At 50.3% G+C, this 53,408-nt stretch carries 40 protein-coding genes and 1 tRNA gene; 25 read left to right on the top strand and 16 right to left on the bottom strand.

Annotation, left to right across the window (positions count from 1 at the left end; translation table 11 throughout):
• Nucleotides 1-623: 623 nt before the first annotated feature.
• The 3 genes from BSZ32_RS00465 (at nt 624) to BSZ32_RS00455 (ending at nt 3,331) form a co-directional block, all read left to right on the top strand.
• Entirely contained in the window at nt 624-1,214 is a 591-nt protein-coding gene (locus BSZ32_RS00465) for a hypothetical protein (RefSeq protein WP_105041609.1), read from the top strand.
• A gap of 9 nt (nt 1,215-1,223) precedes the next feature.
• Complete coding sequence (locus BSZ32_RS00460; RefSeq protein ID WP_105041608.1) at nt 1,224-1,946, top strand: nucleotidyl transferase AbiEii/AbiGii toxin family protein; 723 nt, start codon at nt 1,224-1,226, stop codon at nt 1,944-1,946.
• Nucleotides 1,947-2,488: 542 nt separating this feature from the next.
• Nucleotides 2,489-3,331: a nucleotidyl transferase AbiEii/AbiGii toxin family protein gene (locus BSZ32_RS00455; protein WP_206018669.1), complete on the top strand. Its 843-nt coding sequence runs from the start codon at nt 2,489-2,491 to the stop codon at nt 3,329-3,331.
• 419 nt (nt 3,332-3,750) lie between these two features.
• On the opposite strand, the gene BSZ32_RS19520 is transcribed toward BSZ32_RS00455, so the two are convergent.
• On the bottom strand, nt 3,751-4,422 hold the full coding sequence (locus BSZ32_RS19520) for a PEP-CTERM sorting domain-containing protein (protein WP_240610523.1): 672 nt from the start codon (nt 4,420-4,422) through the stop codon (nt 3,751-3,753).
• A 171-nt stretch (nt 4,423-4,593) separates the two neighbouring features.
• On the opposite strand from BSZ32_RS19520, the gene BSZ32_RS19935 reads away from it, so the two are divergent.
• Together BSZ32_RS19935 and BSZ32_RS00440 are read left to right on the top strand one after the other, a co-directional pair.
• Nucleotides 4,594-4,860 (top strand): GntR family transcriptional regulator, encoded by a 267-nt coding sequence (locus BSZ32_RS19935; protein ID WP_165788550.1) that lies wholly within the window; start codon nt 4,594-4,596, stop codon nt 4,858-4,860.
• Between the two features lie 192 nt (nt 4,861-5,052).
• On the top strand, nt 5,053-5,652 hold the full coding sequence (locus BSZ32_RS00440) for a substrate-binding domain-containing protein (protein WP_105041606.1): 600 nt from the start codon (nt 5,053-5,055) through the stop codon (nt 5,650-5,652).
• Nucleotides 5,653-6,516: 864 nt separating this feature from the next.
• Here the strand turns inward: BSZ32_RS00440 and BSZ32_RS00435 are convergent.
• Nucleotides 6,517-9,894 carry a PVC-type heme-binding CxxCH protein gene (locus BSZ32_RS00435; protein ID WP_165788549.1) on the bottom strand — a complete coding sequence of 1,126 codons (3,378 nt, stop codon included), beginning with the start codon at nt 9,892-9,894 and terminating at the stop codon, nt 6,517-6,519.
• 180 nt (nt 9,895-10,074) lie between these two features.
• Nucleotides 10,075-10,245: a hypothetical protein gene (locus tag BSZ32_RS00430; RefSeq protein ID WP_165788548.1), complete on the bottom strand. Its 171-nt coding sequence runs from the start codon at nt 10,243-10,245 to the stop codon at nt 10,075-10,077.
• A gap of 399 nt (nt 10,246-10,644) precedes the next feature.
• On the opposite strand from BSZ32_RS00430, the gene rsmA reads away from it, so the two are divergent.
• Nucleotides 10,645-12,000, top strand: coding sequence for a 16S rRNA (adenine(1518)-N(6)/adenine(1519)-N(6))-dimethyltransferase RsmA (gene rsmA / locus BSZ32_RS00425; RefSeq protein ID WP_105041603.1), 1,356 nt, complete (start codon nt 10,645-10,647; stop codon nt 11,998-12,000).
• A gap of 190 nt (nt 12,001-12,190) precedes the next feature.
• Here the strand turns inward: rsmA and nagB are convergent, their stop codons facing one another.
• A complete protein-coding gene (gene nagB, locus BSZ32_RS00420) occupies nt 12,191-12,949 on the bottom strand; it encodes a glucosamine-6-phosphate deaminase (RefSeq protein ID WP_105041602.1) in 759 nt (252 codons plus the stop codon).
• A 181-nt stretch (nt 12,950-13,130) separates the two neighbouring features.
• On the opposite strand from nagB, the gene BSZ32_RS00415 reads away from it, so the two are divergent.
• From BSZ32_RS00415 to BSZ32_RS00395, 5 genes are all read left to right on the top strand, one after another.
• A complete protein-coding gene (locus tag BSZ32_RS00415; protein WP_105041601.1) occupies nt 13,131-14,402 on the top strand; it encodes an OmpA family protein in 1,272 nt (423 codons plus the stop codon).
• Between the two features lie 183 nt (nt 14,403-14,585).
• On the top strand, nt 14,586-15,077 hold the full coding sequence (locus tag BSZ32_RS00410) for a UvrB/UvrC motif-containing protein (protein ID WP_105041600.1): 492 nt from the start codon (nt 14,586-14,588) through the stop codon (nt 15,075-15,077).
• Nucleotides 15,078-15,081: 4 nt separating this feature from the next.
• A complete protein-coding gene (locus tag BSZ32_RS00405) occupies nt 15,082-16,218 on the top strand; it encodes a protein arginine kinase (protein ID WP_105041599.1) in 1,137 nt (378 codons plus the stop codon).
• Nucleotides 16,211-18,724 (top strand): ATP-dependent Clp protease ATP-binding subunit, encoded by a 2,514-nt coding sequence (locus BSZ32_RS00400; RefSeq protein WP_206018668.1) that lies wholly within the window; start codon nt 16,211-16,213, stop codon nt 18,722-18,724. The genes BSZ32_RS00405 and BSZ32_RS00400 overlap by 8 nt, the downstream gene beginning before the upstream one ends.
• 133 nt (nt 18,725-18,857) lie before the next feature.
• Nucleotides 18,858-19,511, top strand: a complete 654-nt coding sequence (locus BSZ32_RS00395; RefSeq protein WP_105041597.1) for a transposase — start codon at nt 18,858-18,860, stop codon at nt 19,509-19,511.
• Between the two features lie 541 nt (nt 19,512-20,052).
• On the opposite strand, the gene BSZ32_RS00385 is transcribed toward BSZ32_RS00395, so the two are convergent.
• The 3 genes from BSZ32_RS00385 to BSZ32_RS00370 all read right to left on the bottom strand — a co-directional run bounded on the left by BSZ32_RS00385 (nt 20,053) and on the right by BSZ32_RS00370 (nt 22,368).
• Nucleotides 20,053-20,367 carry a right-handed parallel beta-helix repeat-containing protein gene (locus tag BSZ32_RS00385; protein WP_165788547.1) on the bottom strand — a complete coding sequence of 105 codons (315 nt, stop codon included), beginning with the start codon at nt 20,365-20,367 and terminating at the stop codon, nt 20,053-20,055.
• 282 nt (nt 20,368-20,649) lie between these two features.
• On the bottom strand, nt 20,650-21,210 hold the full coding sequence (locus BSZ32_RS00375; RefSeq protein ID WP_206018667.1) for a glycosyl hydrolase family 28-related protein: 561 nt from the start codon (nt 21,208-21,210) through the stop codon (nt 20,650-20,652).
• Nucleotides 21,211-21,330: 120 nt separating this feature from the next.
• Nucleotides 21,331-22,368, bottom strand: a complete 1,038-nt coding sequence (locus BSZ32_RS00370; RefSeq protein ID WP_206018666.1) for an acyltransferase family protein — start codon at nt 22,366-22,368, stop codon at nt 21,331-21,333.
• A gap of 847 nt (nt 22,369-23,215) precedes the next feature.
• Between BSZ32_RS00370 and BSZ32_RS00360 the strand changes: the two genes are divergently transcribed.
• The 7 genes from BSZ32_RS00360 (at nt 23,216) to BSZ32_RS00330 (ending at nt 32,779) form a co-directional block, all read left to right on the top strand.
• Complete coding sequence (locus BSZ32_RS00360; protein ID WP_425500438.1) at nt 23,216-24,430, top strand: hydroxymethylglutaryl-CoA reductase; 1,215 nt, start codon at nt 23,216-23,218, stop codon at nt 24,428-24,430.
• A 75-nt stretch (nt 24,431-24,505) separates the two neighbouring features.
• A complete protein-coding gene (locus BSZ32_RS00355) occupies nt 24,506-25,384 on the top strand; it encodes a UbiA family prenyltransferase (RefSeq protein WP_105041591.1) in 879 nt (292 codons plus the stop codon).
• Nucleotides 25,381-27,888: a PEP/pyruvate-binding domain-containing protein gene (locus tag BSZ32_RS00350; protein WP_105041590.1), complete on the top strand. Its 2,508-nt coding sequence runs from the start codon at nt 25,381-25,383 to the stop codon at nt 27,886-27,888. The genes BSZ32_RS00355 and BSZ32_RS00350 overlap by 4 nt, the downstream gene beginning before the upstream one ends.
• On the top strand, nt 27,878-28,972 hold the full coding sequence (locus BSZ32_RS00345; RefSeq protein ID WP_105041589.1) for a BtaA family protein: 1,095 nt from the start codon (nt 27,878-27,880) through the stop codon (nt 28,970-28,972). The genes BSZ32_RS00350 and BSZ32_RS00345 overlap by 11 nt, the downstream gene beginning before the upstream one ends.
• Before the next feature lie 4 nt (nt 28,973-28,976).
• Nucleotides 28,977-30,284 (top strand): diacylglycerol/polyprenol kinase family protein, encoded by a 1,308-nt coding sequence (locus tag BSZ32_RS00340; protein WP_105041588.1) that lies wholly within the window; start codon nt 28,977-28,979, stop codon nt 30,282-30,284.
• A complete protein-coding gene (locus BSZ32_RS00335; protein ID WP_105041587.1) occupies nt 30,281-31,237 on the top strand; it encodes a hypothetical protein in 957 nt (318 codons plus the stop codon). The genes BSZ32_RS00340 and BSZ32_RS00335 overlap by 4 nt, the downstream gene beginning before the upstream one ends.
• Nucleotides 31,238-32,779, top strand: coding sequence for an AMP-binding protein (locus BSZ32_RS00330; protein ID WP_105041586.1), 1,542 nt, complete (start codon nt 31,238-31,240; stop codon nt 32,777-32,779).
• 56 nt (nt 32,780-32,835) lie between these two features.
• On the opposite strand, the gene trpB is transcribed toward BSZ32_RS00330, so the two are convergent.
• Entirely contained in the window at nt 32,836-34,029 is a 1,194-nt protein-coding gene (trpB, locus tag BSZ32_RS00325) for a tryptophan synthase subunit beta (protein ID WP_105041585.1), read from the bottom strand.
• Nucleotides 34,030-34,199: 170 nt separating this feature from the next.
• On the opposite strand from trpB, the gene BSZ32_RS00320 reads away from it, so the two are divergent.
• The 4 genes from BSZ32_RS00320 to mnmE all read left to right on the top strand — a co-directional run bounded on the left by BSZ32_RS00320 (nt 34,200) and on the right by mnmE (nt 38,133).
• Complete coding sequence (locus BSZ32_RS00320) at nt 34,200-34,928, top strand: L,D-transpeptidase family protein (protein WP_105041584.1); 729 nt, start codon at nt 34,200-34,202, stop codon at nt 34,926-34,928.
• Nucleotides 34,929-35,383: 455 nt separating this feature from the next.
• Nucleotides 35,384-35,460, top strand: a tRNA-Pro gene (locus BSZ32_RS00310).
• Nucleotides 35,461-35,695: 235 nt separating this feature from the next.
• Nucleotides 35,696-36,784 carry a histidinol-phosphate transaminase gene (hisC, locus tag BSZ32_RS00305; RefSeq protein WP_105041583.1) on the top strand — a complete coding sequence of 363 codons (1,089 nt, stop codon included), beginning with the start codon at nt 35,696-35,698 and terminating at the stop codon, nt 36,782-36,784.
• Entirely contained in the window at nt 36,784-38,133 is a 1,350-nt protein-coding gene (gene mnmE, locus BSZ32_RS00300; RefSeq protein ID WP_105041582.1) for a tRNA uridine-5-carboxymethylaminomethyl(34) synthesis GTPase MnmE, read from the top strand. The genes hisC and mnmE overlap by 1 nt, the downstream gene beginning before the upstream one ends.
• Nucleotides 38,134-38,166: 33 nt before the next feature.
• Here the strand turns inward: mnmE and BSZ32_RS00295 are convergent, their stop codons facing one another.
• A complete protein-coding gene (locus BSZ32_RS00295) occupies nt 38,167-41,289 on the bottom strand; it encodes an efflux RND transporter permease subunit (protein ID WP_105041581.1) in 3,123 nt (1,040 codons plus the stop codon).
• A 3-nt stretch (nt 41,290-41,292) separates the two neighbouring features.
• Nucleotides 41,293-42,666, bottom strand: coding sequence for a replication-associated recombination protein A (locus BSZ32_RS00290; protein WP_105041580.1), 1,374 nt, complete (start codon nt 42,664-42,666; stop codon nt 41,293-41,295).
• 121 nt (nt 42,667-42,787) lie between these two features.
• Here BSZ32_RS00290 and BSZ32_RS00285 point away from each other — a divergent pair, with 121 nt between their 5' ends.
• Nucleotides 42,788-43,405 (top strand): carbonic anhydrase, encoded by a 618-nt coding sequence (locus BSZ32_RS00285; protein ID WP_105044722.1) that lies wholly within the window; start codon nt 42,788-42,790, stop codon nt 43,403-43,405.
• Nucleotides 43,406-43,435: 30 nt separating this feature from the next.
• Here the strand turns inward: BSZ32_RS00285 and BSZ32_RS00280 are convergent, their stop codons facing one another.
• The 5 genes from BSZ32_RS00280 to BSZ32_RS00260 all read right to left on the bottom strand — a co-directional run bounded on the left by BSZ32_RS00280 (nt 43,436) and on the right by BSZ32_RS00260 (nt 49,946).
• Complete coding sequence (locus BSZ32_RS00280) at nt 43,436-43,804, bottom strand: hypothetical protein (protein WP_129589511.1); 369 nt, start codon at nt 43,802-43,804, stop codon at nt 43,436-43,438.
• Nucleotides 43,782-46,202 (bottom strand): [protein-PII] uridylyltransferase, encoded by a 2,421-nt coding sequence (glnD, locus tag BSZ32_RS00275; protein WP_105041578.1) that lies wholly within the window; start codon nt 46,200-46,202, stop codon nt 43,782-43,784. The genes BSZ32_RS00280 and glnD overlap by 23 nt, the downstream gene beginning before the upstream one ends.
• 70 nt (nt 46,203-46,272) lie before the next feature.
• Nucleotides 46,273-47,727, bottom strand: a complete 1,455-nt coding sequence (gene purB / locus BSZ32_RS00270) for an adenylosuccinate lyase (RefSeq protein WP_105041577.1) — start codon at nt 47,725-47,727, stop codon at nt 46,273-46,275.
• Between the two features lie 512 nt (nt 47,728-48,239).
• Nucleotides 48,240-49,148: a tRNA (adenosine(37)-N6)-dimethylallyltransferase MiaA gene (gene miaA, locus BSZ32_RS00265; RefSeq protein ID WP_105041576.1), complete on the bottom strand. Its 909-nt coding sequence runs from the start codon at nt 49,146-49,148 to the stop codon at nt 48,240-48,242.
• A 117-nt stretch (nt 49,149-49,265) separates the two neighbouring features.
• A complete protein-coding gene (locus BSZ32_RS00260) occupies nt 49,266-49,946 on the bottom strand; it encodes an RNA recognition motif domain-containing protein (protein WP_105041575.1) in 681 nt (226 codons plus the stop codon).
• A gap of 325 nt (nt 49,947-50,271) precedes the next feature.
• On the opposite strand from BSZ32_RS00260, the gene BSZ32_RS00255 reads away from it, so the two are divergent.
• Nucleotides 50,272-51,234: a D-alanyl-D-alanine carboxypeptidase family protein gene (locus BSZ32_RS00255; RefSeq protein ID WP_105041574.1), complete on the top strand. Its 963-nt coding sequence runs from the start codon at nt 50,272-50,274 to the stop codon at nt 51,232-51,234.
• Between the two features lie 140 nt (nt 51,235-51,374).
• A complete protein-coding gene (locus tag BSZ32_RS00250; protein WP_129589510.1) occupies nt 51,375-52,199 on the top strand; it encodes a hypothetical protein in 825 nt (274 codons plus the stop codon).
• Between the two features lie 58 nt (nt 52,200-52,257).
• Here the strand turns inward: BSZ32_RS00250 and BSZ32_RS00245 are convergent, their stop codons facing one another.
• Nucleotides 52,258-53,364: a type IV pilus twitching motility protein PilT gene (locus tag BSZ32_RS00245; protein ID WP_105041572.1), complete on the bottom strand. Its 1,107-nt coding sequence runs from the start codon at nt 53,362-53,364 to the stop codon at nt 52,258-52,260.
• Nucleotides 53,365-53,408: the final 44 nt, after the last annotated feature.

Raw genomic sequence — 53,408 nt, 5'->3', positions numbered from 1 at the left:
GCGTCTATACTCCTAAGATTCGGGCTTATCTCAAGCAGAAAATTGGGCGGGTTATGACCTACGATGAAGTAGCTGACATAGTTGGTCGCCATCTAAGCAGAGTAAAGGTGTGGGAGAGTATGTTTATGATATGGATTCTATAGGAGGGTCGTAATATTGCAAAACCCATATGAAATAATGGATAGGGAGGCTCACCTTTCTATTAGTCTGTCTTTTTGTGTTCACCTTTCTATTAGTCTGTCTTTTTGTGTTTAGTCTGTCTTTTTGTGATGTTTTTGTGATGTTGTTGCTGTCTTTTTGTGATGTTGTTGTTACCAAAACCTTCACATGGGCAGTGCCCCCTGTGTGAGCAAATTGGCGAAGGAGATGAAGCCGGCCATGCCAAGCAGCAAAGAATGGCGAGATGTTAAACAGAGAATTATAAGATTTATCACCTGACCCCTTTTTTATGCCTGACCCTTTCTTTATGCTTTTTTCACTTTTTCATTGACCGGTTCGCCTGAAGCTGGGAGAGGACATCTGCTTGAATCTTGCTTTGAACTACAGGACACAGCTTTTATCACACCTGCGCTTAGCAAATTCACATTGACATTTAGATTATTTTTATTAATTTATTCACCTACATGAAAAACGCGTTGGATCTACCGATTCTGTTAAAAGAAATGGCCCCCGAGATGGGCTATGTCTTTAGCAAAGGGGATCTTGCGCACTTATTTGGCAATCGGGACAATACCACACTGGATGCACGCATGCGAAAGATGATAAGCAGCGGTTATCTGAAGCGGGCGATGCGCGGATATTTTTATACTGAAGGTGCGGCGCTGGAAGATATGGCCTTGAAAATATATCCTGAAGGGTACCTGAGTTTGGGCACAGCCCTCTGCTATCACCAGATGATTGGAACTTCCCCGCGATGGTTATGTCACATGATGACGACGCGCCCGAAGGGTAAGGTCATTAAAACCGATATAGGAACCATTTCCATGAGCAGCCATCAAGCTGAACAGCATTTTGGCATCATCAACGTGAACGGCAGAAGGTATGCCAATAAGGAGAAGGCATTGATTGATGCATGCTATTTTTACCTGCGCGGAAAAAATTTCCATTTAACATCAACAGCGACATCGATATTTCGTCACTGGATCAGGAACGCTTGGAAGAGTATCTATCATGCTATAAAAACTCGAAATTCATCAGCTTCGTTAGAGGGCTAGTTAAAAATTATGGACGATCAACTTGAAAAATCCTTACTGGAAGTCATTACAAAAATAGCGAAACACTTTGGCCCTATGGCAGTGCTAAAAGGCGGCATGTCTCTGCGTCTCCAGGGAATTGACCGTTCAACCATTCATGCCGACTTCAGCTTCCAGCCGTCCCAAAGTAAAAAAGATTTCAGCGACAGCCTCATCGATTTAATGAATGAGATTTGTGATGCGCCGGTCCGGCACTCCATGGATTCAAAAAAACTGAAAATCGATGCCATCTACAATCAGTCGAATATCATTATTGAAGCCAACCCCTATGAAGCTTTCGAGCCGATTGCAATCAGCACGGCGAAACTCGCTAAAAAACACGAACTTCAACCCTGCATTATTTCGGTAGTCCCCCACCCAATGGCCTTCGCCAACAAGCTGGGTGCATGGCTGGAGAGAAGACTGGCGAGAGACCTCTATGATATCTATATTTACATCGAGGTGTTCCGAACTAAACCTGATCCTGATATTCTTGAAAAAAGGATCAGCAAACCCTCTTATACCCGGCAGGTGAAAACAAAACCCAAACTCAAGACCATTGCTGATTTTACCACTTTTCTAAAAAACGAATGTGATCAATTGTCCGCTGAAGAGATTGAACACGAGTTACAGGCCATCATCGCCCCCCAAGAACTGCAGGGCCTCGGAGATGAAATTCAAAGATCGATCAGAAAACTGCGCAGCCTTGAGTAGGTAAATCAACTTACTATTGCTAGGAATTTGATTTTGGGGACGAGTGCCGGTTTAGGACGAGGGGTTGGATTGCTGATGCTTGACTCAGCTTTGCGGCAGGCGAGGGTTGCGTTCGCCCACTCACGCTATGCTGAAGTGCAGCCCTCCTCCTTCGTCGGGCTGAAGTGGGATCGTGCGTTGACGAGTGCGGTGCGGAGCCTAGCGGATGGCTTGGGAAGGCTTGGGATGCGCTGTGTCGGGTGTGTGTCGGGTGTGTGTCGGTTTAGGGCGAGGGGTTTAATGGGGAATGGTCGGTGACGTGATAGAGCACCAAAGCTGAGTCCAGCCTCAGCACTCCAAGCGAAAAAACCTCGCCCCCCGTGTGACCGGGGAATGGGGTTGGAAGGCTGGTGGGTTTTCTGAGGCCGGGTTACTTGCGGCGACGGAGGATGAGGCGAGTCCGCCAAGGAGCAAAAGAATGGCGAGAAGTTAAACAGAAAATTATAAGATTTATCACCCGACCCCTTTTTTTTGACTCCTTTTTTCGGAACCGTGTAGCAACATTGTCCGAGAAGGAGCGAAATGAACTTTTCACGCTGACCGCGGAACCGCGCGGCATGGGCACGATTGCCGTGGTGGAAAAAGACTTCTGGGTCTGCTGGACGCTGAAGCAACTGTTTGAACATCCTGAACTATCCACGCAGCTGATTTTCACGGGGGGCACGAGCCTGTCGAAAGTCTATGGGCTGATCGACCGCTTCTCGGAGGACATCGACTTGGTGTTGGACTGGAGAGTGGTGAGTGAGGTTCAAGACCCGATGGCGGAGCGTTCGAAGACGAAACAGCGCCAGGTCAACGAAGTTCTGAATCAGAAGGCCTGCGCCTATATTGCTGAAAAGATGGTACCATGCATGGAAGAAGCGCTCGGTTCACACTGCGAACTTGAAGTTAAACCGGACGAAAAAGACCAAGGGCATGTTGTTCGGGTTAAATATCCCAAAACGTCGAACTCGGCAGGCCTACTACCCTACATCCAACTGGAAATCGGCCCTTTGGCTTCCTGGCTGCCGCACTCGGAACACACCATCACACCTGACGCTGCAGAAAATTTCCCAGCTCAATTTGATGCCCCGCAGTGCTCTGTTCGTGCGATTGATGCGGAGCGCACCTTTTGGGAGAAAGCCACGATCCTGCATCATGAAGCCCATCGCCCCATAGGTTCAATTATCCCTAAGCGCTACTCGCGACATTATTATGATCTTTGTCTCATGGCCGCCGATGAAACGCTGAAAGCGTCTGCATTAGGAAAGATGGAGTTGCTGGATCATGTTGTCCTTTTTAAGAAAAATTCTACCCTCGCAGCTGGGCTAATTATGATTCTGCAGTCAGAGACACGCTTAAACTAATCCCGCAAGATCATACCCTCAATGCCATGCAAAAGGACTACGCAGCCATGCAAGAAATGATTTTTGGACGTCGCCCGTCTTTTGAAAAGATCATAACTTCACTAAACGTATTAGAAACAGAGATCAACCATCCATGAAATTCACCTAAGCCCAACTTGAATCAGCCATCACCCCCCTTGAGGTCATTGATGATGAAGTTGTAATTATCTGTGGATTGCTGCTGCGACAGCGTAGGACAAGAAAGTAATCGTTGCTTCTCGTGTTCCTTCTTCGGTTGGATATTCCTTGTTGAATATTGGATATTCAAATTCCATGAGAAGTCGCTTGGACTACGGGGCTGGAAGCCCCGGCCACAGAAAAACCCCACACCCGGTGATGGGGAGTGGGGTTGAAAGGATGGTTGGTTTTCCGAGGCCAGATTACTTGCGGCGACGGAGGATGAGTGCGAGTCCACCGAGGCCGAGTAGGGCGGTAGTGGAAGGTTCTGGGACGGCGGCGATTTTGATGTCGTCGAGGATGGCGGTATTCGACGCACTACTGGACGCAGCGACCTTGTCCCAACGGAGCCTCGCCGTATCGGTAAACGTTACTTCGGTATTGAGGATCGTGGTTGTAAAGTCGTACCAAGTGCCCGCGTCGGGGGTCAACGTGCCAGCTTCCGTCGGGTTGTACGAAACGGTGGATACTTTGTCATCGAAAGTGCCGTCTGCCGAGTATTCGAGCCTAACTGCTGAGCCGCTGTTGTCGGTTCCAAACCGGAGAGAGTAGCTGACGTCGATCGACGCAACCCCTTCAGTGAACAGCGTCAGCAGGCCGGCTTCCGTGCTCATGTGCTTGCCTCTGTTGCCACCGATCGCCACGTGCTGGCCGGTCGGGCCACCCGTAAGATTCGAAATAACATTGACCTTGTTTTGGTTCGCTAAGTCCGCAGAGTTGTCCCAATCCGTGGTGTTTGTAACGGCCAGTTGGCCGATGCCGACGCTCTCGAATTTCTCAAAACTATATGTGATGGCGGCGTTAGCGGATATTGCGAGTCGGGCCATTGCAGCTGTGATGGACATGCTTTTTTTCAATTGTTTGTTAATTTTCATGATGTAATAATTGGTTGTTAGTTCTATTATTTTGGTTCTTCGCGAGCTTACCGGATCGATCCACCGTGGATAAAACCGGAATCAATCGCGAACTGGCACGCATTCTGCCCCCCCCGAACTTGTCGATGTTTTTCTTTCTCGACGCCTGCGTGGTTTTCATACAGGCATGAATTGACAACATACTCCATTGTCGAGCAGGTTGCTTCGCACCTGCGCGAGGAAATATTGCGGGGGCATTGGAGTGGGACGATCCCCGGTAGAGGCGAGCTGGCAGCGGAGCTGGGTATGAACACCACAACGGTCGAGGCCGCACTGAAACAGCTTGAGAAGGAGGGCCTGCTGGTGGGCCAGAGTGCAGGTCGCCGCCGCAAGATCGAGTTACCTGAAGAACTGGCCAAGCCGCCAGGGTTGTGGGTGGCGATTCTATGTTACGAGTAAAGCGACTAAACTCAGAATTACCTTATCCACTGCAAGAACAAGCTGGAGGCGGCGGGGCACACCGCCTTCTATGCGCCGAGCCACTTAACGGAACTCAAGATGAACGTGCGGCGACTCGGCCGGATGGTGAAAAAGACCGAGGCGGACGCCTGAGTGGTGCTTGGCGGCACGCGTGAGGTGCTGGGGTGGTGCATGCAACAAAAGATTCCGGCCTTTGCGGACAGTGGTCGACGGCGCAAACTAAAAATCGCAGGGATCGGACCGGACCATGTTCCAGCCCTCACTGAGGCCACGCGACGGCTAATCGACCTCGGAAACCAACGGATTGTGTTGCTGGACAGCCTTTATAAGGTATCGGAGCCGGGAATTGTTGGTGCTGCCTTTCTCGATGCATTGTCGGCTGGCGGTATCACTACGGGCTCCTACAATATGCCGGGTTGGGAGGGTGGGCTGGAAGGACTGTATGCTTACCTTGACTCGTCGTTCCAACGCTCCCCACCCACCGCGATCATAGCCGGCTCCGCTTCCACCTATTTCGCAACGCAAAGTTTTCTGGTGAATCGGGGCATCCGGGTGTCGCAGGATCTTTCCTTGATCTGCGTCGACAACGACCCGTATTTCAGCCAGTGCCAGCCATCGGTCTCGCATATCCGCTGGAGCTCCCAGTCGATAGGAAACCGCATCGTGCGCTGGGTCCGGAATATCAGCGAGGGAAAAGAAGACACCTGCCAGACGATGATCAAAACGAAGTTTGTTGAGGGCGGCACGATCGGGCCGGTGCCGGAGTCTTGAAGTTCGGGAGACTTTTGGAGTACGGACGTGTCTAAGGTCGGAAGGTCTAAGGCGATGGTTAGATCGCGTGGTCGCGATGGTTATTTTTATAAATTGAAGTCACCAGACTTCCTAGGTTTGACTTTGGGACTTTTGACTTTCGACAGCGGGAGGCGCTAGAAACTTGGGAACTTGGGAAGTTGGGAAGTTGGGAACTTGGGAAGTTGGGAAGTTGGGAACTTGGGAAGTTGGGAAGTCGGGGGAATCCTAAATCCGAATCATCAAGTTTTGCTCTGCGGCTCTGCGCGAGAAATGAATTCAGAGCCTCGCTCAGAGACGCAGAGACGCAGAGTTTTTTGTTGAAAGTTGGTAAGCCGGTGGACTACTGGGGCTGGATTCAGCTTTGCGGCGCGCGAGCCTGGGCGAGTGTGGTGTGGAGCCTGGCGGCTGGCTTGCTCCTTTGTTGAAACTATGGTGGTCAGACGGGATGTGCTGGGTGGGATGGGAGAAAGAGAAATATCCAATGTCCAACAAGGAATATCCAACCGAAGGAGGGCACGCGAATCGGCGTCGCTGGCAACCAATACCGAGCCATTCCAAAACACCGTGGTGACGCCTACTACTTGGTCATTGGATATTCCTTGTTGGCTGTTGGATATTGCAACCGCAGTATTGTGTGACTGACTATCATAGAATCATCAGGTTTGGCTCTGCGCCTGTGCGCCTCTGCGCGAGAAATGAGTTCAGAGCCTCGCGCAGAGACGCAGAGTTTTTTAGTGTTGAGCTAGCTAACAAGCCCTAGCCAGGTCGGCGTCCGCAGAGACATTATTAGCCTAGGCTAGTATGGACGAATCCGCTGGCTCCAGGTCTGTTGGAATAACTATTCTAGAATTTCAAGGATTGGAGGTAGGCGATGAGATCGCGGATTTCCTTCTTAGTGAGCATGTGCCCCATCGGAGGCATGGTCGACATAGCCTGTGAAACGGAAGCAATGTCTTTGCGCAGGTGCGTCGACTCTTTCCCATCGGCGAGACTGGTGATGGTGATTGACTCTGGGGTGTCCTTGGCGAGCATGCCGGCAAGTAGGCTACCATCCTTCATGGTGAGAGAAACCATGCCAAAGCCGGAGGCGATCCGGGCATTCGGCAAGATCAATGACTCCAGCAGGTAGGCGGCATTGTGCTTCTTGCCGGCGTTCTTAAGATCGGGGCCAGCGACTCCGCCCTTGCGGTTGGGGTCAGCCTTGTGGCAACGGGTGCACTGTGCTGCGCCGTGACCGTATAAGACGGCGCGTCCTTTGCCGATGTCTCCACCCGCCAGCGTTACTTGGAAGGCGGCAAGCGGGTCGTCCTTGGAGAGTTTCGCTTCGTAGGCTTCCAGAGCTTTGGTTAAGCCGGGATCACCGGCAGCTTTTGCTGTTTCTATGATGTCGAGATGAACCTCGATTGGCTGATTCTCGATGGTCTTCAGCATGGCGAGGATGGATGCGGTGGCTTTCTTGTCCTTGATGGATGCTAGTGCCCGAATGGCGATCTGGCGATCGAAGGGGGATTTGCTCTCGAGCATCCTTTGGGACTCTTTGAGAGCCACTTTGGAAGAGAGCTTGGTGAGGGCTTGCAGGCTGGATCGGCGTACTTCTGGCTCTTTGGCACGGAGGCTTTTCTGCAGAGTTTTGATCAACTTACTGTCCTTGTTATTAAGTAGGTTCTTGAGGGCTGCGAGTCGCACCTCTCGGATGTTGTCGTCATTGAGCAGTTGGGCGCGCAGGGTTTCTTGGGATGTGGAGACGCCGAATTTGTTACCGGTCTTCAGCACCTCAGCGAGGACCTTGCCATTCGCCTGATCAAGCAGCCTCTCGAGGCTTTTGGTGATTTGAGGGCGGACGGTTTCAAGGCTGCGATCGCCGGTTATTGGGCGAATTTTTCCAGTGGTAGGGTCGCCAGCGGGAGGTTTCTCCCAGCGAGCCAGTTGGAACAGGCATTCGATCCGGCTGTCGTCGGGAAGCTTCTCGTTTTCCGCCATGGCAAGGAGGGAGAGGATGCCCTTGGGATTGCCCAGACGAACGATGGAGTTGATGATGCGGTAGTCGATCGGGACCGACGAGGTTCCCACTAGTTGGGTCTGTGCCGCCAGAGCAGCACGGGCACCTTCGATGTATCCGTCGTTGATGGCTTGAACGGTTTCAATCACCAGTGCTGGGTCGGAGTCCTTGAGAAAATGGGCGATGCCGGGGGCAGCGAGGCGGCGGAGTGCGATGATTAGACCAAGGCGAACTTCCGCCGATTTGTGATTCTTGAATTTCAGTAAATCCTCGGCGGTTTTGTTGGCTTCAGCGATCAGGCGAAGTCCGTTCACCGCACCGTGGCGCAGGTAGGCGTCTCCATTGGAGTTCTGTTCGAGGACCTTGATGAGGTGAGGGACGTCTTCCCTATGACCCAGCTTGCCCAGCGCGGTGGCTGCCAGCATGCGGGTGTTTGGGTGTTTGTCAGTGAGTCGCTCGATGAGCGCCTTGCGGCCGATCTGTGCGGCTGAGAAACCTAGAGCCTGAGATGCTTGACCTCGCACGCGCCAGTGCTCGTCCTGAGTCAGTTTTACGAGATTTTCTGTGGAGGCCTTGTCCTTGTGGGTGCGGCTCAACTGGCCGAGACCCCAGACGCCGTGGAGGCGGGTGATGAGTGGATTGGCGCTTGCCGTTGCTGCGACGAAATGCGTGCGGTTTTTCGGAGAGCCGGCGAGGGCAAACTGAGCTCGCTGTCTGACCCGCAAGTCTTGGTGCTGTAGGAGTTGGGCTAGTTTTTCTGGGGAAAGTGAGTCAAATCCATTGGCGAAGAGAGATTTCACTTCGGCGACGACAGGTTTGGCGATCTCGACTGGATTGTAAAATACGAAAATCGTGCCGAAATCGTAGGTTTTCCAACCACCGGTAAAGTCGCTGACGTAGACCTTGCCATCAAATCCGAACTCGATGTCGGTGTTGAGGAATCCTTTGATAAATGTCTCGTTGCTGGCAACTTTGTAGCCGGCACCCATAGGGTTCATTTCGAAGCCAATCACTTCGCTGCCTCCGCCACGGTAATCGCAGACGAAAAAGTTGTTGTCCCACTTTTTGGACAGACCGATACCGGGGTTGTAGGCAAGTCCAGATGGTCCGACGCTGACGTGCCCGGCCGGTGGAAGGAAAGCCTTGGGGCGGTTTTTGGCTTCTATTTTCCACCAAGACTCAGCCATCCACGGAGTTTCGTGCCGTCTTGTGACGTCGATGGCGTGTGGCCAGTTGCGGAAGCTCTGGTTGCCGCGGTTCCACCCCGACATAGCGCCTTCGACCATCTGAACTACCCGTGCTTTGTCGCCCATGTCGGCGTTGTTATCGACAGAGAAGGCGACTCCGTATTGATCAAACGCGATCTCCTTTGGGTTACGGAGGTTGTAGTGGACCACTTCCAGGTTGCTTCCATCGGGCTCCATGCGGAAGATTGCACCACCATACTGGTCGTAGAGATGGCGGCCGTCGGCTGTTTTAAGATCGTAACCGCGGTCACCGATGGTGAAGTAGATGCGGCCGTCTGGGCCAAAGGCGAAGCCGTTGAGGTCGTGCCCGCTGAGGCTGACGCTGATGCCGTATCCTTCTTGCAGTGAGGTTCTGGTGTCGGAGACGCCGTCCCCATTCTTGTCTTCTAGCATCCAGACGTTAGGGATACAGGCGAAGTAGACTTTGCCGTTCGCTGCCATGATGCCGGCTGCTGTGCCGTCGAGCGGGTTGTTGAAACCATCGGCATAGATCCATGATCTCTCCGCCTTGCCGTCGCCATTTTTGTCTTCTAGCACTCGGATCTTCTCGGCGTGCTCGGTGTAGTAGCCTGGCGTCTTCTTGTCGGCATACTTCTCGAGGAGTGCGAGGCGGTCGGCGGTGGTCTTCAGGCCGACCTCGTCACGGAGCCAGTACCAGTTGCGACGGTTGTCTTCGATCCCGCGATCGAAGCGGTGGGTCTCGGCAACGAACAAGCGATTCTGTTCGTCCATTGAAATTGCGGTCGCGTTGAACACATCTGGTTCACGGGCGAAGATCCCGGCCTTCATGTCGTCGGGATAGCTGATGGTGGCGAGGATTGCCTCGTCGGACTCTATGACTTTTACCGGCTCTTCGCTGGCGGTTCCTTCGATTTTTTTCGCTGACGCATCGGGGACAGCTGAAAGAGGGGATAGGGGCAGAAGTAGCAGCGTAGATACTGCTACCATAGAGTGGCGAGATAGGAGAAATTTCATAAATTGATTGAGTGCTATTGCTTGGAAATTTCTAGGAAATTGCTTTTTGTCGGGGGTTTTGTCGAGAACGAAACGGAGAGCCGAGGCAGACTGTACACAAACAGACGGAGAGACAGGCTCACTGCAACCGGTATATAGTTTCATTTAGTCATTCTGGTAGATTTCTATGCGCTAAACATTTTAACGCAAATCAAGATGGACGTGCGGCATTTTACCCGCGTGGTGGCGGCATTTCTGAAAGCGTGTGCCATTGAAAACTGCAATGGTCTCGTGGGATGAGAGGAGTTTTACCCCATCTGGTCTATCCGCGGCATGGACCTGCTGAGTGGCCAGTGGGATGAAGAGATTCATCAAAAGGTTTTTCATCCTCTATTGATAGCACAGAGTAGAGTATTTGCGAGGGTTGCCTAGATTTTGGGGCAGGGGTCAGGGCTCCGACACTAGGGAGGGACTTGGGCTGATCTTCCTTCGCTCTGAAGCTATGGCGGACAGGTTGCCTGCGGCGCTGGACAGAATTAACAGAATTTTTCAGAATTAACCTACGAAACTGGAGTTGGCCACGCCAATTTCCGGCAAACCATGATGTTTCTGATGCCGTTGTTCTGTGCTCCCCATGAAAAATTCTGTGAAATTTTGTTAATTCTGTCTAAAAATCGCTTTCTTGCTCCCTAGTGTAGGAACTCTGGAGCAGGGGCTCTGCTTTTTTACTCCCTAGATTGATTGTCTGGGATTGTTCGCTAGAAGAAAGGCATGAATATCGGCGAGATCAAAAAGGTGCTTAGCGATGCGGGGGTCACTCCATCGCGTCAGTTGGGGCAAAACTTTCTCTGCGACGCGAAAGTGGCGCGTGGGATAGTGGACCAGCTTCATCCAAATGAGAATGACGTCGTAGTCGAGTGCGGCCCTGGAACTGGCGCGCTCACGGTCCATCTTGTGGGACGTGTGAAGAAGGTGATTCTGATCGAGTTTGATGCAAGGCTCGCCGAGTACCAAACGGACAAGTACGCTGATAATGCCGATGTGGAAGTCCACCATGCGGATGCCGCGCGTTTTGATATCCGTGATCTCTTTAAATATGGTCCGATCAAGTTGTTAGGGAACCTCCCGTACTCAGCGGGTGGCGCGATCATGCGTAACTTCATGAAGCGACCAACGATGGTTTCGCGTGCGGTTCTCATGCTGCAGAAGGAATTTATCGACCGGATCATCGCGGTGCCAAGAACGAAGGATTACGGGGTGCTGACGCTAAGGATGCAGAGCGAATGGGTCAGCAAGCCGGTGATGCTAGTGCCGCCAGATGCCTTTACGCCACCGCCGAAGATTGACTCTACCGTGATGGTTTGTGAGCCGAAGCCTGAAGGGGATTTGCCAGTTTACGATGCGCGTTTGTTTGATGAACTCATTCGCCGTGGATTTTCCCAACGCCGTAAGCAAATCAAAAAGCAACTTCCCGATCATCTTGCGTGGGAAGACGTGGCAGCAAAGATGGGTCTCAAATTGACAGCCCGCGCCGAGGAAATTTCTCTTGAAGACTGGATCGAGATCACACGGCTCTACGACGATAATCCGCTCAAGGACATCCCTCAGAAGGATGATGAGATTTTTGATGTGGTTGACGAGAATGACGAAGTCGTCCGCCAAGAGACTCGCAAAAATGTGCACGCGCAGAACCTTACGCATCGCGCCGTGCATATTTTCGTGTTCAATAAGAACAAGGACATCCTACTGCAGAAGCGTTCAATCCTTAAAGATAAGTTCCCAGGTTGTTGGGACAGCAGCGCTGCTGGGCACCTAGATGCTGGTGAGAGCTATGGCGACTGTGTGGTCCGCGAGCTGGGTGAAGAATTGGGAATCGAAGGGGTCGACACCCAAAAGATTGCGAAGATCCCAGCTTCTGAAAAGACTGGCTTTGAATTTATTGAACTCCACCTAGCACGCTACGATGGGGCACTGCGTTTCCCATGCAGTGAAGTGTCCACCGCCGAGTGGTTCACCATGGAGCAAGTGCGTGAGTGGGTGACAGCCCGACCAGAAGATTATGCCTCCGGTTTTATTGAATGCTGGAACCTTTTCGAAGAGAAGATGGGCGCTGCGAAAGAAGTGTAGAGTTTGCAGTTGGCAGTGTTCAGTTTTCAGAGCCGGGATGATGAAGCTAAATGCGAACCGCGAAATACGCTAAAGAGTACGAAAGTTGGTAGGGCTTAAATAGGGGTGCGACGATTCTGCGGGGGGAGCAACAAAAAAAGCCGTGAGCTCGGGGAGAGTCACGGCTATTGAAGAGTTGTTATTTGCTCGTTTACGCTTCAAGGATGGATGCTGCTGCTGTGTCTAGGAAGAACACGGAGTTGCAGTGCTCTTGCAGGTAGGAGGCTGAGACGATGTCGTTGACCGTGCCGGTGACGGCTTCGTTGACGATCGATGCTTTGCCTTCGCCCCATGCCATGAGGACGATGCGGCGAGCGTTGAGAATGGTGCCGCAGCCCATGGTGATGGCGGTTGTAGGGACGTTATCTATGCCGCCGAATGAGGGGGCTGCGTCTTCACGGGTGATTGGGTCTAGCTCGATCGCGCGTGTGAGTGAGTCCTTTGGTGAGCCTGGCTCGTTGAAGCCGATGTGGCCGGTGCGGCCAATTCCTAGGATCTGGAGGTCGAGTCCACCTGCGTCGACGATTGCTTGTTCGTACTCAGCACAATGGGCTGGGATGTCGGCTGTAGCGACAGTGCCAGATGGGAGATTGATGTTCTCTGGCTTGATGTCGATATGGTTGAAAAGATTCTGGTGCATGAAGTGCCAGTAGGATTCGACGTGGTCTTTTGGGAGACCTGCGTATTCGTCGAGGTTAAAGCTGGTGACAGTCGCGAAGGTAAGGCCGTCTTGTTGGTGGAGACGGATGAGTTCGTTGTAATAGGCGATAGGTGTGCCGCCAGTGGCGAGCCCGAGGACCGTTTGCTTCCCCGCAGCATCGTTGGCGCGGATAAGTTCTGCTGTTTCAGCTGCGAGCTTGGCGACAGCTGCTTGGCTCGATTGAAATACTTCTACTGGAATCTTCTGCATGTCCTGTGTGTTTTGATTGATCTGGGATCTAATAACAAGGTTGAATAGGTGTTGTATTAGGTTGTTGTTTAACTTAATCGATTGACTGATAGGAGAGGGCGTTTAGCTAAGTAATATGGGTAGTACATTGTGTAGGGTTGAACAAATAGAAGGATGCTTTACGCTATAGAGGAACAACGAGATGGCAGATCGAGGATATAGTTGGAAAAATGTGCGGCAGGGATCGACTTTTAAGTTACCCAAGACCGAGCACGCGGGGCGCTTGGTGCTGATAGCCATTGTGCTGGCAGTGTTGTCCCATGTGGCCGCCATCTTCGGACTCAAGAATATGCAGATCACTTTCCCAGTTCTGCGTGAGTTTTTCGAGGTGGAAACCGAGCCTATCGTGGTGCGAGACATAGAATTCCGCGAGTCTCTGCCAGAAATTCAGCGGGAGGAACTAGCTGAACCACCAGAAGTGGCAGGTAAGTTGCTCGATGAGATCGAAATTCTAGAGGCGATTCCAGAGGACACGGAGTTGGATATGTCGCCAGAGATTACTGATCCACAATTTGATATTGAGATGGTCGCTCCTGCGATGAAGGGCGAAGCCCTAGCTGAGAATTTAGAGCCAATAGCTGGCCCCGATTTCACCGATGATCTGCCAGAGATTGGAAGAATGGATGACGTGCTCCAAGTGGCTGCTGCTGGCCAACTAGTGATTGACCCAGGTGAACAGCAATCTGACGTTTTTGATCCAGATAAATTTAACGAAGAATTAGAACGGAAAGGGGCGGGTGGGCTTGCTGACGATGGAGCTTTAGAGAACTTCACCCCACTTTCTGCGATGGCGCGGATGGATGGCAATGCCCTGCAGAACACCAAGGGAATGATCGGCTCTGATCTTCTATTTGAATTTAATCAAGCGACACTGAGGGAAAGCGCGCGCAATAGCTTGCTCAAGGTTGCGTTGCTAATCGACAGAAACCCAAATCTTAACTGCTGGATTGAAGGGCACACTGACACGATAGGTGGTGATTTGCCGAATGGTGAACTCTCGCTCGGCCGGGCAAAGGCCGTCAAGCAATGGTTGGTGGATGCTATGCGGATCAACCCGAGGCGTCTGATTGTGATTGGTTATGGTAAGCGACAGCCGATTATTAAAAAGGGTGACAAAGACCAGCAGGCGATGAACCGGCGGGTGGTGATCAAGATGCGCCGCGGCCAACCCACTGCTGACTCTACGATGTTTCTTGAGGGAGCCCTGCCGCCAGAGCCGGTGAAGCCCGAACCAGCGAAAGCCATTTTAGTCAAACCAACGGGGCCGCCGACCATCCTAACTGCCCAGCCGGTCGAGGAAGATCCACCTGCACGTGCGGTGATTGAGGAACCCTCCCGTCGGGCGCTACCTGTTGAGGATGAACGACGTAAAGCAGTTCCAGTTTCTCCTGGCCGGGCTGTGCCGACGAGGTGATTGGAATAAAGCGATTTCTACCGCGAAAAATACGAAATTTTCTAAAAGTCCCAGCGATGATGCTTGCTATCAATCGGAAAACGTAAAATAGAAAATTTACTCAGCCCTTTATATCGCACGGTGATGAAAAAAAATAATTTCGCGCTGGGACTTTTCGTTCACGTGCATACTCTGGGTTGAGAGATGAAATGCGAACTCTGTAATAATAAAGCAACGGTGTTTTACACCCAAGCAGTGCAAGGGGGGCAGAAGAAGATTTGCCTCTGCGAGAACTGTGCTGACAAAAGCGGACTTACCGATCCTGGCGCATTTTCAATGGTTGATATTCTTATGGACGAGACACCCGAACAAGCCCAGCCAGTGATGGTTGCTGAGGTTGCAGAAGCGTGTGAACATTGTGGGTTCACACTGGAAGATTACAGAAAAGTTGGAAGACTTGGTTGCAGCCAGTGCTACACCGCTTTCCTTGGAGAAATTCTCCCAATGTTAGCGAAGATGCACCACGGTATAAAGCACGAGGGGAAAGTTCCCTCAGGCATGGCCGATTCATTGGCTCTACGCAAAAAACTAGCAGCTATGAAAAAGGATTTAGATTCTGCCATTGCTGAAGAAAACTTTGAAGCCGCTGTGAAGTTGCGTGATGGAATCAAAGAGTTGGAGGCTCAAGTAAGCTAAAAATATGATGCGATTTTCAACATTGATGAAGCATCCGGCCGACTGGATGATAGGCAAAAATGTCAACAACGAGGTGGTGGTAACTAGCCGTATACGACTAGCGCGTAACCTTCGAGACCTGTCATTTCCAGGTTGGGCTAAAAAAGCTGAGCGTGTCGCAGCGATGGACAAAATGCGACCCAAGGTGGAGGCTCTCAAAGTCATGAAAAATGGCTTTTCCCATGAACTATCAGAACTAGAACCTCTGCAGAAGCAAGTGCTAGTGGAGCGTCACTTGATCAGCCGCGAGCAAGCAGCACGCGGTCAAGGCAGTGCCGCTGTCGTTGACCGTGGTCAGAGGCTTTCTTTGATGATCAACGAGGAAGATCACCTGCGTATGCAATCGATCCGTGCTGGTCTCCGCTTGCGTGAAGCGCACCAGCTACTTTCCAAAGTCGACAGCGCTCTAGAGAAGGATCTCGAATTCGCCTATGATGATGAACTCGGCTACCTCACCGCTTGCCCGACCAACTTGGGGACTGGCATGCGTGCGTCTGCTATGTTGCACTTACCTGCACTCGTGCTGACTGAGCAAATCGGCCAGGTTCTTCAGGCTGTGAATAAGATAGGCCTCGCGGTCCGTGGACTCTTTGGTGAAGGCACTGAGTCGTTGGGACATCTTTTTCAGATTTCTAACCAAGCAACACTTGGCGAGAGCGAGGAGGTGATTATCTCACGTCTCGAGCGTGTCATAGCGCAGATCGAAACTCACGAGACCAATGCGCGGTTGAAGATGCTCGAAGACGAGCCGAATCAGCTGAGTGATAAAATTGGACGAGCCTACGGGATCCTAGGATATGCGACGATGTTTGATTCGAAAGAGGCATTTTCACACATTTCCTTACTCCGAATGGGAGCGGCAATGGGCTACTTTCCGGAGGGAACCATGCAAGCATGTGACTCTATGATGATGGAAATCCAGCCTGCGCATTTGCAGTTACACGCTGGCGCTGAGTTAGAACCAGAAGAACGCGACATTATCAGAGCAGAAATCTTACGCAGTAGGTTGCAAACTCTCACTGCCCCTGCTATAAATATAATAACTAATGACATAGTTGGTGGTAGTGAAATCACTGGCGACTTAAATTTCGAGAATGAATAATTTTACCCCAAGAGCACAGCAAGTCCTTGCCCTAGCACGCAAGGAGGCAGATCGATTCAACCACAATTACGTCGGTACGGAGCACGTACTGCTCGGGCTTATTAAGCTCGGCCAGGGAGTGGCAGTAAACGTACTGGAACGTATGGGGCTTGAGCTCGATACCGTTCGCCTAGAAGTTGAGAAACAAGTGGGCTCAGGCCCTGAGCAAAATGTTTCGAGCCAGATTCCCTACACTCCTCGAGTGAAGAAGGTTCTGAATCTTGCGAATAAAGAAGCCAAGCAACTCAGCCATTCCTATGTGGGTACTGAGCATTTATTGTTAGGTTTACTCCGCGAAGGTGAAGGTGTGGCAGCACGCGTTCTCCAATCACTCGACATAGACATTCAGCGCACTCGGCAAGAAGTGCTCGCCGAGATCGATCCTAACTTCAACCCTGACGACGAAGACGAGGTCTTCGAGGTGTTTGAAGATGGTGAAGAGGAAGTAGCTGAAGAAGGTGGAGAAGCCAAGACCAAGACTCCAGCTCTTAAAGCATTTGGTCAGGATCTGACGAAGAAAGCCCAAGAAGGCGGACTCGATCCGGTGATCGGCCGCGAAGAAGAGATCGAGCGCGTTATTCAGATCCTCTGCCGTCGTACTAAGAACAACCCAGTTCTCGTAGGTGAAGCTGGTGTCGGTAAGACAGCGATCATCGAAGGTCTAGCCCAAGAAATTATTTCAGGAAACGTCCCTGAGCTTTTGCGCGATAAGCGTGTGATCACACTCGATCTGGCCCTGATGGTTGCTGGTACCAAGTACCGTGGCCAGTTTGAAGAACGCATCAAGGCAGTGATGGATGAGATCAAGAAGGTCAAAAATGTGATCCTCTTCATTGACGAACTCCACACTATCGTTGGTGCAGGTTCCGCCGAAGGAGCCATGGATGCTTCTAACATCATTAAGCCAGCCCTCAGTCGCTCAGAGCTTCAGGTAGTTGGTGCTACGACGCTCAATGAATACCGCAAATTTATCGAAAAAGACAGCGCGCTTGAGCGTCGTTTCCAGCAAGTAAAAGTGGACGAGCCTTCTGTCGAGGATACCATCGAGATTCTCAAAGGGCTTCGCGAGAAATATGAAACACACCACAAGGCGAAGTACTCTGATGGAGCTCTTGAAACCGCTGTGAGGCTTTCCTCACGTTATATTACTGGGCGTTTCCTCCCAGATAAGGCTATCGATGTGATAGACGAAGCTGGTTCCCGCGCCCGCATCGGACAGATGACTCGCCCACCAGAGGTGAAGGAGCTAGAGCTCAACATTGTTGAGATCAACAAACTTAAGGTAGCTGCAATCAATGACCAAGACTTTGAAAAAGCGGCTGCACTTCGTGATGAAGAAAAGCAAGCAAAGGAGAAGTTAGAGGCGACACTTTCTAAGTGGAAAATTGTCAGTGAAGAAAGCACAGTTCATGTCGGTGAAGAAGAGATCATGGAGGTCCTTTCCAAGTGGACTGGAGTTCCTCTCCAGCGGATGGAGCAAAAAGAAGCTGACCGTCTCCTCAATATGGAGAAGCAGCTCTCAAGCCGTGTGATCGGCCAGGCATCTGCCGTGAAAGCAATTTCTAAAGCGCTACGTCGTTCACGTGCTGACCTCAAAGACCCGCGCCGTCCGATCGGCTCATTTCTTTTCCTCGGCCCTACAGGTGTGGGTAAAACCTACCTCGCCCGCAACCTTGCGGACTTCATGTTCGGCGATCCAGACTCCTTGATTCAGATCGATATGTCCGAGTACATGGAAAAATTTGCGAGTAGCCGTTTGATTGGTTCACCTCCAGGATACGTCGGCCACGAAGAAGGTGGTCAGCTCACAGAAGCGGTACGCCGCCGTCCATATTCAGTGATTCTTTTTGACGAAGTCGAGAAAGCGCATCCAGACGTGACGAACTTGCTGCTTCAGATTCTTGAAGAAGGAATGATCACCGACAGTCTCGGCCGCAAGATCGATTTCCGTAACACCATCATCATCCTCACTTCCAACGCTGGAGCTTCCACAGTGAAGAAACAGACGTCTCTCGGATTTGGTGCGATGAGTGCAGATGAAAGCGACTTCGAAGGTATGAAGGAGAAGATCGTGGAAGCGGCAAAGAAGTTCTTCCGCCCTGAATTTCTCAACCGTCTTGACGAGCTTGTGGTCTTCCACATGCTTGAGAAGAAGGATCTTGGTGTCATTGTCGATCTCGAGTGCAAGAAGCTCTTCGCGCGTCTGGAAGATAAAGGAATTAAGATCAAGCTTGAGAAAACTGCTCTCAACCTTCTAGCTGAAAAAGGCTACGACCCGACATACGGTGCGCGTCCAATGCGTCGTGCTGTAGAGCGTTTCCTCGAAGATCCGCTCGCAGAAGCTCTGCTCCGCGGCGATGTCAAAGAAGGCGATACGATCAAGGTCACTTGCAAGCGGGGAGGCGAAGAGCTCGTCTTTAAGCCCGTCAAATCAAAGCCTAAATCTAACGGAGCCGCGAAAGCGTAGACTCGTTAGATTGAGTTAATAAAATTCACAAAGTCTCAGAGTGCGTAATGCGCTCTGAGGCTTTTTTATTGTAAAACACTCAATCGCCGTATCAGTCCTGAGGATCGTTGAAAAGGGCTGGAGGTTAAATCCATTGAAGGCAGCACAGTTCAACTTATGGATACTGAGCAAAACCACCATCATACGTCTTTCGCTTAAAGGGATCATTTCGCTGATACCCCTCCATCAGGCTCGCAAAGCTGATTTTCGGAAAGGCAAAAAATTTGGACCTAGCGAACGTATTCATACTTGGGAAAAACCCAAAACTCAACCCAAGCACAGTAATTTGAGTGGAGATGAGTGGGCGGCACTCCGCAAGATAATGAAAATCAGGATTATTCGCTTCAGGTATACGGATAAAGACGGAAAACAAAAAAGAAAACATTTGGTTACAACATTGCTAGATCATAAGAAATACGGCTGGAAAGAGCTTGTTTCCATGTGTTTGGAGCGTTGGGAAATCGAATTGAGGTTCCGTGACGTGAAGACGACTATGGGATTGGAGAAACTCAATGTAAAAACACCTAAAATCGCTCAAAAGGCCTTGGTGATGGCCATGATTGGTTGCAACCTCATTAAGTCAGTTAGTCAGGAAGCCGCTAATTTGAAAGATGTAAATATCCGTCACCTAAGCTTCAAGGTAGCTTTGGATGAGATCACCTCCTGCAGCTCCAATTTTAGAAATAGGATCAAGCATCGAGTAATTGATCGCACACCAAGAAAACAAATCGATGACGTGGCTCCCTAGAGCGAATGTATTGCTTCTTGAGCTCCTCAATAAGTAGCCTCCCAAGTGACCTCCGTGACGGAACAATTCCTTCAAGCTCGATGTCGGGGTGTTTGTTTCTACGTTTACGAGACGGTAATGACCTCTGCCTTGCCGATCACTTAGATCGTTTAAAAAAAACTCACGAATGGCTCTTACCTCGAACGAAGTTTAGAGCTTTTGCGCAAACGTAGTTGCAGTTGAGCAGCGTGAAGGTCCTTCGGATACAATTCATCTGGAGGAATGTTTTCCAGCCACTTTCCACTCAGATCCTTTACCGATTTTGAACTGGTTTTCACCCCAACCACATTGACAGAGCCTGGGCCGAAATTTGAGTTCGGCCATTTGATCTCTTTCTCAGACCGAATGCACCAAAAAGTCCCGCGATGCTTTCCAAGATCCCTTCCACCACCACACCGCCAGATCTGAGAACCCTCACCCACATCAATGTTGCAGAAGAGGTTTTCGTAAGGAGCCTTCTTGTGATGATCAAACGAGAGATTTTTTCCCTTTCCGTTCTTCATCACATTTCCTGACTGCCTATTGGACATGGTTCATCATGGATGAACTTCGCTTGGAGTTCGAATTTCTGGATCAAGCAATCCTGCCCCAGCGTCACCCCATGATGTCCTGTATCACCCTTCATTGGCTTGCGCTCGCCATCAAGCAATAGGCCATCGACAGTACAAAAATTTCCACCGACAAAAATACCGCTATCGCAGTTTGAGATCCGCACATGCTTAATCCAGCAATCCGACACACCGGTCATCGCTATCCCATTCATCCCCCTCTCGGTAAAGTGACCTTTATAGGCTTTTTTCGGGAAACGAAAGTCCAAGCTCCTCGATTCCGACTTCTGACACTGTCGGCGCGAAAGTCATCAATGTCGGTTTCCATGACTTGCGTATGTCCCAACGCAACGGCCGTTCAAGCTTGATATAATCAGCTTTAATCGCAGCCACTCGACTCACAAAAGTCACTTTTATCGGCTTCGTGATTTTTGCAGTACTACCAGAGTCGTTCGAGTAAAGGTGCGCCAGTAAGGACTTCTTCGAATCGTCCTCCATTTGAATCTGAATTCGTTGCCCCACTTTCAGGTCTGCTGCATTCTCTAGTTTTATCACCTGATCGCCCCGCTTGGGCTCCGAAATAATTGGAGAAATGGCGTTCGATCGATTGGAACCTTTCGCCCAAAGCCCCCCGACCACGAGTAATTTGAAGTCGGACGACCACTCGAGGTATCACCCATGTTGGGGCGGACATCTTCCAACTCTTTGGTGAAATGCAGCACGGTCTTGAACGGACCCTCACCACGAAGCACGATGTTCGGTTTCTTGATCCACAGAATGTCACTCAGAATGTAACGACCCGCTGGTATCAATATGGCTCCGCTCTTGGTGGATTCAATGGCATTTTTAAACGCTTCGGTATCATCTGTCTTACCATCCCCTTTTGCGCCGAAGCGCTTCACATTAGCCGTCACCCGAACCCTTGGTAGGGCTTTTTTTCCAGAGTGATAACCAGCATGGGAGAAGTCTGGCAATCGGCTTTGCGGCGTCCACTTTTCGGCAGCCTCCCCCCATAGATCGGAGTAAGTCTGAGCCTGCACCATGCCACTGAAAATGACGAAAGCGATCAATCCGCAAACCCCTATAGATATTCTTCCAATCCAGTTTTTCATATTATTGGTAGATTTTTTTTGGGGACGCTTGAGGTTGCCGTTGAGAGGTGAGAAAGGGGGCTGGATTTTGCGCAAGCGAGACGCTTACACTATTGGATTATGTTAAGGCCAAATCGATTACTATATTCTTATGAAAATCTTCCTCTTATACATCCAATAGCAGATATACCATAAAAAGGATAAGACGTTTAGGCTTAATATTATATGTGCGGCAAGATCTCCTGACCATCCAAATAGTAGGTTGGAAAATGGAAGAAATATTTTCCTGATAAGATCGGCACCACCCACATGAGCAAAAAGATAGATGAACAACGGATTCATTCCAATAATAGCAAAAAACAGTACGCCTTTTTGGTGTTTTTTAATGTCGATAAGCCAATAGCACAATGCAAGCGCCAAGAGCGACCAGCCTCCACTTGCAAAGACAAAGGACGAAGTCGAAATTCGCTTGATAATTGGCGTAAATGGGCTCAGTCCGTATCCTATAACAAGACCTATAATTCCAGAGCCAATCAAGATTAGCAGCTTTTTCATACTTGTTCGATCACTCATCAGCAGCTGACCAGCCAACACACCCCAAATTGTATGCGCTGCCGTAGGTATCGCATTGAACATGGCCCAATGACCTCCATCCTCTTTCCCGGCAATGAGAATATTGAACCAAGCGCCAAAATTTTTCCCGGGTTCAAATGCCTGATTAAATCCATCTAAAGGGAAAAACCGATAAAGACCTTCGCTAACAAGAATGAGAATGACTGAAAATCCAATTTGATAAACCCGCGCTTTACCAATGATTAAGAAAGCCAATAGATAAGTCACGGCTAACTGGCAAAGCACATTCTGAAATCTGAACATTATCTTCCCTGGACCAATGCAGTAAAACGCCCAGCCTAAAAACAACATTAGAAACGCCCTTACAAGTACATGTTTCGTGACCGAAGGCATAGAATCACCTTTGGCCATTCTTCGGGAAAAAGAGAACGGCATGGCGAATGCAACAATAAACATGAAAAAGGGCTGTATCAAATCCCAGAAATGCATTCCTTCCCACTTGACATGATACAATTGCTGACCGAAGAGCCCGGCAATTGAACCTTCAAGTTCAGGTGAAACCATGTAGGTAAATAGCTGCGAGAACTCAGCAATAAGAAAAAACATTGTTAGTCCACGCTAAAAATCGAGCGAAAGCAAGCGACTGCCAGATTGTCCTTGAAGTTGGGACATTACTGCTAGGGATTTGCTTTTTGCGGGGTGACCCTGAGAGCGCGCCGTTGATTAGGGCGACTGGGTTTGGGGGGGGGGAGAAGAGGGTGGAATAAGAGGGGATTGACGAGCTGACTGCGGTCAGGCAATGGGGAAAAGTGGGAAATGAGTAGCATCGCTGGGGTTCCTTTCTTGGTTGAACCAGTTCAGGCTCTGTTCGTAAATGGCTCTAGGAAGAGATAGGTGCATCGACCCCCAATATTTTTAAAGCTTTTTATCATAGGCCATTTTTCTTTGTAAATCTATCCCTAGGCCACTAGGCTGAATATCACCATCAAGGATCACCCATCTAGTCTCCTTCGTATCGATGTAATCCCGTACCCATTTCCTAATTTCTCCTGAATACCTTTTCCTTGGTGATTTTGCTCGATCTCGGCAGTCATCACCACCTTGGTCCGCATATCCTATTTTCGTTTCCACTGGGTAAATGATTTCCAACTATCTGATGATTCCTCAGAAGTGATTAACAAAACGTCTGTGTGTGCAGTTTCAACTACTGAAGCGAGTAGGCAGAGTCATAGTGAGAAGATTGAGAGAAATAATTTAGATGATTATATCATAGTTGGGTAACAAGCGTAGCGCTCTCATCAGACGATTCTATCTCATTTTGTGCATGATTTTTCGATCGTTGTAATTGCAGGGTTTGTTAGAATTAATTCTCCTTTCTTGACCGCATAGCTGAGTTCTCTAGTTTGAGCACATGTCTAGTAAGCGTGCCCTCACCACCCTCCACCTGAAATCAATGCTGGAGGACAAAAATCTAGATGATTTAGCAAAGCTTTTAGAACCAGATAAGACAACTCCCCTCTGCTGCTACCTTCCGAATGCAAAGATCAATGACTCCCGCGCCCAACGCATGTGGCGCTCGATCGGGCAAGCTCCCCATCCCGATATCTATGATGACTGGACCCAAGAAAACATTGAGACCTTCCATGGAAATATCGAGAACTGCATAGGCTCGGTCAAGGTGCCGATGGGGATTGCTGGACCACTGAGAGTCAATGGACTCTTTGCTAAGGGGGATTACCCGATCCCGCTGGCGACTAGTGAGGCTGCATTAGTCGCGAGCTACCACCGCGGGTGCCACCTTGTTAGCGCAGCTGGTGGTTGCACCGCAATGTTGCTCAATCAAGCGCTCAATCGAGCACCAGCTTTCATTTTTAAATCAATGTCTGACTGTGGACGCTTCGTCGCTTGGGCTATGGAGAAGTTTGAACAATTCCAAGAAATTGCAGAATCGACCAGCGCTTATGGAAAGCTGCTGGACGTTGCCACCACAGTTGAAGGAAACCATGTTTACTTGAATTTTGAATTCACCACTGGCGACGCCTCTGGCCAAAACATGGTGACAATCGCAACCCAACATATTTGCGATTTTATCAGTGAAACCTACCCTTTGGAAATTCAACAAATTTATATCGAAGGTAATTTATCTGGCGACAAAAAAGCGAGCTCTCAAGCCTATACCTCTGTGCGAGGAAAGAAGGTCTCAGCAGAGGTTAACTTGTCAGCAGAGCTACTCAAAAAATATTTAGGAGCAACGGCAAAGCAACTCGTTGATTACTGGAGGCTGTCGGCCATCGGTGGAGTTCTCAGTGGCACGATGGGTGTCCAGGGCCATTTTGCTAACGGTCTAGCAGCACTTTACCTCGCCACTGGTCAGGATGTGGCCTGTGTGGCTGAATCAGCAATGGGTGTCACTCGCTTTGAGCTAAACGATGAGGGAGGTCTCTATGCGGCGGTCACTATTCCCTGTATCATGGTCGGAACTGTGGGTGGAGGAACTGGCCTGCCCAGCCAAAAAGCAGCCTTGGAGCTGATGGGACTTCAAGGATCTGGCAACGCTGCGGCGCTAGCAGAAGTTTGTGCTGCACTCCTCCTCGCTGGTGAACTCTCAATCATAGGTGCCCTAGCGACTAACACCTTCACTCGAGCTCATAATAAGCTAGCGCGTTAAATCATCGAAAAAATCGATACACTCTCAATTTTTTTCGTTTATGCTAACATCTCGAAGTAGGTTATTTCTAACTAAATGAAATGGTGGACATACCAAAAAGAGCGTTTCCCGGTGCTCCAGCACGGCCCTTTAGTAGCGGCCTTTAGCTCCTGCGCTGTTTGCTACTCAGCGATGCTCACAGGTGAGAGACCCGTTGCATGGTCCTTTGTCGTCGCTTTTGTTAGTTCATTGCTGTTCTTCCTCCAGTTACGCATTGCAGACGAATTTAAAGACGCAGAAGAAGATGCCCTCTACCGCCCCTACCGCGCCGTCCCGCGCGGTCTTATTAAGTTAAGGGAACTGGGAATTGTTTTCGCCATCTCAGCTATCATCCAGCTAGTATTGGCTGTCACTTTCGTCCCCAGCCTAGCCATAGTGCTGATCATTGCATGGACCTACTTGGCACTGATGAGTGTGGAGTTTTTTGCCAGAGACTGGCTCAAGGCCAGACCTATAACCTACCTTTGGACTCACATGTTGATCATGCCAATCGTTGATTTCTACGCAACAGCCTGCCACTGGATCCCCAGCGGACAAAAGCCGTGGATTGGTCTGCTCTGTTTTCTAGCTGCCAGCTTCTTTAATGGGCTGGTGATAGAAATTGGTAGAAAGCTTAGGCAACCCAGTGGCGAAGAAAATGGAGTTCCCACCTACAGCAAACTCTGGGGACTGCGCAATGCCAGTTGGGTCTGGTTTGGCAGCCTTTGCTTAACCACAGTCTTTGCTATCGCAGCATCTAACATCATAGACTTCGTACTCCCGGTTGCGATCACACTAGCTCTACTGCTTTGTTACGCGCTGAAGCTTGTTATCCAATCAAAGAGCACTAGCCAAAAAAGCTTCGAGACTCTCGCTGGAGTCTGGACACTCTGTCTCTACCTCATCCTTGGCGTCATCCCATTTTTAGTCAAATGATCCTACACTCACAAGATTTAGAACACGCCGACAAGCTCGGTGGGAAAGCAAAGGCCTTGGCCCAACTCGGCCAAGCCGACTTCAATATTCCATTCTGGTTTGTCGTCGCCGATTTCACGGAATCTGACTGTGAGGAAATTCTCAATCGATCTTCAGCATTGGGCTCAGACCTCTTTGCTGTGCGTTCGTCAGCAGCGGCTGAGGACGGGGCGCAACACTCCTTTGCTGGGCAATTCGACTCTTACCTCAATGTTCCGCGCTCACAGCTGATAGAGAAAATAAAACGAGTTCAGCAAAGTTCCAAGAGCGCCCACATCGAAAGCTACCAATCTTCACAATCGATTGAAAATGTAACCCCTCCGAGTGTCCTGATTCAGTGCATGTTAGAACCTGATGTCAGCGGTGTTGCATTCAGCGCAGATCCTGTTGCTGGAAATCTAGACCACACTGTCATCTCCTCAGTGTGGGGAACGGGAAGTGCCCTAGTATCCGGCGAGGTCGATGCCGATTGCTGGACGCTCGATGCCGATAGTTCAACCGTCAAAGAAGTCATTGCGCACAAAAAGTTCCAGCACTCACCTTGCCCAACCTCTCTGGAAGGGGTGCAGATGGTGGAGACGGCACCTGAAAAAATAGAGGTTCCCAGCCTGACTAAAACCCAGCGCAGAGAAGTCCAACAACTCGTCCGCCATTGCGCTGAGCACTTCGACAGTCCGCAAGACATCGAGTGGGCATACCAGGATGGCTCCCTTTATCTCTTGCAGAGTAGACCCATCACAACTCTGAAACACGGGTATAGAAATTCGGACCCACTCACGGTTTGGGATAACAGCAACATTGCGGAAAGTTATTCTGGGCACACCTCAATTATGACATTCTCATTTGCCGAGCGTGCTTATGAAAATGTCTACCGCGAGTTTTGCCGAATGCTCTCGGTTCCAGAGAAACGGGTCATTGCCAGCGACCCTGTTTTTAAAAACATGTTAGGCCACATCCATGGGCATGTTTACTACAACCTCAATAGCTGGTATCACGTACTCGCATTGCTGCCAGGCTTCTCGTTGAATCGAAGCTTCATGGAGCAAATGATGGGAGTCAAAGAGCCGATGCCCGATGAGATAGTTGAGACAATCATTGAGAAAACCCGAGTTTCTAAAATGGCGGACGGCTGCGCACTCGTCGGCACTTTCTTTGGACTAATAAAAAATCATCGGGGCCTGAAGAAGCAAATGGATGGCTTCTACCAACGGCTCAATCAAGCCTTATCTCTGCAAGCTTCCGAGCTTGAAAATATGGATGGCAAGCAACTCGCTCAGCACTACAGGGATTTAGAAGACCAACTCCTTCAACGCTGGGATGCACCATTGATCAATGACTTCTTCGCCATGATTCACTATGGCACCCTGCGTTCACTTTGCGAAAAATGGTTAGGTGACGGCTCACTTCAAAACACTTTATTGCTCGATACTGGCGACATCATCAGCGCCGAACCGCCAACAAGGATCAAGGAGATGGCCAGCATTGCGGCAAAAGATGCCAGCTTGTCTGCTAGCTTAGCTGACCCCGACCTTAGCTGTGAAGTGAAGCTCGCTCATCTCATGCAGAATGCCGAACTGGCCGAGGCCTATCAAAGTTACTTGGAAAAGTTTGGCGACCGTTGCTTAGAGGAACTTAAGTTAGAGTCACCCACTGTGGTGGACGACCCAGTCTCCCTACTTTCTGGCATCGGAGGAATGGCGCAGAGGATTCGAAACGGAAAAGTCCCGCAAAACCCTCAACCATTCCAAACACCTGAAATCCAACTCAGTGGCATCAAGTCAGTGATCTTCAAATGGGTTCTTAACAATGCAAAATCGAGGGTCCGTGACAGGGAAAATCTACGCTTCGAGCGCACTCGCTTGTTTGGCAGGGTGAGGAAAATCGTCGTGCTCTTAGCTCAGCAGCTAGTTGACGCGGGTTGGATCGATGACCCTCAAGAGGTTTTCCTCCTTACCATTTCAGAAGTCATTGGAGTTTATGAATCGACCCAAGATCCAGCAGCCTTGAGAGCTCTGATTATTGAGCGAAAGGCACAAGCTGCCTCATTCACCACTCCGCCAGATCGCTTTGAAACTCGAGGAGAAGTTACTCAACACACCCCACTCATAGCTGCACAATCGGCAGTGAGTTCAGATTCCTCTGACCTCTCTGGCACAGGAGCGTGCCCAGGTATTGTTAGAGGATTCGTCCGTGTAGTCCACGACCCTAGGTCAGCAACGCTCAAGGAAGGAGAAATCCTAGTGGCGCAGCAAACCGATCCAGGGTGGGTGGTTCTCTTCCCCGCTGCAAGCGGCTTGTTAGTGGAGCGAGGCTCATTGCTCTCACACTCGGCAATTGTCGCCCGCGAGCTGCAACTGCCCTGTATTGTCTCCATCCCAGCTGTGACGCGCACACTCAAAACTGGTGACTATGTCGAGATGAATGGCAGCACCGGAACTATCCAATTGATCGATCATGTCATCTGAAATCCAACAACACGCAGACTTCACCCAGGTGCGCTACGCCAACTGCTGGGAGGATGCTGACATCCTCATAAAAGCACTTGAACCCAAAGGACGACACTGCCTCAGTATTGGTTCAGCTGGTGACAATGCATTCGCTCTGCTGGCTGCGGGAGCGGAGTCGGTGACTGTGAGTGAAATGAACCCCGCTCAGGTTGCGTGTATCCAGCTACGCAAAGCCGCTTATCAAGCTCTCACTCATGCCCAGTTCCTCACCTTGTTAGGTGAGACTGGTTCGTCAAATGATCGCAATGAACTCTACCAACTTTGTGTCCCATTGCTTCCGCCAAAGGTAAAAGTCTACTGGGACTATTATAGCGATCAGATCCGGCAGGGCTTCGGACGTATCGGAAAGTTTGAAAGCTATTTCACGCTATTTCGTGAGAAAGTCCTCCCGCTGGTGCACGGAAGGAAAATGGTCTCAGCCTTACTCACTCCTCGTAGTACTGAGGAACGAGAGATTTTCTACGACACGCGCTGGAACACTTGGCGGTGGCGATTGCTATTCAAATGCTTCTTCTCACGGTTCGCTATGGGCAAGCTGGGCCGTGATCCAGCCTTCTTTAAGTACGTCGAAGGCTCTGTCGCAGACAGAATACTAGACCGCACGAAGCACGCTCTTGTGGAGCTCCCCCCTCACTCCAACCCCTACCTCCGCTGGATCCTCAATGGCAGCTACGGAACACACCTTCCCTACGCTCTACGACCTGAGCATTTCAAAAAAATCTCAGAAAGCGTCGATAAAATCCACATCTCAGAACTCCCACTAGAGTCGGTTCTAGAATCCAACAATTCACGCTTCGATGCCTTCAATCTCAGTGACATTTTTGAATACATGTCGGAGGATAACACGCAGGCCCTGCTCGAAAAAATCCACCAACACAGCTCCACTGGCGCTCGATTGGCCTACTGGAATATGCTCGCTCCGAGGTCACGTCCAAACTCAATGGCACACCAGTTAAAGACTCTCGATGCGCTTGGATCCAGACTGCTCGACGCAGATAAAGCATTTTTTTATTCAAAATTCATCGTCGAAGAAGTGATCTAACACCATGCTGATCTGCCTCTATATTCTCCTAATATTAGCCTCACTCAGTGGATTACTCGTGCTCGCCAGCATTGGAATCCACAGAGGCAGGTTGAAAGCTGAGACAGCCAGAAAAATTGTACATGCAGGCATGGGCGTCATCTGTCTCAGTTTCCCACTACTCTTTAAATCCCCTGTGACAGTTAACATCTTAGCGGGCATTGCAGTAGCTTCTCTTCTTGCCGTTAGGCTGACTCCTTTAAGAACCACCATCGGTTCGTCACTTTTTGCGGTGGAACGAATTTCCATAGGTGACCTACTCTTCCCAATCTCGGTAGCGTGGCTTTTTTCCTTAGCTGATGGGAAGTTCACCCTCTACACAATAGCCCTCTTGTTACTGACATTAGCGGATACCGTTGGAGCATTAGCTGGCAGCAAGTATGGCAAAAAAATTTACTACACCTTTGCTGGAAAAAAGAGTGTTGAAGGGTCTCTCGCATTCCTTGCCACAGCATTCGTATGTATAGCGATCCCACTCTATCTAACCACCAACATATCCCTCCCTACCATTCTCACCCTCGCCTGCTCAGTCGGCCTATTCGCCACCGCTGTTGAAGGCGCCGCTGGAAGTGGGTTAGACAATCTATTGATCCCAATAGGTTCATTTCTTTTGTTAGATTATCACATCACACTCACAGGAGCTGAACTCATCTTCAGAATTAGTATACTGCTAGTTATTCTAGCTGTTTTAGTCTATACTAGAAAACTACACACCCTCGACGGAGGCGCGATCCTTACTGCTCTGATCTACACTTTTGCCGCAGCCACACTCGGCGGACTGCCCTGCTTGTTGGCCTGTCTGGTAGTTCTCATCCGCCACATTATAGTGCAGAGAAAAATGCCCCAGCACCTAATCGTCTCCCACACACTAGCAATCATCGTAGCCATCGCGATCCCGACACTACTCTGGCTTACATTAGGGGTGAAGGGCATCCTCACCAATGATAGCGCACAATTGGGATTCATCTGTAGCCTCGCCATGATTATCTCCATGCTCCATGCGGGCACGCAAAAGTTCCTAGGCTATGGATCCGCGTCACTACTCACAGGGATCAGTCTCTCAGTCCTCGTGTTACTCTCCTCATTGTCGTTACTATCAAGTCAGGTGTCTTGGAAATCCACCATCCTTCTAACACTCATACTTACAATCCCGCTAAGCCACTCTTACTATCTCTGGAAAAGGAGCAGAGGTGACCCCGACCCCACCTATTGGCTCAAACTCTGTTTACTCGCTTTATTAGGCACCACCCCTCTACTTCTTATTTTTCTATGAAAACCATCACAGGAAAATCACCCAAGCTCACAGCTGAGCAATCTCAAATTTTCACTCAAGGCGCAGACTGCATTGTTAGTGACCAGAATCATTCAGCCGCGCTTTGGCATACTCATGCGCCAGGATCTGACAGCTGTAAAATTGGCACAATCGGTGCTTGTGAGCTTTCGCAAAACAATTCCCCAGAGCAATTCCTGCGCGCTTGCGCTGAGCTGCTTCACAACGATCACGGCTGTGACAAAGTCATTGGCCCGATGAATGGCAACACCTGGCTCAAGCACCGACTAGTCACCGAAACGAATGGCCGTGCCCCCTTTCTTATGGAGCCCATCGAGCCAGATTTCTATAACCAAGCTTTTGAAAATGCAGGCTTTCAACAACTCTCTACCTATTGTTCCCATCTAGTCGACCTCACACCTCCACAAAGGGACTGCTCCCTGCTGCTCAAGAAATTTAAGAATAGAGGCATCACTGTTCGCTCCGTCTCAAAAGAAAACTTCGAGCAAGACCTGATCGCCATTTTTCGACTGAGTCTCCTCAGTTTCAGCAACAACTACCTGTACACTCCGATCAGCCTAGAATTCTTCATCGGGAAGTATATGGGGTCGCGTGAGTTGATAGATCCAGAGCTTGTGTTGATGGCTGAGTCTGACGGAGAACTCGTAGCCTACCTATTTTGTATCCCAGATCACGCCGCCACCAAGAGAGGTCAAAAATCAGCAATCATCCTCAAAACGTTAGCAAGTAATGGTGATAAATCGCTCGCAGGAATCGGATCCTTGTTAGTCCTCGAAGCTCAAACTATTGCTAAAAAGAAAGGGTACACAGAAGCTATTCACGCACTGCAACATGAAGACAATAGTTCCACAAAAATTAGCATGCGCTGTGATGGCATAAAGTTCAGACGCTACGCACTCATGTCAAAATCATTTCAATCCAATGACCCCAGCTAGATGAATCTGATAAAACATCTAGAGCGTAGAGCGAAGCAACACCCTGAGCGGATTGCCCTCGTCGATGTGGACTCGCAGCTGACTTACACCGAACTCTATCAGAAAATCTCAGCGGGTTCCCAGCTACTACGTAAAGACGGCCTAGCTACAGGAGACTGCGTGCTTCTTCTTCTCCCAGTGAGTGTCGAGCTCTACGTCGCCTTTCTCTCCATCCTACATGCAGGAATGACTGTTATGCTGCTCGACCTGTCAGCAGGTAAGAAAACGATTATCCAAAGCCTTCGGACTGTAAAAGTAAAAGCCTGCATTGGTATTCCAAAAGCTCAGCTTCTCCGATTACTTAACCCAGAAATACGTGCTATAGAGAGGCATTACTGCACAGAGCCGTGGCCGCCATTCAGCCGATATTGGTCACCAGCAGCACAATGTTCGTCGGCCCCCATCGAAGTCTCCCCATCACACCCAGCGCTGATCACATTCACCAGCGGTAGCACGGGTAAGCCTAAAGCAGCGTGCCGCACCCATGGCTTCTTGTTAGCTCAACATGCAGCGCTTTCTGAGTCGCTCGACTATAAGGAAGGGGAAGTGGACCTCATCACTCTCCCCGTCTTCGCTATTTCAAATTTAGCCTCCGGCCTCACCTCCGTCATCGCCAACAGCGACTTGAGAACACCAGGTAATGTCAATGCTCTCGCTGTTCTAGAGCAATGTAAGCAATGGAAGGTGACTCGCTGTGCCGCATCTCCCGCCTTTTTTCAATCATTGTTAGAATCTGATAAACTCCCACCACTTGATGCCATCTATACGGGCGGCGCTCCAGTATTTCCTCACTTATTGGAAAAATTACAAGCCAAACTCCCCCAAGCTAAAGTAGTCACTGTCTTTGGCTCTACCGAGGCCGAGCCGATTGCACACAGCCTTTGGTCGAGCACAACAGAAGATGAAAAATCACGCATGGCGAATGGAGCCGGTTTACTCGTCGGCAAACCCGTTTCAGCCACTCGCCTCAGAGTCATCACCGATCAAAGCTCTGAAGCAATTTCAGCTCTATCAGATGTAGAGTTCGACGCCATGAGCATGCCCTTGGGAATTGCGGGAGAAGTTGTTGTTACGGGTGAGCACGTCCTCAAGGGCTACCTCAATGGCACTGGCGATGACGAAGCAAAGTTCTCAGTAAATGGAGTCATCTGGCACAGAACTGGTGATGCAGCCACGATCGATGCCCATGGTCAAGTCTGGATGCTGGGCCGCTGCAAAGCTGCTGTCACAGCAAAGAATGGCGACAAGATTTACCCATTCGGCATTGAATGCACCGCCATGCAGCAACTTAACATCGACCGCTGCGCTCTGGTCAGTTACCAAGAAAAAGTCACTCTCTGCTACCAAGGAACACTCACAACTGCCGATCAAGACACATTACTCAAGCAGCTGAAGCCACTTTTAGTAGAGCAACTCAAACGGCTCGACAAAATTCCAGTCGACAAGCGTCACAATGCAAAAATCGACTACCCAAGCTTGAAGCATTTGCTCGCTCAGCCATAAAAAAGCCACCGCAGTATTACTCCCAAGGTGGCTTTTAAAATTGTTAATGGATGTTGTTAGTCCTTAAGTAGGTACTTTGAAGCTTGCTCCACATCTTTATCACCACGTCCAGAAAGATTGATGATAATGATTTGGTCTTTGCCCATTGTTGGAGCAATCTTGCTGACGTAAGCCATAGCATGAGCACTCTCTAAAGCTGGGATAATACCCTCTGATGCAGACAGCTCAGAGAATGCGGCGAGAGCTTCAGAGTCAGTTGCGTAACTGTATTCAGCACGACCAATGTCTTTAAGGTAAGCGTGCTCAGGTCCAACAGCAGCGTAGTCGAGACCGGCACTGACAGAATGAGTGAGTTCGATCTGACCATCATCGTCCGCAAGCAACCAAGTTTTGGTCCCTTGCAGTACACCTAGCTTGCCGCCTTGGAATCGTGCCGCGTGGCGCTCTTTGATGATTCCTTCACCGCCAGCCTCCACGCCCATCAGCTCGACACTTTCGTCTTCGAGGAATGGATGGAAAAGTCCGATCGCATTGGAGCCTCCACCGACACAAGCAACACAAAGGTCAGGAAGGCGACCTTCTTGCTCGAGAATTTGCTCACGCGCTTCGAGCCCGATCACACGGTGGAAATCACGCACCATCATAGGGAATGGATGTGGTCCGAGCGCTGATCCGAGAATGTAATGGGTGTGGTCAACAGTCGCCACCCAGTCGCGCAGAGCTTCGTTCACTGCGTCCTTGAGAGTCGCCTGACCATTTGTCACCGGGCGAACTTCTGCACCGAGAAGTTTCATGCGCACCACGTTAAGAGCCTGACGCTCTATATCGACAGCCCCCATGTACACGATACATTCCATACCGAAGCGTGCACAAACAGTCGCAGTCGCCACGCCGTGCTGGCCTGCGCCAGTCTCCGCGATGATACGCTTCTTACCTAAACGTTTAGCGAGAAGAATCTGGCCGATCGCGTTGTTGATTTTGTGTGCTCCAGTGTGAAGTAGGTCTTCACGCTTGAGATAAATTTTGGCTCCACCGAGCTTTTCAGTCCATCGCTCAGCAAAATACAATGGCGTAGGACGGCCACAGTACTGGCGTAAAAGATAATCAAGTTCCTTCTGAAACTCAGGGTCGGCTTTCGCCTGCTCGTATTGAGAGGTTAGTTCTTGCAATGGAGCCATCAGAGTCTCGGGGACAAACATTCCCCCGTAGGTTCCAAAGTGGCCACTGGCATCTGGTAATTGCGCGTTCATCTGTGCTCTACCTACGCCAAAACCCAGCAAGTTTCAAGCGGGATTAGTCGTGTTATTCGCCCCGTGACGGAGGTTTCCAACCTCCATTGTCAATCATAGTAAAGGCGAGGCGGTTGGAAACCGCCGCCACATTCCTTGACGTCTGCATCTATCAACTACATTGTAGCCATATGAAAGTCGTGCTTCTCCTCTTACTCAGTATACTTCCCCTCGCGGCATGGCAGCTCCCATCGCAGTGCAAGCAACTCGTCATCGGCACCGCTAAAAGCTGGGATTCTTCCTATGTCAGCGTCACCCTCTACGAGAAAAAAGGAAACAGCTGGAAGGCTGTCACTCAGCCCGTCACTGGCCGACTCGGTAAAAATGGGCTAGCCTGGGGCCGTGGTATCCACCCGTTTGCCAGTAAACCCCACCTAAAGCGCGAAGGCGACGGCCGCGCTCCAGCAGGAGTTTTCCTGATTGGTCAAGCCTTTGGTGCCCATAAAAGCATCAAGAAAAAGCGTAATTTATCCTACACCCAAGTCACCTCCCGCGATCTCTGGGTCGAGGACTCCTCTTCCCCCTACTACAATAGTCACCTGAGAATCGATCATGACCCCACCAGTGATTGGGAGAAGAAAGCGCAAATGCGCCAGAACGACTACCCACATTCGCTCAAGCTCTACATCGGCCACAACTCCGCCACTGCCCAACAAAAGGCCAAACCCAAAGCCGGTTCCGCCATCTTCTTCCACATCTGGAGAAACTCCGGGAAATCCGCCACCGCCGGCTGCACCACCATCCCCGAACCACAGCTGCGCCAAATCATCAGCAAGATCGATGTCCGAAAAACGCCTCTCTACATTCTCCTTCCTCAGACTGAGTACACCAAGCTCCGCGCCGAGTGGAAACTTCCTTAAGGGAACCTCCGACAACTACCGTCGGTGCCGTTGTTGTGTCCATTTCTTGTGATTTCCGAGTAGAACTCGGTTGAATTGAGATTGGCTCTATTGGGATGAATTGTGGGAGAAACTTGATTGATCTCAGTTTATTTGTTAACCATTTCATGATGAATACGGGTGAAATCCAATGTCCGACATGTTTTGAGTGGTTTGAAATTGCTTTGCCTGAGCTGGGACGAGGCGAAATAGTTGAGCTCGATTACGATTGTGAAATTTGTTGTCGTCCGATGTTAGTGATTGTGGATGAAAGTGGTGCACGTGCGCAGTCGCTGAGTGATCTGTGAGGGAGGGGATTAAATGCAGTTTATAGTAAAAGAGAGCTTGCAATAGACGGGTGATTCGTGCAGGTTGCCGCCGCACCGCAGAAACGACCAAGTTACTGCAAAGTATATGCGGTGCAAACAACTCCATATCGGGGAGTAGCTCAGCTTGGTAGAGCGCTGCGTTTGGGACGCAGATGTCGCAGGTTCGAATCCTGTCTCCCCGACCATTTAAAATGTCCCGCTACTGGAAACAGTAGCGGGACTTTTTTTGTGTTTGGAGTGCTGCGGCTTGACGCAGCTGTCAGGTTGAGCCGGAGACGTCTTTAAGGTGAGATGCTTTTAGGAGAGTCGCCGTGACAGCCGCAGAGCTGTTTCGAGCCTCAATAGTCCCGAGGGGCCAGATTCCACAAAATCGATGTGATTCGGGCTTGCTCGTGGGGGGATGCGGGCTAAGTTCGGCGCATGAGTATTCAGCAATTTACTAACCGATTTGTTTGTGATTTGGTAGCCTATGAGCCAGGTAAACCGATCTCTGAGACAGCCCGTGAATTGGGCCTAGATCCTGAGAGTATCGTGAAAGTTGCCTCGAACGAGAACCCGCTAGGCCCAGCGCCGATGGCTCTGGACGCGATCCGTAGCGCAGCGGCTGATATGCACATCTACCCAGATGGTGGTGGCTACAAGCTACGCAGCGCACTTGCTGAGAAATACGACTTAGATTTAGAGAATGTGGTTCTTGGCAATGGTTCCAACGAAATCATCGAGTTGCTGTGCCATTGTTTCCTTAACCCTGATGCGGAACTCATCGCAGCCGAGCACGCGTTTGTGGTGTATAAGCTGATGGCTACTTTGTTTGGTGCGGGCTACGTGGAGGTGACGGATCCAAATTTCGTCCACGACCTCGATGCGATGGCTGATGCGATCACTGAGAAGACGCGCTTAGTTTTCATCGCTAATCCGAATAACCCGACAGGTACGATTGTGGGGGATACAGAGATTACACGCTTCATGGAGAGAGTCCCTGAGCATGTTGTCGTAGTATTCGATGAAGCGTATTTTGAATTTCTCAGTGATGCGCCAGATACTTTGAAGTATGTGCGTGAAGGTCGCAATGTGATTGTGCTTCGCACTTTTTCTAAAGCCTACGGACTCGCGGGTCTTCGCATTGGCTACGGACTTGCCGCTCCTCAGGTAGCTGCAATTCTGCAGAAAGCACGCCAGCCATTCAACACTAATGAGGTGGCGCAGCGTGCGGCTCTGGCATCGCTCGCTGACGCAGCCCACGTGGCAAACACCGTTGCTAATAACAACGAAGGGCTGGCCTTTTACGAAGCAGCATTCCAACAGCGCGGCATGAACTACGTGCCATCGGTTGCGAACTTCATCCTTGTAGAGGTAGGGGACGGCGACAGGGTGTTTGCTGAGATGCTCAAGCTAGGTGTGATTGTCCGTGCGATGCGGGGCTACAAACTCCCAGGTTGGTTGCGAATCTCCATCGGCACTCCTCAGGAAAATGCTCGTTGTCTCGAAGTCCTTGACCAGGTGCTCTAATGATTACCGGTGACACAGTAGCTGCTATTGCTACCGCTCCTGGAGTTGGGGCAGTCTCGCTGATCCGTGTGAGCGGGCCAGATGCTATCAGCCTGTCTGCTAAGGCTTTGCGCTGTAAAGGTGGTCTGGAAAGCCAACCCGAGCGCTACGCAGTTCTGGGCAAGGTGCTCAATGCGGACGGTGATGTTGTGGATGAGGTGTTGGCGACAGTGTTTCAAGGGCCACGTAGCTTCACGGGGGAAGATGTGGTCGAGTTCGCTTGTCACGGTGGAGTGCTGGTCACTCGGCGTGTGTTAGAAAGACTTTTAGAATGTGGAGCACGCTCGGCTGACCCGGGCGAATTTAGCCGCCGAGCATTTGAGAATGGTAAGCTAGACCTGACCCAAGCTGAGGCGATCATGGATCTCATCTCGGCTCAGACCGACATGGCGATGCGTGCGGCGCACGAGCAACTGCAGGGGAAGCTAGGCGACCAATCGGAAGCGCTACGCGAGACGTTGTTAGGTGTGGTTGCCCACGTGGAAGCGTATATTGATTTTCCGGATGAAGACATCGACCCCGACACTGGAGCTGCGATGCTCAAGCGTGTGGATGATGTGCAGCTGGGTATCCAAAAAATGCTTTCTACCGCAGAACAAGGACGCATCCTGCGTGAGGGTGTGAGAACGGTGATCTGTGGTGAGCCGAATGTGGGTAAATCAAGTTTGCTCAATGGTTTGTTAGGTTACGAGCGGGCGATTGTTTCTGATATCGAGGGGACAACCCGAGATACTGTGGAAGAGGTGATCAACGTGAAGGGGATTCCTGTGCGCTTGATTGATACCGCAGGTGTACGTGAATCTACTGACCAGATTGAGCAACAAGGAATTGTCCGTTCAGAAAAGCAGATTGAGCTGGCCGACCTTATTTTAGAGGTGGTCGATGGCTCAAAGCCTGGTCAGCGATTGCTGACTGAGGAGCAAATCAATGGCCGCCACCATTTGCTAGTGGTGAATAAAACCGATCTAGGCCAAGACAATGTATGGGGCGGTGCTGGCGGTGTGCAAATTTCCTGTCTCGATGAGAATGGGCTCGATGGTTTGGCGGATGCTATTTCCGATGAGCTTTTACTCAGCGAGTCCACATGGGGTGGCCATGCGATGGCTATCAATGCCCGTCATCAAGATTGCTTGAAGAAGGCTGGAGAATTCTTGTCGCATGCCCGCGAGTCACTGGTGCTCAATACTGGAATAGAATTTGCATCGATCGACCTACGTGAGGCTTTGAATTCGATCGGTGAGATTGCGGGGCGGGTGGATACTGAAGAAATTCTCGGAGAGATCTTTGGGAGTTTCTGTATCGGGAAGTGAGAAGTGAAGTCGCTTGGCTTGTGGCCAAGGTCGTTACTCGTCCTTTTTCGGCTTGAAGATGGAGATGTCTACGCTGACTGCGTAGGCGCAGGGGATGAGGAAGAGCGTGATGAAGGTGGCGAAGAGGATTCCGAATCCTAAGGAGACAGCCATAGGGATGAGGAATTGTGCCTGAATAGAGTCTTCGAAAATGATTGGCATGAGTCCGGCAAATGTGGTGATGGAGGTGAGGAAGATCGGGCGGAAGCGTCTGATGCCGGACGCGGCAATGGCTTCTCTTAGCGGTGCGCCTTCGAGTCGGCGTTTGTTGATGAAGTCGACGATAACGAGTGAGTCATTCACCACGACGCCAGCAAGAGCGAGCATGCCGAAGAAGCTGAGGTAGGAGATGTCGAGGTCGAGCAAGACGTGGCCCCAATAAGCGCCGACGACACCAAATGGGACGGCGAGCATGACGAGGAATGGCTGGATGAATGATTTGAATGGGATGGCGAGGAGGGAGTAGAGGGTGAAGGTGAGTATCAGAGCGAGGGCGATGAGGCGTTGGTTTCCTTTTTTGAAATCAGCAAGTTCTCCTTCGTAGCTCCAGCTGACTGAGGGGTAGTCGAGCATGAGCATGTCGAGGAATTCTGTGAGTTCTGGTTCTATTGTGGTGACTTTAAAGTCACCTTTGGGGTAGGCGACGACACTGCTGAGTCTGAGGCCATCTTTACGCTCGATGCTGGGGGGGGTGCTGCTTTCTTTGACTGTGGCAAACTGTGCGATGCTGGCGAGCTGGTTGTTAGGTAGACTAATGCGTAGGGTGTCTAGGGTGTGGAGGGATGTTCTTTGTTCCTCGGGGAGCTTGAGCATGACGCGGAGTTCGGAGTCAGCCATCTGAATCTTTTGCACTTGGGTGCCGTAGAAGGCACTGCGGATTTGGCGTGCTAGAGCTTCTTCGGAGAGTCCGGCTTCACGGCCTTGAGCATTGAGTTTGATCTCTAGTTCGCGTTGTTCGCGGGAGCTAGAGCTCCATGCTCTTCTGATGTTATTTTTGTCACTGAGCCAGTCGGTGATCTTTTCGGTGGCGGCGAGGCGTTGTTGGTCGTCATTGGAGCGAAGGTCGATGGAGATAGGTTCGACTCTTTTGCCTTTAGAGTTATTTTGTTCGCTGCGGATGTAGAATGATTTGACCCCTTGCATTTCACCGACTGCTTGTTCCCAGGCAGTGGCGATTTCTATATTTTTGGGGCCAGGGCTAGGGCTAGTGCGTTGTCCGGGGGGGACGATTTCTACTAGGATGTAACCGTCAGTTGGTCTGGCGCTGTTATTCCAAGGTTTTCCACCTGAGGATGTGAGGACGTTACCGATGAGTGATTTACCAGTTCCTGAGTCGACGAATTTGTCGCGAATAGAGTCGAGGCTTTTGACGACGTGCTTGACACGTTCATCGGTGGCTTCGTAGGAGGTTCCGGTTACGGTTTCAAGAGAAGCGTAGATATAGTAGCGGTCGGTGGATGGGGCGGGGTTGAAGTTGTCGGACTTAATGTACCATCCAGCTGTGAGCAGCAGGCTTGTGATGAATAGCGAGATGGTGGCGTAGCGGTGGTGTAGTGCGAAATCGAGTAAAGGTTTGTAGATGCGCTGGATGAATTTTTCTAAGGAGTCGGCGATGTAGCGCTGAGAGCGAATGAACCAGTCGGTTTTTTTGCGGTTGGTTTTGAGGTGTTTGAGGTGTGCTGGGAGAATGAGTTTGGACTCGACCAGTGAGAATAGAAGGACTGGGATGACGACCAGGGGGATTTGGCGAGCCATTTCACCAATGTAACCCTCGATGAACATGAGTGGGACAAATGCGGCAATGGTGGTGAGCATGCCGAAGGTGACAGGTACCGAAACTTCCTCGGTTCCGAGTACTGCGGCATCGAGTGGGGATCTGCCGGGTTCGCGCATTCTGGAGTAGATGTTTTCACCGGTAACGATGGCGTCATCGACCACAATGCCGAGAACGATGATGAAGCCAAAGATGCTCATGTTGTTAGCTGAGACTCCTAAATAATGCATGGCGATGATACCACCGGCGAAGCTGATAGGAATGCCGGCAACGACCCAGAAGGCAATTTGTGGACGCAGGAAGAGGCCGAGGAAAATAAGCACGAGGATTCCGCCCTGTAGGAGGTTTTCACCGAGGGTCTTGAGGCGGCCCTTGAGGCTGACGGAGTCGTCATTCCAAGTGGCGAGCTCGACACCAGTGGGGAAGCTGTCTTGAGCGTTAGCCACGTATTCGTGCACGGAATTGGCGATTTTGAGAGCATTTTCACCATCGAGGCGCAAGACTTCTAGAACGATGGCATTCTGGTTGTTATAGCGAATGACTTTCTGGTCTGCAGCCCTGGTGTCAACGATGGTGGCGACATCGCCGAGTTTGAGTTCGGAGCCATTTTCTCTAGAAATGATGAGGTTTCGAAATTGCTCAACTCCGTATGCCTGTGAGCTGGAGCGGATGAGGATGCGCTCGCCATTATTATTGATTGATCCAGCTGAGAGGTCGATGGAGGTTTCACGGATTTTGCGTGAGAGCTTGTCAATGGTGAGATTATAAGCATTGAGTACCTCGGGTTTTACTTCGATGGTAATTTCTTTGTTGAGCCGTCCTTTGATGACAACTTTTGAAATACCTTCGATGGAGGTGAGGTCGTCGCGCGCTTTTTTCGCGGCTATTATGAGGTCGTCATCGGAAAGGTTGCCGTAGATGGTGACGGAAATGACCTCGTAAAAATAGGCAGTGTTAGGGATGTAGATTCTTGGTTTTTCGGCTTCAGTGGGGAAGGTGGTGATACGGTCGATTCTAGATGCGATCTCAGTTTTGAGTTTATCGATGTCTGTGTTTTCAGCGACGTTGACGATGATGCTTCCAGAGCTGCGGCTGGCAGTGGACTCGACGCTGTCAATCCCAGAGAGGTCATCGAGGGCTTGTTCGATAGGGAGGATGACCTTTTGTTCCACATCTTTTGGGGTGCCGCCGCGGAGGGGGACCTTGATACGAACTTGAGGGAACGAGACAGCGGGCTCGATTTCTACCGGGAGTTGGAAATAGGCCGTGTAACCACCAAACAAGAGAATGGCGATCATCAGGATATTTGCGGCGACGTGATTTTTAGCGAACCAGCGAATCATGGATCAAGGTGCAGGTGGTGAATGTTGTGCGTGAAGGGACTTCCAGTGGTCTAGGCGCTCTTTGATACGCTTCTCTAAACCGTTTTCTGTCGGTGTGTAGTAGTGTCTTCCCTCGGGAAGGTACGACTGGGGAACGTAATTCCCTTCATAAGAATGAGAATAAAAATATTCGAGAGCATTTTCGCTTTCACCAGAAGCTGCGGAGAGTTTTTTGCGTGTGGGGGTGCGCAGGTGAGGGGGGACGGCTAGGGTTCTGCCGTTGTCGACATCTGCAAGTGCGGCGCCAAGAGCTGCGTAGGCGCTGTTGGATTTAGGAGCTGTTGCGAGATAGACTGTAGCGTGGGCCAGTGGGATGCGGCCCTCAGGCATGCCGATGAACTCGAAGGCCTGCTGGGCATCCATCGCAACGCGGAGAGCATTGGAGTCTGCTAGGCCAATATCTTCGCTAGCTGAAATGACAATGCGTCGGGCAATGAAGCGTGGATCTTCTCCGGCGTGGAGCATTTTAGCCAACCAATAGAGGGCGGCATCTGGGTCTGAGCCCCTGATAGACTTGATGAATGCCGAGATGGTGTCGTAGTGGGCATCTCCGGTGGCATCGTAGACGATGGCTTTGCGCTGGATGGATTCTTCTGCAATGCTGAGGTCGATGTGAACGCTGCCGTCCGAGCTGGAGGGGGTGGTCAGTGCTGCTAGATCGAGGGCGGTGAGGGCTTTTCTTACGTCGCCGTCAGATTTTTCAGAGATGTGAATGAGAGCGTTTTCGTGGGCGTCTATCTGGAGGTTGCCGAGTCCATTTTCTTTATCGGAGATGGCTCTTTTGAGCACTCCCACAATGTCCTGAGTGGAGACGGGTTCGAGCTGGAAAATCTGTGAACGCGATGTGAGCGGCGAGTTGACGTAGTAGTATGGGTTGTGGGTGGTGGCGCCGATGAATCTGACTGTGCCTCTCTCGATGTGGGGGAGGAGTACATCCTGTTGGGCTTTGTTGAAGCGGTGAATTTCGTCGATGAAGAGGATGGTTGTTTCACCTCGGAGGTTTAACCAAGTCCGGGCTTGGGCGATTTTGTCGCGGATTTCAGCGACATTGCTCTCGACGCCATTGAGCATTTCAAAGCGCGAATTTGTGGTCTGGGCGATGACAGTGGCCAGTGTCGTTTTGCCGGTGCCTGGTGGGCCGTAGAAGATGAGCGAGCTAAAGAGGTCGGCCTCGATGGCTCTTCGGAGTAATTTCCCTTCACCCAGAATATGGTGCTGACCGGCAATTTCAGAGATTGATTGAGGACGCATTCTGGCGGCCAAGGGTTGCGAGGCGTTGCTCGATTCTTGGTTCTTGGCTTTGGTTGGTTCTGGCCCCTCGGGGAAAAGCGAATCCATGGATTGAGTTGAAACAAAATAGAACCAAACTAGCAACCGTGATCACTGGAATTTTGAGAGAATTCCAGCTTAGGATGAGGAAATACTTGCAGAAATTACAATCTTGTTAACAGTCATGCAGATGGACGGCATTGAGAAGATTTTAAGAAACAATAAAAAATGGGCGGACGAAATCACAGCCAAGGATGCGAAGTATTTTGAGCACTTGGCCGAAGGGCAAGCGCCAGAGTACTTGTGGATCGGATGCGCCGACTCCAGAGTTCCTGCAAACCAGTTATTGGGGCTGAATCCGGGTGAGGTTTTTGTGCACCGCAATGTGGCAAATCTGGTCGTCCATGCTGACTTCAATAGCCTAGCAGTCATCCACTACGCGGTGGAATATCTCAAGGTGAAATACATCATCGTTTGTGGCCACTACGGCTGTGGTGGTGTGCAGGCGGCAATGTCTGGTAAGCGCTTCGGTCTTGTTGATAGTTGGATACGCCACGTCAACGATGTCATCAATATCCACGGCGCCGAGCTCACTAAGCTCGACGAGCCTGAGAAGTTTGACCGACTGTGCGAGCTCAATGCTATCGAGCAGGCTGTCCACGTCTCCCAATCGCCTCCAGTGTTAGAAGCTTGGGAGCGAGGTCAGGAATTGACAGTCTACGCGATGGTGTATGACCTAAAGGACGGTTTGCTCAAGCCTGTGGCACCGCCGATTACGAGCCCGAAGGAGGGTGGTTCGATACGCTAAAATATCACATGGGTGGTGTTAGGGGGGTGGCTAATCAGCGTGCTCGAAACCGACGAGTCGCTGGATAGTGTGCTCTAGGTGCGAGATCATTTCTGGATCGGTGACTTTAGAGCCATCCATGTTACTGACGTAGATGGTATCCATAGCGGCACCTTTCTCGGTGCAGATGCGTGCATGAACCGTGGCGAGGCCGCATTTGCCAATGTTTAGAAAGATGTCGTGCAGTAGTCCGATGCGATCGAGCGCTTGGACTTCTATCGCAGTGAATTGCTGGCTGGCTTGATTGTTGACGAACGCTTGAACTGGAAAAGGTAGGCCCCCCTCAGTGGTGTCCTTTTGTAGGAAATTGCGCTTTTTCTTAAGATGCTTTGACGAGTCATAGGTATCTTTTTGGATCAATTTCGAAAAGGTTTCTTCCACTTTTTTTCTTAGTACCCGCATGCGTCACCGCGAGTTGGTCTTCGGTGCAGACGTGAAAAATATCACAGGTAATACCAGAGGTACTGGTGTAAACATCTGCAGCTATGACGTTTATCTGTGATGCCGCTAGAGCACAGGCGACTTTTTCTAACAATAGCGGGCGGTTCATCGTTGTAACCACAAGCTCAGTGTAGCCTCGGTTGTCGCGGTTTATCCAGCGCAAGTCGGATTCGTGGAAGCCTGCTAGGGCTTTCTCTGCCTTTTTTGTATAGCGGCGGACAGCACGAATGTGGATAGCTAATGACTCTGGGGCTCGATAGCGGAAATACCCTTTTGGCATGGTATCAAAATGAATTTCCAGTTGTTTATGGTATTTTTCCTTAAGGGCATTCTTTGTGCGTTTCTTGAGCTTTTTTAACTCAGCAGCTTGGTCGGCCTTGTATTGATTTTTGCCACTGGAGAGGAAATCTTTGGTGGATCGGAAAAGCTGCAGCATGAGAGTTTCCTTCCATGGTGACCAGGCTTCTTCGTTTGTGCCATTTGAGTCGGCATAGGTGAAAACTAACAGTGCTTCGAGACGTTCCTGGTCGCGCATGATTCCAGCGAATTCTTCAATCACCTCAGGGTCTTCTAAGTTCTTACTCGTAGCGTAGCGCCAGTAAGTAAGGTGGTGGTCGACGAGGAAGGTGAGTAGTGAACGTCGGGCGCCTTTGATTTTAAAACGTGAACAGACCTGTGCGGCGAGCATTGCTGAGCCATCAGTGTGCTCACGGACGTTTTCAGCGCGTCCAGTGTCGTGAAGGATCATGGCGAGATAGATGGCATAGGGGTCCTCTAAATCGGTGAGTATTTTGCGGTAAATAGCACGCTCTCTTCTATCGTCTTCTATTAGAGCATCAAGTTGCTCGATACAGCGTAGGGTGTGCTCATCGGCTGTGTAGCGGTGGAAAAATTCATGCTGAACGAGGCAGTCGAGAGCTCCAAATTCAGGCATCCACCTACCGAGAACGCCCACTCGGTGCATCATTCTAAGGATCTCAGCGACACTTCCTTTGCGCTCTAACATAGCGCGGAAGGTTTCTCTGTTCGCCTTGGCGTTTCTGAACTCAGCGGTGATGAGCGGCCAGTTGGCCTTGATGAGCTTACGGGTCTGTGGAGCAAGGGTCAGGTTGCGTAATTGGCATTCTTGGAAGACGCGCATGAGCCGGTGAGGATCATCCTCAAAAATATCATTATTTTTCGGATAAATCCTGCCATCACGGATGATGAAGCCATCGAGTTCGATGCGCTTTTTTTTGGGTTTAGGTAAAAACTTTAACCATCCTTTGGCGCCATCATTTTCATTAATCTCAATTTGGAAGATCTCCATCAATGATGAGGTATGATGGTAAATAGCACGGGTGTGGCGATAGTAGTCGCGCATGAATGACTCACACCTGCGCAGGATGCTTTTTTCCGGATACTGGAAGTTAGTGGCGACAATGCCCTGGAGTCGCAAGGTGAGAATGTCTGTGGAACTTCCAGTGTGGTAGTGGAGTTCATTGCGGACACGATGGACGAAGTCGTAGGCAGCATTGAGTTCTTTATAAGCGGATTTGGTGAGTATACGCTCTTTCACTAGGGCTTCTAAATGATTGGTGCCGCGTTTTACTTGTTCGACCCAGATGATGTTGTGGAAGTCGCGCAGGCCTCCACAGCTTTCTTTGACGTGGGGTTCCTGCAGGAAGACGGTGTGAGAATACTTGCGATGGCGGGAACGTAGATCTTGGCGACGGAGTTCGAAAAATGCGTCAGGATTTTTCTGAATACAGTCGCGCTGGTAGCGGAGAATGAAGTCGTCGACGAGAGCTGAGTCACCAGCGATGAGGCGGGTATCCATCAGTGCCGTTTTAGACTGTTGTTCGGATTTAGCTTCCTCGATGCATTCGTCAATTGAGCGTGAGGAATGCCCCACCTTGAAGCCACTATCCCAGAGTAGATAGAGGATTTCCTGGACAAGTTCTTTGGTGAGGTTGGATATTTTAGTGGAGCTTACCGGCAGTAGAAAGAGTAGATCGATGTCAGAGCCTGGATTGAGCGTGCCGCGGCCATAACCTCCAACAGAAGTGACAGCTACTTTGATGGGGTCCTGTGGGGAGAGGTGTTGTTGGCTAGTGAGAAATGCTGTGCGAATCACATTGTCGACCATCACGGAGCGTGCACCTGCCACTTCTAGGCCACCAGCTCCTAGGTCGTGGACCTCTCTAATCCTAGAGTCTTGTTTCTTGATGAAGGATTTGATCAAGCTGGCGCGTTCTGTTTGCTCAGTCGTCGCCTTGAGTGCTGGTAAAAGAACGTTTTCAGCCTCTTGAGTGATGGATTCTGTGATCGGGTGCATGCGTGAATAGATTTGAAAAATACTAGATTGGAGATTTGAGGATCCAGTTACAAAAATGGCCCAGCAGATGCTAGGCCATTTGAAGGTTTTTCAAGAGAAAGATTAGAGGATTGAGCCGCTCGTAGGACGCAGCGTTCGGGAACTTAGATGTCCAAGCGCTAACTGTCTTGTTGAATGCTGCGACTTGGCTACGTGCTGAGCCAGCATTGCTACGGCCTTCCTCGAGGAGTGCCTCGAGTTGCTCGATAGTGAGCGGGATGCGCTCGTCAGTAGCAAGGCGACCGAGTAGGTCGTTTTTGGTGACTTCGCGTGCCCGTAGAGCGTCGACAGTCGCAACTGCGTGTTCTTTGATGACCTTGTGTGCTGTCTCGCGGCCAACGCCAGCTTTGACAGCTTCCATCATGATCGTAGTGGTCATGAGGAATGGCAGGTAGTGCTCGTTCTCAGCGTCGATCACTGCTGGGTAAGCATTCATCTGGTTGAGGATGGTGAGGAATGTTTCGAACATTCCGTCACATGCGTAGAACGCGTCAGGAAGCATCACGCGGCGAACCACGGAGCAGGAAACATCACCTTCGTTCCACTGATCACCAGCGAGGCCAGTAGCCATCACGAGGTAACCTTTGAGAATCGTTTGGAAGCCGTTGACGCGCTCACAGGAACGTGAGTTCATTTTGTGAGGCATAGCGCTGGAGCCAGTCTGGCCTTTAGCAAAACCTTCACTAGCAGTCTCGTTACCAGCCATCAGGCGAAGTGTGCGAGAGAAAGAAGAAGGACCAGACGCGAGGTCGGTGAGGACAGAAACTGTGCGGAAGTCGAGGCTGCGTGGGTAGACCTGTCCAACATTGTCAAATACCTCTGGAATGCCGAGGTGCGTGCAGATTTTACTTTCGAGCGCGTCCACTTTTTCGATGTCGCCTTCGAACAGGGAAATTTGATCCATCTGTGTACCAACTGCACCTTTGAGGCCGCGTACTGCGTAGGTCTCGATGAGATGGTTGAGCGAGGAAAGTCCGCCGAGGAGTTCTTCACCGAACATTGCGAGGCGCTTACCAAAAGTAGTAGGCTGAGCGGCCACGTTGTGTGTGCGTGCTGTGATGAGAAGGCCTTGCCACTGCTGGGCACGTTCGTTGATCTTGGAAAGTGTGGCTATTGTTTTATCGCGGAGAATGAGAAGTGAGCGGTAGACCTGAAGCTGCTCTACGTTCTCCGTGAGATCGCGCGAGGTCATGCCCTTGTGGATGTGTTGGTGACCTGAAAGATCACAGAACTCTTCGATACGTGCTTTCACGTCGTGACGCGTAATGCGTTCGCGTTCCATGATTGCTGGAAGGTTTACTTGATCTTTAACTGACTCGTAGGAGTCGATCGCTTCCTGTGGGATGTCGAGACCGAGCTCTTTCTGAGCTTTCATCACGGCGATCCAGAATTCGCGCTCAAGCACGATGCGGCCCTCTGCGGACCAGATGTTTACGATAGCTTTTGAGGCATAGCGCTCGGCTAGCACGTTAGGAATTGCTGACATGCGTAGAGTTGTAGGCAGGCAGGCAGAACATTCAAGCCAAACTCGGTCCATTTTATGATGCAAATCCTCCAATAGATAAACTGTAAAGAATTACTTGCCGGAAGTTTGTTTCAAGAGCTGTGAAAGTTTGACTTAGTTTATCATCAGTCGAGTCAAATACCTCAGCTGTCCTAGAGGGATCATAGTTAGCTGGCAGTTCTGTTGGATGCGCGAGATTATCGCTGAAGCACTATACCGGATAGATTGTTAGTGGCTTGTGAATAAGTTGTGAAAAACCTCGGCAAATATTTCTTAGATAGTTAAAGTGCATACTGAATTTACTTTAACAGTATTCCTCCCATGAAAAATCCTAGAAATTTAAGAAAAGCCCTCGGTGGTGTGCTCGTCATCGGCTCAAGTATCATTTGCCTGCTGTCATATTTTTAAACGCGGGCCAGAATTGAAAAAGGCCAAATTCTAGTGATTAGTGAGCTCTGAAGACTTCTCATCATACGTGTTCAGACGTGCTGGAGTTAAGTAGACTTCCAAGTCTCCGTGAGAGCGTTGGCCACTTCTTGAGGAGTGGTTGATCTGCGGTAGGGGAGTTGGGTGAGCCAGGATTCCTTGTTGAACCATGTGCGTTGGCGTTTGGCGTATTGGCAGGTGGCGAAGAATATTTTTTCTTCACAAATGGCGAGGTCAATTTCATCTGCAAGGTAGGCGCGGATTTGCGGGACGCCGATGGCTTTTTCGCAGGTGACGGAAAAGTTTGTGCTGTCACGGACTTCATCGATGGCTCCTTGGTCGAGCATCTGCTTGGTCCGTAGAGCAATACGTTTTCTGAGCGGTTCCGCTTCCCATTGGATCAGTGCTCCGCGGAGGTTTTTGTCGATCTCGGTGGAGGTGTTTTTCCAGTCGTTCTTAATCTCAGACATTTTCTGGCCAGAGAGTAGGCAGATCTCTAGGGCGCGGATGACGTAGCGGCGGTTTTGAAAGTTAGTCGCTGCTGCGCCCTCGGGGTCGAGCTGAGTGAATTCTTCGACTAGGGAGGCGTCGTCGCGTCGTTCTAGTTGGGCCCGAAGTTTGGGGTCGTTGGCTGGGACTGGAGAGGGACCGTGGGTGAGGAATTTTAGGTACATTCCTGAGCCGCCGACTAAGATGGGAGTTTTGCCACGGGATTGAACGTCAGCAATGATTGGGAGGGCGAGTTCGCGGTAGCGCTGGGCGTCGAACTCCTCGCTGGTGTCCAGCACTGAGAAAAGGTGATGGGGTGCCTGGGCTAGCTCTTCTTTGGAGGGGGAGGCGGAGAGAGTTTCTATTCCTCGGTAGACTTGGTAGGCGTCGGCATTGATGACTTCGCCGTCGAGTTGCTGGGCGAGTGCAATGGCGAGTGAGGATTTTCCAGATGCGGTGGGGCCGCAGATATAGATGGGCTGGCTCATACGATAGATGGAAGTGCTTATGTTTGAGGTTTTGTTGGTGATGTCCAGCTTGATGAAACAAAAAAGCCCCAGTGCTCATGGAGCAACTGGGGCTTTGGAATGTTTATCCGCGATGGATTACTCCGCTGATTCGCTTGTCTGAGTCTCACCAGAAGTATCACCTTCTTTACGAGACTTTGAACCATTTACCACCAGCTGACGGCTCATGAATGGCTGGTCGTGAAGCACTTCAACAGCACGCTCAGCTTCTTCTTTGTTAAGCATCTGGATGAAGCCATAACCTTTAGATTTGTGCGTGTTGCGGTTGTAGATAATCTCTACGTTCTTGACTGTACCAACTCCCTTGAAGAGGTCTTCGAGGTCGTACTCAGTAGCATCGTAAGAAAGGTTTCCTACGTAAAGACGAGCGGACTCGACTGCTACTGGCTGAGGAGCGCGGCGGCGTGGCTTGTCAGAACCCTCATTGGATTCTGTCCTTGCGTTGCGGACGTTGCTCTTTGGAGCTGTTGTCTTTCGATCGGTTTGCCCGTCTTGCTCGCGTTGCTTTCCTTGTGGGCGCTGCGGGCGTTGGGCCTTTCGTAGCTTGTCTTCGTCTAGGCAGCCAATCGCTTTAAGGAACTTCTGCCAGAACGTAAGTACGAGCGGCCTTGGTGGGCGATTGCTACGATTACGGTTGCGGTTGTTACCGCCACCACCGCTATTATTGTTGCGGTTACGGTTGTTATTATTGTTGTTGCGACGCGGGCGGCGGTTGCCACCTTCGCGATTACCTTGGTTTGGTTTCTGTGTGTCTGACATGTGTCGGATGTGTTCGTTGTCCTGGCGCCGAGCGATGTGTCGCCGAATGTATGAGTTGGTTCTTTTCCACCCGATGCTGGCACATTGTGCTTTTCTTCATCGGCAGTGTGAAAATGACTCGATACTGTTTGAAGTATCTAGAACCCGCTCAGCGCTGCATTCGGCGTTCTGCTGGTCTCAAGGATTCGAGCACCAGCAGGTTGAGCTGTTGGACGTTGATCAGAGCTTTCTAAAAAGGCAAGCCGTTTCGCAGTCTTACTTTGAATTACTGTTGCTTTTTTAGCACTGAGGATTATCGTCCAAAAGATTTTTCGTACAATTCTCTATGATTCGATTCCTTATACCAGCCCTACTCTTCAGTCTTACTTTGATTTCTACAAGTGGAGCACAGACTCCGGAGAGCTACATTGTGCTGGAGAGGCACTCACGCAAGGTGCTTTTGGCATCAGGGTCTGAATACAAGCGTCCAATTGCTAGCCTTAGCCATATGGTAACAGCAAAGGTGGCCTTAGATTGGACAAAGGCGTCGGCAACGAGTACGACGACTATGTTGGTAGTGCCTCAACATGGCTTTTATTCAGGAATAGATAACCCATTAGGACTTCAAGCCGGCGACCAGCTGAGTATGCGAGATGCTCTCTACGCTGTAATTTTGGGAGAGGATAGCGTGTCGGCAATGACATTGGCTACGCATGTGGGGTCAAAATTACTTAACCGTCGTCAACTTGCTGGCGACCCCCAGTCTATGTTTGTCAATGAAATGAATAATTTGGCTAGCTCACTTGCAATGCATAATACACGTTTCTATCTGCCTTCAGGTGGGGATACTAGCGGGCGCAGTAATGTGTCAACAGCCTCGGATGTCGCTCGTCTCTCGCTGGCTTTGTCTACAGATACAGCCTATGGATTTTACGCGAAACAAAAGCAAAGGAGTCTGAAGGTTCTCAAACGTGATGAACGTGAGGTGCGCTTAGAAGTTCTCAATTCGAATAAGTTGCTTCGTCGTAAGATGAAAGTGGTTGGTTTGAAGGCCGGTTCCTCAGCGATGGCTGGCCAATGTGCTAGTTTGTTGGTGGATAAATATTCGTATGTCAAAAAATTACCTACTGGCGAGGAACAAGTGACTCCTGTGCAAATGATCCTTGTTGTGCTGGGGTCTTCAGATGTAGAAGCTTTCGCGAAGAATCTTATCCCACAAGGGTGGAGCCAGTACGAGACATGGCGTAATGGTGGGTATTTGGCGTCATCAGATCGCCGCGAGTTCCTAAAAATTGCTCTAGGTCAATAAGCTAGATCTTGCATCATTCTAATTGTTTGTGTTAGTAATGATTTATGACTTTTTGTAGAACTGTCTTTGCCGCATTGCTGACTCTAGGATTAGTGTGGTCTGAAGTCGCTGTGGCGGCTGAGATGAATCTAGATCGCACTTTGGAAAAGCTGGCAGCGTCGATTTTGCGGGAGTGCCCTGATTTAAAGGGCGATGAGAGGACCAGCGAGGCGAGGCAGAAATTGGTGGATGAGTTTGAAAAGTTCAAAGTAGACTCAATTTCACGCGAGCAGCTAAAAAAGATCAGGCGCGGCAAGGTGGATTATAAGCATTTTGCTTGGACTCATCTTATTAAGGTCTACGAGCGAGGGCATTTTAAGGAACCCAAGATGCAGTTTCTCCTTAAAAAAGCGAAAGCTGAAAAGATGCGAGGTAAGGAGCACTATGTGGTGTATCGGTTAATGTTGTCGTATTATGAACTTAAGGTGGAGGAGCGAACCCTGGCTTCTCGAAAGTCGCTGAGTCACTTAGGTAAAGAGTATACTGCTTATTTAAGACAGAACGGGAGGTCTCCGAAAGATCTAGAAACTTTACAGGTTGATGTAGCTATGAGGGGTGGGATAGATCCTCTAACTGGTTTAGAGTCTCAGTGGATTTACATCGGTCAAGGGCCAGCTGAGATAAGAGGGGGGAATCGGTATAGAGTTATCGCTTATGCTCCGTTCACGACCGGCAAAGATTTGGCATACCGTTGGGTAGTCTACAAAGGTGGTCAGCTTGGAAGCTGGAAGACTGAGACCTTGGTGGCGGCCGTGCAGAAAATGGAGAGGGAAAATTTGGTGGCGTTACAGCCTCCAGTTGTAGTGGTAGCGCAAGCCATAAAAAAGAAGTCAATCCTAGGTGGAGAATCCACGGAGGTTGCCAAGAAAGAATCGAACTCTGTGTCGAAGTCGAAGCTCAAAATCACGATTAGAGAACTGTGGTAACAAGGGGGAGGAAAAAAACCAACACTGTACGTGTTGGGATTCCTTAAATGAGCTTGGTTTAGTGTTCGTTTGGACTTTCGCCCGATGCGACACCGAGACTTTGGCTCTCCAGCGGTAAGAAGTTTTTGAAGCGCGTTTTGTCGATAGCCTTCATGTACGCTTCCTCTGGGGTGACAATACCAGCGCGGAGCTTATCCCAGATGGCTTCGTCCATGAACTGCATGCCTTCCGCTTTACCTTGGGTGATGACGTCGGTAAGTTTCTGGGTCTTCCCTTCTCGGATGATAGAGGACACGGCTGGAGTGGTGAACATGATCTCGTTTACAGCAACTCGGCCGCCGTCGATGCGCTTCATTAGCAACTGTGCTAACACTCCGCGCAGTGATGCAGCCAACATGGTTCTCACCTGTGATTGCTGGTCAGCCGGGAAAACGTCAATGATACGGTCAACTGTCTTACGCGCATTGTTAGTGTGGAGTGTGCCAAATACTAACATGCCAGTCTCAGCAGCAGTGAGAGCGAGCGAAATGGTCTCGAGGTCGCGCATTTCTCCCACCAATACGATTTCGGCATCTTCACGCAATGAGGCGCGAAGGCCATCGGAAAATGTGGGGCACTGGTGTGGAACTTCCCGCTGAGTAAGGATGCACTGCTTGTTCGAGTGGACGAATTCGATTGGCTCCTCGATTGTGATGATGTGTTTGCATTGAGTGCGATTGATGTAATCTAGCAGAGCGGCAAGTGTTGTAGACTTACCTGAGCCAGTAGGGCCGGTCACAAGAACGAGACCAGAACGGATGTGTGCAAAATTTTTGACGACTTCAGGAATTCCAAGATCTTCTAGGGATGCAATTTTTGTTGGGATTAGACGGAAAACAGCTCCGAGCCCTTGTCTTTGTTTGAAATAATTACACCGGAATCGCGACTCTTCATCCATTGCGTAAGCAAAGTCTAGATCTCCTTCTTTAAGATACATTTCGAATGACCGCGGCTCGCAAATCTCTGCGAGCATTTGCTTGAACGATTCTCCTTTAAGAATCGACTCACCCTCAATTACTGTGACGCTACCATGGATGCGAAGCTTTGGAGATTCTCCCTCGGTGAGGTGTAAATCTGATCCACCAGATTCGACGAGGAGCTTAAAATATTTATCAATAACAGCCATAGGTGTGCTCTTAGTTAGATTGTTAAAAAGGGTTTAGTTAGGAT

The organism is Rubritalea profundi (assembly GCF_002954445.1).
GTDB classification, from domain to species: Bacteria; Verrucomicrobiota; Verrucomicrobiia; order Verrucomicrobiales; family Akkermansiaceae; genus Rubritalea; species Rubritalea profundi.
The sequence above is the reverse complement of the archived record's forward strand: the minus strand, read 5'-3'. Positions and strand labels throughout refer to the sequence as shown.

Excerpts from the sequence above, each read along its gene's own strand:
- BSZ32_RS00320 (WP_105041584.1), top strand. The coding sequence starts at position 34,200 with ATGAAAGTCGTGCTTCTCCTCTTACTCAGTATACTTCCCCTCGCGGCA.
- rsmA (WP_105041603.1), top strand. The coding sequence starts at position 10,645 with ATGAATATCGGCGAGATCAAAAAGGTGCTTAGCGATGCGGGGGTCACT.
- BSZ32_RS00430 (WP_165788548.1), bottom strand. The coding sequence starts at position 10,245 with ATGAATCTCTTCATCCCACTGGCCACTCAGCAGGTCCATGCCGCGGAT.
- BSZ32_RS00360 (WP_425500438.1), top strand. The coding sequence starts at position 23,216 with ATGCTGGAGGACAAAAATCTAGATGATTTAGCAAAGCTTTTAGAACCA.
- BSZ32_RS00255 (WP_105041574.1), top strand. The coding sequence starts at position 50,272 with ATGATTCGATTCCTTATACCAGCCCTACTCTTCAGTCTTACTTTGATT.
- nagB (WP_105041602.1), bottom strand. The coding sequence starts at position 12,949 with ATGCAGAAGATTCCAGTAGAAGTATTTCAATCGAGCCAAGCAGCTGTC.
- trpB (WP_105041585.1), bottom strand. The coding sequence starts at position 34,029 with ATGAACGCGCAATTACCAGATGCCAGTGGCCACTTTGGAACCTACGGG.
- BSZ32_RS00410 (WP_105041600.1), top strand. The coding sequence starts at position 14,586 with ATGAAATGCGAACTCTGTAATAATAAAGCAACGGTGTTTTACACCCAA.
- BSZ32_RS00245 (WP_105041572.1), bottom strand. The coding sequence starts at position 53,364 with ATGGCTGTTATTGATAAATATTTTAAGCTCCTCGTCGAATCTGGTGGA.
- BSZ32_RS00465 (WP_105041609.1), top strand. The coding sequence starts at position 624 with ATGAAAAACGCGTTGGATCTACCGATTCTGTTAAAAGAAATGGCCCCC.
- BSZ32_RS00260 (WP_105041575.1), bottom strand. The coding sequence starts at position 49,946 with ATGTCAGACACACAGAAACCAAACCAAGGTAATCGCGAAGGTGGCAAC.
- BSZ32_RS00440 (WP_105041606.1), top strand. The coding sequence starts at position 5,053 with ATGCAACAAAAGATTCCGGCCTTTGCGGACAGTGGTCGACGGCGCAAA.
- purB (WP_105041577.1), bottom strand. The coding sequence starts at position 47,727 with ATGTCAGCAATTCCTAACGTGCTAGCCGAGCGCTATGCCTCAAAAGCT.
- BSZ32_RS00355 (WP_105041591.1), top strand. The coding sequence starts at position 24,506 with ATGAAATGGTGGACATACCAAAAAGAGCGTTTCCCGGTGCTCCAGCAC.
- glnD (WP_105041578.1), bottom strand. The coding sequence starts at position 46,202 with ATGCACCCGATCACAGAATCCATCACTCAAGAGGCTGAAAACGTTCTT.
- BSZ32_RS00460 (WP_105041608.1), top strand. The coding sequence starts at position 1,224 with ATGGACGATCAACTTGAAAAATCCTTACTGGAAGTCATTACAAAAATA.
- BSZ32_RS00415 (WP_105041601.1), top strand. The coding sequence starts at position 13,131 with ATGGCAGATCGAGGATATAGTTGGAAAAATGTGCGGCAGGGATCGACT.
- BSZ32_RS00290 (WP_105041580.1), bottom strand. The coding sequence starts at position 42,666 with ATGGATTCGCTTTTCCCCGAGGGGCCAGAACCAACCAAAGCCAAGAAC.
- BSZ32_RS19520 (WP_240610523.1), bottom strand. The coding sequence starts at position 4,422 with ATGAAAATTAACAAACAATTGAAAAAAAGCATGTCCATCACAGCTGCA.
- mnmE (WP_105041582.1), top strand. The coding sequence starts at position 36,784 with ATGATTACCGGTGACACAGTAGCTGCTATTGCTACCGCTCCTGGAGTT.
- miaA (WP_105041576.1), bottom strand. The coding sequence starts at position 49,148 with ATGAGCCAGCCCATCTATATCTGCGGCCCCACCGCATCTGGAAAATCC.
- hisC (WP_105041583.1), top strand. The coding sequence starts at position 35,696 with ATGAGTATTCAGCAATTTACTAACCGATTTGTTTGTGATTTGGTAGCC.
- BSZ32_RS00330 (WP_105041586.1), top strand. The coding sequence starts at position 31,238 with ATGAATCTGATAAAACATCTAGAGCGTAGAGCGAAGCAACACCCTGAG.
- BSZ32_RS00400 (WP_206018668.1), top strand. The coding sequence starts at position 16,211 with ATGAATAATTTTACCCCAAGAGCACAGCAAGTCCTTGCCCTAGCACGC.
- BSZ32_RS00345 (WP_105041589.1), top strand. The coding sequence starts at position 27,878 with ATGTCATCTGAAATCCAACAACACGCAGACTTCACCCAGGTGCGCTAC.
- BSZ32_RS00335 (WP_105041587.1), top strand. The coding sequence starts at position 30,281 with ATGAAAACCATCACAGGAAAATCACCCAAGCTCACAGCTGAGCAATCT.
- BSZ32_RS00370 (WP_206018666.1), bottom strand. The coding sequence starts at position 22,368 with ATGTTTTTTCTTATTGCTGAGTTCTCGCAGCTATTTACCTACATGGTT.
- BSZ32_RS00350 (WP_105041590.1), top strand. The coding sequence starts at position 25,381 with ATGATCCTACACTCACAAGATTTAGAACACGCCGACAAGCTCGGTGGG.
- BSZ32_RS00435 (WP_165788549.1), bottom strand. The coding sequence starts at position 9,894 with ATGAAATTTCTCCTATCTCGCCACTCTATGGTAGCAGTATCTACGCTG.
- BSZ32_RS00340 (WP_105041588.1), top strand. The coding sequence starts at position 28,977 with ATGCTGATCTGCCTCTATATTCTCCTAATATTAGCCTCACTCAGTGGA.
- BSZ32_RS00295 (WP_105041581.1), bottom strand. The coding sequence starts at position 41,289 with ATGATTCGCTGGTTCGCTAAAAATCACGTCGCCGCAAATATCCTGATG.
- BSZ32_RS00405 (WP_105041599.1), top strand. The coding sequence starts at position 15,082 with ATGATGCGATTTTCAACATTGATGAAGCATCCGGCCGACTGGATGATA.
- BSZ32_RS00375 (WP_206018667.1), bottom strand. The coding sequence starts at position 21,210 with ATGAAAAACTGGATTGGAAGAATATCTATAGGGGTTTGCGGATTGATC.
- BSZ32_RS00285 (WP_105044722.1), top strand. The coding sequence starts at position 42,788 with ATGGACGGCATTGAGAAGATTTTAAGAAACAATAAAAAATGGGCGGAC.